This window comes from Facklamia sp. P13069, from assembly GCF_050409405.1.
GTDB lineage: Bacteria > Bacillota > Bacilli > Lactobacillales > Aerococcaceae > Facklamia.
Map to the genome: position 1 here is coordinate 1 of NZ_JBNUPN010000015.1, position 48,986 is coordinate 48,986.

Sequence of the window (48,986 nt, forward strand, 5' to 3'; positions counted from 1 at the left end):
CTGCTTCATGATAAGTCCAATTGAAGACTTTCTTTTCATCGGATTGCCATTTTTTTGTCTGTTCTTTTAACATCGTGCTATAGGGGATGATGGCGATGGTATCGGGATGATGGTCTTCTAAGTAGGCATAGTTGGACTCGGAACCATACCCAGCGTCCATCGAAACATAAGTCATCGAATCAATGAGTGCACGGTGGGTCTCAAAGAATGGTTGAAGCGTTCGTGTGTCGGTTGGATTGGGATAGATGTCATAAGCTAATACATATTGATGACTGGTGGCGATTTGTAGGTTATAGCCAGGTTTAGTTTGACCGTTTCGCATTGGATCTTCTTTCATCCGCATAAAGGTCGCGTCAGTATCCGTTTTAGAATAAGAATGACGGTCACCTAAAAGATGACGATGTTTTTCATAGTTTTGTTTCTTTTCAATGCGTTCATTGAGTGGGTGCTTGAGAGATTTTAAGCGACGACGTGATTGCTTGGCCGGATTAGGCGATTGTTTCTTTGTTTCTTCCACTTCTTTTTCTAAAGCTTCGAGACAGCTCTCTAACTGTGTCATCACTTCTTCCAGCTGATCCATCGTTAAGTCTGTTCCCTCAGGAAGTGTCATGTCTTGATAGGCTACTTTGGTTTCTTTTAACAGCTCTTTGATTTGTGCTTCATTGGCTTCATCAAAACGGATGATGTTCTTTTTCCAGACGAAGGTATATTTATTCGCATTCGCTAAAATTTTTGTTCCATCAATAAATAAAGCATCGTCTATCAGACGTTGTTCCATTAAATAGTTTACAAGTCCATCAAACCCAGCATCTAGAATGTCTTGTATGCTCTCATCCACTCGGCATCGGCAGATCGTGGTATGTGAAGGGACTCTACCTTGTGTTAACCATTGAGCCGGTAAGTTTTCAGCCGCAAAGCGTTCAATCTTCCGACTGGTAAATATCTCTCGAGTATAGGCAAAGAGAATGAGCTTTAAGACGGCAGATAAAGGGTATTCTCTCGGGCGACCAAACACATAAGGATGATCAATGGCTAATTGGTTGACCAAGCCATCAATAAAGTGGACAACATGTGCTTCTTCAGGAATATAGGCATAAGAGATTTCCAAAGCTAATTGATTTGTATTATAATGAAAGTGCATTTTTTATGTCCTTTCTTTTGTGTTAGAGGAGAGGCATTGACGAAGCAGAAAGCGTCAACTTTCTGCTTTTTTATATCTTTATTATACCATAAAAACCACTATAAACATTATTTAAACAACGTTTATAGTGGTTTTTCGGTTTGAGACTTATGATACAGCCCCTTCTTTTTGTTCTAAAGCTTTTCTCTAAAGCTTTTCAAGCAATTTGTTGATAAATTTAAAGGTTCTTTCAGTTGAAGAAATCGAAAGTCTTTCATTAGGGCTATGCACGTCTTTCATCGTAGGGCCTACTGCAATCATTTCCATTTCAGGGAAAGTATCTGTAAAAACAGCCGGTTCAAGAGCAGCATGGACAACCTCAACTTTCATTTCTTTATTAAAAGTCTCTTTAAATGCTTCTAGGGCAGTCTCTCTAAGACTAGACTCTTTTGCAAATTCCCAAGCTTGATAATAATCTGCTTCAATCACATCAAATCCATTTTTTTGATAGATTTTTGTCACATTTTCAGTATGTTTATCAAAAGATTCAGGATTCGAACTTCTAAGGGAAATAGTGACTTTTAATTGACGATCTTGAATATCAAAGATAGCGAGATTGTTAGAACACTCAACAATATCAGGATATTCTTCCATCATACTATAGACACCGTGTGGGACTTCAGCGATAAATTGCTCAATATTTTCTTGGCTTTGTGCCGATAAGACCTCATCTATATTATCAATTTTTTTAATGGTTACTTGCATGTCTTTATCAAGAGGATATTTAGCGATTAAGTTTGTAAAATCAATGGAATAATCTTCTTCATCTGATGCAAATACTACTCTTGCATCGCGGGGTATCGCGTTATGTTTTGATCCGCCGACAATCGACACTAATTCATAGTCGGACACCTCTTTAATTAAGTTCATAGCCTGTAAGGCAAATTTAATGGAGTTTCCTCTTTTTTGGTGGATTTCCATTCCTGAATGTCCACCTAACATATTATTAATGGTTAATTCAAAAGTGTTTTTTAACTGGCGAGCTTGATATTTAAGTTTTTGCTTACCAATAAGGTTATGGCCACCAGAACAACCGGCCAGTAAGATGCCTTCTTCTTCTGCATCAATGTTAATTAATTTTTTGCCACGAATATTTTCTTTTTTTACAGCTCGTGCACCAGACATGGTGGTTTCCTCATCCGTAGTAACCAGCAATTCAAGAGCAGGGTGTTTAGCTTCTTTGTCTTCAATGATTGCTAGACCCATAGCTACTGCAATTCCATCATCTGCTCCTAAGGTTGTCCCTTTGGTTTTAACCCAATCCCCTTCCACTGCCAATGGAATAGGGTCTTTGGCAAAGTCGTGTTTTATGCCTTCTGCCTTTTCAGCCACCATATCCATATGTCCTTGAATGATGATTGGTTCATGATCCATATAGTCGGGATGGGCTGGCTTTCTAATAATAATATTATTAGCTTCATCTTGAATAGTTTCATAACCCAATTCTTTTCCTAAATGATACAGGTAGTCGCTAACTGCTTGTTCATTACCAGATTCTCTAGGTATTTTGGTTAACTCTTCAAAGTAGTGGAAGACTCGATTAGGTTGTAGATTTTCTAACAATTTAATTTCTCCTTTCATCTTAAGCGTCGACAAAATCAAACGCTATCAAATGGCTTCTAAGTTGATTATAAAACTAAAAAAAAGCAGATACAAAGGTTTTCAAAATTATTTTTAAAATTTTAGTCTTTTTAAATAATTTAAGCACATTAAATTGTGCTAGTACAAGAATTATGATTAGACGAAATTCTAAGCATTAGCTATAATAGAGAGAGAATGATAAAAGTCAGAAAGAAGGTGATTAGATGTCAGAAGAAGTAAAAATTTTTCGATCGCTTACACAAGAAGAAGTCACACAAAATCCATTACTTTTAGAAATTTTAGACTTAAATGGCGAACAGCTAACCTATTATTTTGAAGAAAAGTTTTTGGATAATCCGTTTATAGAGTTTGAATACCCTATTGAGCATAAGGTTTCCCAGATTTTACAAGAAAGAAGGCCTGCAGCTGATCCAGATATCGATATTCAAAGTCCAAGCTCTCCTCAAACATTAGAAACCTTCCTTTTCGAGCAGATTATGTTATATAGGCAAACACCGATTAGAGATGCTATGGTGCAAATGGTTCCCTTTTTAGATGAACGTGGCTATTTACCTTATAAATATGGAGAACTTGCAAAAAAACTACAAATAGACCCTATGATTGCCTTAGATGCTATTACTCTTTTTCAACAATTAGAGCCGACTGGGATTGGGGCTTATGATTTGAAAGAATGTCTAATGTTGCAAACAGACCAAGACCAACATTCGCCAAATCATGCCTATTTTTTATTAGAAAATTATTTTGCTGAATTATTAGAAGAAGATTATGCAGAGATTATGGAGCGTACAAACTTAACGCTAGCTGAAATCCAACAAATTGTTAATTATTACCATACATTGCGGACACGCCCATCTTCATTATATGAACGAATTGAGCGAATTAATTTGATTCCAGATGTTGAACTGCAACTCATGGGAGAAGAAATACAAATTCACATTAACCGTCAGTATTATCCACGGCTAATTTTTGATCAAGATTATTATGATGAAATGGAAGCTAAAAATAATACTGAGCTTCAAGAATATATCCAACCGCATAAGGAATTCTACCAGCAAATGTTATCAAGTATTCGCTCTAGAGAGAAATTGTTAATTGCAGTGACTAAGATTATCGTTCAATCTCAGCTGCAATATCTCAAAGGAGAAGACAAAAGCCCAACGCCTTTATTAATTAAAGACATTGCTCATCAGCTGCGCTTATCTGAGTCTATTGTCAGTCGCATTATTATCAATAAGAACCTCGCTTATGGAGAGAATGTGTCTCCACTTTCGGATTTTATTAATGTTTCAGCAAAAGTCGGACGTAGTGGGTTGTCTGCTCTAAATATTCAAGCTTTTATTCAAGATGTTATAACAAAGCATGGCCAAGATGTTTCTGATCAAGAAATTATCGATCAACTGGCAGATAAAAAAATCATTATCAGTCATCGTTTAGTAGAGCGCTATCGTCAAAACATTCTAAAAAAGCAAGCAAAAGGATAAAGCATAAAGTCCCAGCCATTTAACAAATGGCTGGGACCTTATGCTTATTGCTGATAGAAAAAGAGTGAGTGTGTTGAATTGACTAGATGCATAGGAATAAGTTCCTTTGTTTGAGGACGATAATAAGCTAATAGCACTAATCGGTTTCCTACTTGTGTTAAAGCGTGGTTTATTAAACGTGTATCGTTATCACTGGCAATCTTTTCGGCTTCTTGGTAAGTTAAGGGTACGATGATGCGAGGAATAAAGATTGTTTCTCCATTGATTTGGAATTGGCTTTGATCAATAGAAACATCTAGTTGGCTTAAATCTTCCTCCGAATTAATTTGTGAAAGGATTTGATTTAAATCCTTACTTGCTACTTTATTTTTATTAACTTGTTGCTCTTGATTTGTAAAATTGTTTAGATAATAGCTTTCCATGGCTTGATTAATATCTTGAGGCACTTCATCTGGAAGTGTCAAATTAGGGAAATCAGAAGAAACGCTTAATTTCTCTTTTAAAAAGCGAGGGGCTGTATTGCTCTGTTTATTTTTTTCTGTTTGCTCCTTTTGGCTATCTTCTGATTCAAGGTTTTCAGTTGTTTGACTAGTTATTTGGTCTTGGGAGACAGCAGCCCATTCTGATTGTTCATTTTTCTCATTAGCGGTTGGTTCTTGAAAGTATTGGAAAATCTGACAGGCAGATAATAAAAGAGATGCAATCATAAGGCTAAGTATTTTTTTCATGAAATCATTCCTTTTTGTTTCGTTCCATCAGTGTATCAGAAAAATATGGATATTAGGTAACAAGTTGATAACAAATTACTAAATTAAATCCTAAAAAGAGTGTGACAACTTGGTCAAACAATGATAAAATCGATTAGAAATGTAAGGACTTTTAATGCATTCCAGCGAGGATGCCAAAGTCTACTGAGTATTTTAAGTCCTTATTTTCAAATAAAGGGCTCTTTTTTATGCCTTCATATAAGGAGATTAAAATGGAAAATTCAAAAGATAAAATGACGCTATTGCTGCAACCTCACGAAAAGCCGGAGTTTACCAAAGGATTATTATTAAGTTTTCAACATGTTTTTGCTATGTTTGGAGCAACGATCTTAGTTCCCTTAATTTTAGGGCTATCTGTTTCAACTGCTTTGTTAGCAAGTGGGATAGGAACATTGATTTACCTTACTATAACAAAAGGGGAGGTGCCTGTTTATTTGGGATCCTCTTTTGCTTATATTGCTGCCATGGCTTTAGCAATGGAACAACTAGGTGGGGATGTTTCTGCAGCGCAAACTGGAATCATGATGGTCGGTTTATTTTACGTTGTGATTGCTGGAGTAATCAAGTATACGGGCACCGATTGGTTGAATAAAATATTACCACCGATTGTTATTGGGCCGATGATTATTGTTATCGGTTTAGGATTAGCTTCTTCTGCAGTAAATAATGCTGGCTTTGTATCGGGTGGGGATTGGCGAAACATTTTCGTTTCAGTAGGAACGCTACTCATTTCAGTTTACATGCAGATATTTGGTAAAGGCTTCTTAAAAGTAATTCCATTCTTAATCGCTATTATTGGCGGCTATCTTCTTTCGTTAATGGTTGGAATCGTTGATTATACTCCCGTAATAGAAGCTAGTTGGATTCGTTTGCCGGATTTATCCCTTCCATTTGCTACACCTGTTGCAAATTGGCAACAATATAAGTTTTATTTTGGACCAGAAGCCTGGGCGATTTTACCAATTGCTTTGGTTACCATTGCTGAGCATACAGGTGATCATGTGGTTCTTAGTGAAATTTGTGATCGTAATTTTTTATCAAAGCCAGGATTACACCGAACTTTAGCAGGAGATGGGTTAGCTACTTTCGTTTCAGCTTTAATTGGTGGTCCTGCAAACACAACTTATGGTGAAAACTCTGGTGTGATTGCTTTAACAAGAATTGCATCTGTTAGTGTTATTAGAAATGCAGCTTTTCTAGCTATTTTGATATCTTTCTTTGGCAAATTTAATGCTTTAGTGGCATCAATACCTTCCGCAGTATTGGGAGGAATGTCGATTCTATTGTATGGTGTGATTGCTAGTAATGGTCTGAAGGTATTAATAAAAGATCACACTGACTTTTCACAATCTAGAAATTTAATTATTGCTTCAGCTATGTTGGTTATCGGATTGGGGGGAGCTGTTTTAGATTTGGGAGGCTCATTTGTTGTTTCCGGAACAGCCTTAAGTGCACTGGTAGGAATTACTTTGAATGCTATGTTACCTGAATTAAAATAAAAAATAATTAAGCATTTAGAATTTTGATGTGAACCCATAAACACGAACAATAATATTAAAATTAATTATGCGGCCTGCAACCTATATTCAATAGGTGAAAGGCCGTTTAATTTTTCTTTTAGCCTATGATGGTTATACCAATAAATAGATCTTTTTATTTCTTCAGCTAATTCATCTATACTATCATACTTAACCGCATAAAATATTTCTTGTTTTAGAAGCCCAAAGAAGTTTTCCATAGGCGAATTGTCTAGACAATTAGCTCGTCTTGACATACTTTGTTTTATAGTGTTATCTTCAAGGATTTTTACCCATGACTTAGGTTGATAATGAAATCCTTGATCTGTATGAACTATTAAATGGTGATCTTGTGGAAGTTTCTTTACAGCATCTTCTAAGGACTTATTGGTAAAATATACAGTAGGTGATATATTTAAATGATATGATATTATTTCACAGTTAAATAAATCCATTATTGGTGATAGTTATAACCTGTTTTCAGAAGATTTAACTTTAAGTTTTGTTATATCACTCACCCATACTTCATTAGCTTTTTCTACTTTGAAGTTTCTATTTAATTTGTTATCTGCTATCCTACCTATTTCTCCTCTATATGAGCTATATTTCATTGTTCTTGTGTGGAATTTTTTACATAGAAGTTTACTAACTTTCATGATTCTTAATACTCTTTTATGGTTAACTCTATCTTGCTTTTCTTTCCATTCGTAGAAAGATGTTCTTGGTAGTTTTGCTATATCAAGCCATATTTTTAACTTAATATCCGGTTTAACTAGCCTATTTCAAGTACTATTTTTGTCTTTTTTTTGTTTGAGATTTTTTCTTTTGAATTAAGTCATCTAACTTTTTTAGATAGAGTATTTCTGCTTCAAGATATTCATTTCTTTGCCTTAGCTCTATTAATTCTTCTCTTTGATTTTTTTAACTTCTTAATTTCATTTGATTTATCGGTGTTTTTAGACATAGTTGTATCCCCATTCTATATAGGTCTTCCTTCATTAGCATTGAATCCTTCAAAACCTTCTTGTTTATATTTTCTTTTCCAATTAGCAATTATTGAAGGATTATTAATTTTAAAGTACTCTGCTGTTTCTCTATAGGATAGTTCATTGTATTGCCTATATTTTATTACAGATTTTTTTAATTCTCCGCTGTATTTAGTTTTAGACATAGATTTTCTAAGTCCATTTTCTCCATACATTTTATCTTGTCTTATCCAATTAGAAACGTTTGAAGCTTTGACTCCAGACCTTCTTGAAAGAAATTTTCTTTCATATCCTTCTTCGATTTCTCTTACTAACTATAATATAAATTCAAAATTATATTTTGCCATACAACCCCCCTAAATCCTTGTTCGGGTTTAAGGGGTCAGTACATTTCTAAATGTTTTTTAATTTAAGTATCAGGACTGGGAAATTTTCATCTAAAAGTAACTAAAATAGAAAACCAAAGGAAGTTTTGATAGAATACTGTTTATAGTGTTTGAACTTTAAAGGAGGAATTCAATGTACCCCTACGGTTTTTATTTTGATTCAACATATATTTTAATACTAATAGGTATGGCTATTGTAATGTATGCTCAATGGAAGGTTAAATCAACCTTTGCTAAATACAGCGAATTAATGAGTGAGCGTAATATAAGTGGACAAGAAGCCGCGGAATTAATTCTGCAAGCAAATCAAATTCAAGATGTGAGAGTTGAAAGAGTAGCTGGGAACTTAACAGACCACTACAGTCCCAAAGAGAAAATCTTAAGATTATCGGAAGCTACTTATAGCAACAGCTCTGTAGCAGCGGTAGCAGTTGCAGCTCACGAGTGTGGTCATGCCGTGCAAGATGCTAAGAACTACCAATTTCTAAAATTAAGATCAGCTTTAGTTCCCGTATCACAATTTGGCTCAATGATTGGTATGCCAATTATCATTTTGGGTTTTCTTTTCCAAATGATGGGATTGGTAACAATTGGTATCATTGCACTATCAACGGCTTTATTATTTCAAATAGTAACTTTACCAGTTGAACTAGATGCAAGTAAACGGGCTTTAATTTCTTTGGAACAGCTAGATATCTTCACTCAAGGGGAGTTGCCCGCTGCTCGTAAAGTTTTGAATGCAGCAGCCCTTACTTATATAGCGGCTACTTTTTCAACGGCTTTACAAATTTTAAGGTTAATAATTTTATCTAATCGCTCGCGTAGGAATTAAGGCATAGATGGAGGCGAATTATGGATTTATGGAAGAAATTTAAGACTAGTCCTTTAAATCTTAACTTAGCACTTGATCTATTAAGGCAAGCAGATCAGGAAGTGGAAAAGATGGAGCCCATTCGCATTTTACTCGCTGGTAAAACGGGATCGGGAAAATCCACTCTTGTGAACGCTCTTTTTAGAGAAAATATTGCTTCAACAGGAGTAGGTCTTCCAGTGACTCAAAAGGTCCAGAAAATAACTAAAAAAGGCTTACCACTAGTTATCTATGATACTAAAGGATTAGAGTTACATTCAAAGTCGCAAGATGAAAGTATCCAACACTTACTTCATTTAGTAAAGGACGCTAAAAAAGGCGATGCGGTAGAGCCTATTCACTTGGTTTACTATTGTATCCATGCGACGATGGCAAGAATTGAACCGCAAGAAATTACCCTAATTGCAATGCTGGCTCAAGAACTGCCGGTTATTGTGGTCTTAACACAAGCAATTGGTGAGGATATTAAAGGCTTTAAAGATTCTGTTAAAAAAGCAGTCCCTCAAGTCAAAGTGGTTATTCCTGTTTTAGCCAAAGACTTTGAATTAGCAGGTGGCCAAAAAATTAAAGCTTATGGCTTAGAAGAGTTGACTAAACATAGTTATGAGTTTGTTCCGGAAGAGGTAGAGAAGGCTTTTATTAATGCCCAACGAGTAGACTTGGCTTTAAAAATAGCTCAATCTAGAAGTTGGGCAAACAAGTATATGAAAACAACTTTTGGAATTGGTCTAACCCCCTTACCGATTGCTGACTCAGCTCTTTTAGTTCCTATCCAAATTACAATGCTAGCTCACATTACTAGTATATTCGGCTTGTCTATCGATAAAAAACAAATTGTTAGTATGATGGCTGGGGTAGGAGGGACAGGTTTAGCGAGTATGGTGGGTAAGTACCTAGCTTCGTCAGCTGCTAAATGGGTGCCAGGAGTGGGATCAGTTACAGGAGGAATGGTTAATGGTTTTACTGCCTCAACTGTTACTCTAGCATTAGCTTATTCATACATTGAAATACTAAAGCAGATAACGCTTGCAGAGAACCAAGGGAAACAGTTATTACCTAAGGAGATAACAGCTTTGATGCGCAAGACATTTGGTCAGGAGCTCGAAACAATCAGTCATCGATTTCCCGACAAGGTCAAAGATTCATTACCAGAATGGATGACTAACAGTTTAGATCAATACGAGTAATATCAATTTAGCGGTTTGCCTTCTTAATAGAGGACTTACCGCTTTTTTAGTGAATTATATCTTAAAATTTACCTTGACAAACTTCTAGTAGGAAGATACTATACATAAAGATATATGTAACTATTACTATTTAAATGGAGGGTAAAATAATATGAATAAACTAATGAAAATAATAGCTACTATCTTTTTAAGTCTAGCGATGGTAGGTCATACAACTTTTAAAATTGTTTCTGCACAAGATAGGCCAAAAGTTATGGCCACTTTTTATCCAGTGTACTTTTTGGCTTCAGAAATAGCAGGAGATAAAATGGAGGTTTCTATGCTACTAGATGCCAATCAAGATGCTCACGCTTATGAAGCAAGTGCACAAGCTGCAATTAAAGTTCAAGAAAGTGATCTATTTATTTATCAAGATGATGAAATGGAATTTTTTATAAAGGATTTAATGTCTTTAGTTGATTTAGATACTACCAAAGTTTTAGAATCAACCGACGGCATTGATTTGTTATCCGGTGATGGTGAAGAGCACGATCATGAAGGTGAAGAGCACGATCATGAAGGTGAAGAGCATGGTCACGAAGGACACGTTCATGAATTTGACCCTCATACCTGGTTAGACCCAATGGTTTATAGTCAACAAGCCAAAAACATTAAAGAGGCAATGATAGAAATAGATCCTGATAATCAGAAGGTCTATGAAGAGAACTGTAAGGCTTTGGTTGAAAAACTTGAAGCATTAAATACAGAATTTCAGACTAAATTAAAAGATTTAGAAAATAAAACCATCGTGGTTCAACATAAAGCTTTTAGCTATTTAGCTCAGGCCTATGGTTTAGAGCAAATTTCAATTGGAGGACTTTCTTCAGATCAAGAACCTTCAGCCAAACAAATTGCTGAAATGCAAAAGCTATTAGCAGAAAAACAAGTGAACAAAATCTATGTTGATCCTGCTATTGATTCTAAGATTGCTCAAACAGTAGCAAGCTCTACTAAAGCAGAATTACTGCCCTTAAGAACTTTGGAATTAGTTTCTGAGGAAGAGGCAGCAGCAGGGGAAAACTATTTTACATTAATGCGTAAAAATCTTGAACAACTACTTCAAAATTAGAAACTAGTGTAAGGAGGCCAAAAATGAAGGTGTTATCCGTTAAAAACTTGTCTTTTTATTATGAAGAAGAAAAAGTTTTGAATAATATCACTTTTGATATCGCATCCGGAGAATTTGTTATTTTAACGGGAGAAAATGGAGCGGCTAAGTCAACGTTAGTTAAAAATATTATCGGTCTGTTAAAGCCAGCAACAGGAGAAATAAGTATTGCCAAAAAAAATAAAGCAGGAGATAAGCTATCGTTGGGTTATGTTGCACAAAACATTTCCGCCTTTAATTCAGGCTTCCCTAGCACGGTTCAGCGCTTTGTAGAGTCGGGTCGTTACAGTCAAAATAGATGGTTTAAATCTTTAGATGCTGAAGATTATGAACACGTTGATCGTGCCCTTGAAGCAGTGGGTATGGCGAATATGCGAGATAAATTAATCGGGCAACTTTCAGGCGGCCAAAAACAGCGGATTATTTTAGCGCGCGTTTTTGCATTGGATCCAGATTTATATGTTTTAGATGAACCGACAAACGGTATGGATAGCCAATCACGCCGAAAGTTCTATCAACTTTTGCAACATCTTACCAAGCATCATGGTAAATCCATCATGATGGTGACACATGCTGATGATGAAATTGAAGGCTTCTATGATCGTGAAATTCGCTTAATTAGAGAGGAGGGTTCTCCTTGGAGATGTTTCAGTATGACTTCATCCAACGCGCCTTTATAGCAGGATTAGCCATGTCCTTTATAACACCTATTTTAGGTCTCTTCCTCATTCTCAGAAGGCAATCTTTAATGGCAGATACCTTATCTCATATTTCTTTAGCTGGAGTTGCTTTAGGAATTATACTAGGTATCCAACCTACATACTCGACCATAGTGATTGTTGTGATTGCTTCACTGGGAATTGAGTATCTTAGAACGGTGTATAGACATTTCACTGAAATATCTGTGGCTTTAATGATGTCCACTGGTATGGCTTTAGCCTTGTTTCTTCTAAGCTTTAATTCCAATAGTGGTGTATTTAAAGTAGACCAATATCTGTTTGGATCGATTATCTTAATTCAAGATCAAGAGGTTTATTTATTAATTGGACTAGCGCTGGTGATTTTATGCTTATATCTAATTTTTAGAAAACCACTTTATATTATATCTTTTGATGAAGCTACTGCTAAAACAGCAGGACTGCCGGTTCGTTTTATTTCAACTTGTTTTTCAATTTTAACAGGGGTTGCTATTTCCATTATGATGCCAATTGTTGGTGTTTTATTAGTATCAGCATTAATTGTGATTCCTTCTTCAACAGCTATTAGACTTTCTAGGTCCTTTGAACAAGCAATAGCGATTGGTTTTGTGATAAACATCGTGGGAATTTACTTGGGATTATTCGCTTCCTACAGATTAGACACCCCTCCTGGAGCATCTATTACTTTAATATTTATTTTGATATTCGTTTTAGTAGCTGTTGTTCAAAGCCTACAAAGATACTTACGCAAACATAAGCATTGATAATTTTTAAGAGTTCTAACAGCTGTTAGAACTCTTTTTCGATAGAGATTTTTGTTGAAAATTCGAACAAATAATGATAAAGTTTGCTTAATGTTTGGAAAAGGAGGCTTTTTATAAATGATAAAAAAATATAAACGAAACCAGCGCTTAATAGCAATTACCCAACAACTAATGAATAATCCCAACCAACTCTTAAACTTACAAGATTTTGCGCATAAATTTCAATGTGCTAAATCATCAATTAGTGAAGATTTGGGAATGGTCAGAGGAGTTTTTGATGAAATGCAACTAGGGCAACTTGAAACATTGACTGGTAAAACAGGAGGTGTTATTTTTCGTCCACATCTGTCGGGAGAGGAAGTTGAAATTATTCAGCGTCAAGTAAAAGAGCGACTCTCTCAAGGTAAGAGAATTCTCCCAGGAAACTATATTTTCGTGAATGACCTACTACAAGATCCGAGTGTTTTAAATCCGATTGCTCAACTTATTGCAGCTAAATATGCAGATAAAGAGATTGATACCATTCTTACCATAGAAGCTAAAGGGATAGGATTAGCAGCGGCAGTAGCATTATATCTAAACAAACCTTATGTTGTGGTACGTCGAGAATCTACCTCTGGAGAAGGATCAACCATTTCGATTAATTATACTTCGGGTTCTACGCAGACTGTTAAGAAAATGGAACTCTCGAAGTCAGCTTTGCAATCGCAAAGTCGTGTATTAATTGTGGATGATTTTCTTCGTAATGGGGGAACATTAACAGGGCTTTTAAATTTAATTGAAGAATTTGATTCGCAAGCAGCTGGAATATGCGTTTTTGCAGAGAATAAGGTAAAAAATCGAATGAGTATTCCAAATTATCACGCTCTTTTTGAAACTCAATTACGTTATAACAATGAGTTAGGTCATTATCAATTGGAAATTGAAGCAGGAAATTTTTTTAATTAGGAAACTGCATAGCCATATGGTCCTTAAATAGATATAATATAAGGGTAAATGTCGCAGATAGAAGGAGTGTGAGTGAATGAAAAGAATGGCGGTTATTTTAGCAGCTGGCAAAGGTACACGCATGAAGTCAGCCTTACCTAAAGTTCTCCATAAAATTAGTGGAATTTCCATGGCAGAACATGTTGTTCGATCAGTCTTGGAAAGTCGTGCCGAGCAGATCGTAACTATTGTTGGTAATGGGGCAGATTTAGTGAAAGAAGAATTAAAAAACCTTACTGATTTTGCTTTTCAATCCGAGCAATTAGGAACAGGTCATGCAGTACTCCAAGCTGAGAATCTTCTGGCAAATGAAAAAGGAAGTACCTTAGTTATATGTGGAGATACACCCTTATTGTCAGGAGAAACATTAACTAAACTCTTTGAGCATCATGAAAGCACAGGTTCAAAAGCAACCGTTTTGACTGCAAGAACCTCAGATCCTACTGGTTATGGTCGAATTGTTCGTGATGATGAAGGCCAAGTTCTTAAAATTGTGGAGCAAAAAGACGCTTCGTCAAAAGAACTTATTATAGATGAGATTAATACAGGGACCTACATTTTTGATAATTTAAGTATGTTTAAAGCTTTGAAATCAGTGAGCAATCGGAATGCCCAGGGCGAGTATTATTTACCAGATATTATTGAAATTCTTCAAAAACAAGGAAAAAAAGTTCATGCTTTTAATATGGATGATTTTGCAGAATCAATTGGAGTGAATGATCGAGTAGCGCTTTCTAAAGCTCAGCAGCTAATGAACCGACGTATCATTACAAATCATATGCGAAATGGCGTGAGCTTTATTAATCCTGAAATGACTTATGTTGAAGCGGATGTAAAAATTGGTGAAGATACGGTGATTGAGGGGGGTGTTCAGCTTAAGGGCGAAACATTTATTGGTAAATCAGTAAGAATTGGTGCCAACAGTGAGATTGTAGATAGCCAAGTAGGGGACTCAGTAATAATTACTCAGTCAGTTATTGAGAAATCAAAGGTTGAAGATAAAGCAAAAATAGGACCTTTTGCGCATTTAAGACCGAATAGCTATTTGGCAGAGGGCGTCCGTATTGGGAATTTTGTTGAAGTTAAAAATTCTCAACTAGGTAAAGATACCAAAGCAGGTCACTTAGCCTATATCGGTGATGCTGAATTAGGAAAAGATGTCAATGTAAGCTGTGGTGTTATTTTTTGTAACTATGATGGTAAAAGAAAATATCGTTCGAAAGTCGGCGATCAAGTATTTCTTGGAAGTAACTCTAATATCGTCTCTCCACTTGAGATTGGGGACCGTGCCTTTATAGCTGCTGGTTCAACTATTATAAAGGATGTTGAAGCGGAAGCCTTAGCTATTTCACGTAGCGAACAGGTTAATAAGTTAGGTTATTGGACTAAATACATCAATAAATAAATTTAAGGAAAGAGGGATTTGGTTGGCAAGTGAACACTATAAGGATCCAAAATTAAAGATCTTTGCATTAAGTTCTAACGAAAAGTTAGCGGCAGCAATTGCAAAAGCTGTTGGAGTAGAATTAGGTGAAATTTCTTTATCTAGGTTTGCTGATGGAGAGATACGTGTAAATATTGATGAATCGACTAGGGGGGCACATGTATATATCGTACAATCGACCTCCTCACCAGTTAATGATAATTTAATGGAATTATTAATTACGATTGATGCTTTGCGTCGCGCATCAGCAAAAACAATCAATGTAGTGCTTCCTTACTATGGTTATGCACGTCAAGACCGTAAAGCACAGTCTCGTGAACCAATTACAGCTAAATTGGTAGCAAATATGTTAGAGCAAGCAGGAGCAGACCGTGTAGTGGCATTGGATTTACACGCTGCCCAAATTCAAGGGTTTTTCGATATACCTGTAGATCATTTATTAGGTGCTCCTTTACTGGCAAATTACTTTATTGATAACAAACTTTTTGGCGATGATGTTGTTGTTGTATCACCTGACCATGGCGGCGTAACTCGTGCACGAAAACTAGCAGAATTTTTAAAGGCACCAATTGCTATTGTTGATAAACGTCGCCCACGTCCTAACGTTGCAGAAGTGATGAGTATTGTTGGAGATGTAAAAGATAAAACAGCAGTGATAATTGATGACATGATTGATACGGCAGGAACAATTACAATCGCTGCTCAAGCTTTGATTGATCGTGGAGCCAAAGAAGTTTATGCCACCTGTACTCACCCGGTTCTTTCTGGGCCAGCTTTAGAAAGATTGCAAACTTCTGTTATCAAGAAGGTAATTGTTACAGACACCATTCTACTGCCTGAAGACAAAAAAATTGATAAAATTGAAATTGTGTCTGTTGCACACTTAATTGCTGAAGCAATTAAACGTATTCACGAGAACCGTTCTGTTTCACCTCTTTTCAATGAAAAATTCACTATCATTGAATAGACTTTAATTGTAAATTTTTTATTTGAAGCTTAAGCTCGTTCTATCTTTAAATTAGATGGGACGAGCTTAAGTTATTTCAATACAAATATATGAGAGCGTAAAAATTAATCAGACTAAATGTTGATGGTTATTTTTTAAAGAAGTCGGTATAATGAGTAAGAACCAACGGAAAGAAAGAGGTTTTATTATGAACCATCGAAAAGAATGGAATAATTTATTACGCTTTGTTGTAGTTATAATGGGTTCACTGGTATGTCTTTTAGGAATTCTATTATCCTTTTATTTAAAATTTTCAGGCCAAATTCCCTATAGAAATTTTATAGCTTTTGAATCAAGTTATTTCTGGATAGCAATAGGTTTTATTTTGATCAACTTCTTCTTTGGTACCTATATATTTTATAATAAAACTTTAATGGACCTTTTCTACTTTACCATGCTATCTCAATTATTTTTGTCTTTTTTTATGATGGCCGTTACTTATGCTGGGTCTTGGCTAACTTTTCCGCGATCTGTTATTTTACTTAACCTTTTCGTAGGGACAATATTGGTATATTTATTTAATGCTGTAGCTTACATCCTTTATCATCGATTATCTGGCCGTAAACGAGTTTTAGTCGTAGGGGAGAATAAAAAGGCGTTAAATGCAGTGGTTAATTTTGATAGAATGACCAATCGTAGACATGAGGTAACTCATGTAGTCTTGTCAGATTATTACCAGCGTGTGGTTAAATTATCGGATGCGGTCGATATTGTTTACCTTACTGGTTATATCGAAGAAACAGAACGACTAAAAATATACGATTATTTGATGCGGAATAACAAAAAGCTCTTTTTATCGACTAACTTTGCAAATTTAATGATGGTTAATCCAAATATAATGAGCTTTGAAGATGAAAGTTTAATTGAAGTATCTACTTTTTCAATTGCTTTTGAACAAGCTATTATCAAAAGGACGATTGATATTGCTTCTTCTCTTCTTTTATTAATTTTAGCTTCGCCTATCATGTTAATAACAGCCATAGCTGTAAAACTAGACAGTAAGGGACCAATTTTTTATCGTCAAGTTAGAATTACAAAAGGATCTAAACCTTTCAACATTTTAAAATTTCGTTCAATGACTCAAACGGCTGAAGAAAAATCTGGACCCGTATTAGCTAGTTCTAATGATTCACGAGTGACGAGGGTAGGAAAGTTTATTCGCACTACTCGGATTGATGAACTTCCACAATTAATCAATGTGTTAAAAGGTGATATGTCGCTCGTTGGACCGCGACCTGAACGTCCTTTTTTTGTTAATCAATTTAGTCAAGAAAATGCTTATTATGAATTGCGTCATCATGTACGTGCAGGAATCACTGGCTATGCTCAAGTCTATGGAAAATATGCTACAGACTTTAATAATAAATTAAACTTTGATCTGCTCTATATTAAAAATTACTCATTAGCCTTTGATTTTAAATTGTTGTTTCAAACATTAAAAATATTATTTGATAAGGTTTCTTCAAGAGGTTTAGACCAAGAAGATCTCTGCCAACCTTCATGGAAGGATTTTCAATCCAAAATTCATATTTATGAGTAAGCTATTTCTAGATGTTGTTTATTGTTTATGTTAGGCTTTTGCTAGTAAATTATAAGGAGGATATTATGAATAAACGTAATAAGGTAAAAACACTTTTTTTAATGATAATGGTTAATCTGCTGCTAATCCCTCAGTCTTATGTGAGTGCTCAAGAAACAGTTTCAGATGCTTGGCAAGATGTGGCGGTAAAAGCAAACCAACAAGAATTCCAATCCTTTCATATGGAAGGTACAGTAGGTGTGAAAATTTCCTCGCAAAATATGACCAGTGATTTTGGAAACCTAGAAATTGACGCATTAGTAAATGCTCAACCGATCGCTTTACAAATGGTAGCAAAAATAATTTCTCCATTTGTAGGTTCAGAGGCTGTAGGTTTTGAAAGCTATGCTAAAGAAGGATTTAATTATATTTACAACACTCAATCTAAAGAGTGGAAGACTTCAGAATGGACGGTATCAGAAGAAGATATCTTAGATAGTCTTCAAGCATCCTTTAAAAATGTATCAAATGGCTTAGTAGAAAGCGAAATGACTTCAGAGGCCAAAACATTTATTGATAAATACTTTGAATTTGAAGAAAAAGGTCAAGATTATCTTTTTAAGTTGAAAAAAGATATTAATGGAGCTAGCTTTTACAATGATTTAGATAAGGCAATCGATTTAAAACAGTTGGTTAAGCAATCAGCTAACAAAGCGATTGAGCAATCAGAAGATCTGGGACAACCCATCGACCGAGAATATGAAGAATCTCTGGGGGAGTTCTTGAATCCTGATATGTTTGAAGATTTCTTTAATATGAATCCACAAATGACTGTTACATATGAGAGTGTGACAGGGCTGATAAAGAACTTTTCCTTTATGATTGACACAGACCCTAAAGTTTTTATCGATTCAGTGAGTCAAACAGACCGGTCTAATTTACCAGAGCTTATAAGTATTTCGGCTAATTTTGACTTTGACCAGTATGGTCAAAGCTTTAATATTCAGGTTCCTTTGGAGGCCATGCAAACTTCTGAAGAAAATACCATAGAAGAGTAATTAGTAAAAACCTTTAGTTGAGCATTCAACTAAAGGCTTTTTTATAATAAGCTTATAACTTATGCACTCTTTTTGAATCAACATTGAGGGCAATAGTATGATACAATAAATAAAATTATTCAGTTGAGGAGATTAAAATGATCTATAAATATTCTGATGACAGCTTAATGACCCACACCGATCTTTATCAAATCAATATGTTGAAAACATATTGGGAAAAAGGGATTGATCGAAAACTGGCTGTTTTTGAAGTCTACTTTCGCAAAAACCCTTTTAACAATGGCTACGCTATTTTTGCTGGTTTAGAAAGAGTTGTTCACTATTTGAATCAATTTCATTTCTCAGCGACTGACTTGGATTATCTAAGAAGCTTAGAAATATACCCCGAAACATTTATTCAATACTTGGCAGATATGAAACTAGAGTTATCTGTTAGGTCTATGCAAGAAGGCGAGCTTTGTTATGCAACCGAACCTTTGATGCAAGTTGAAGGACCACTTGGTCAGTGCCAATTAGTTGAAACAGCTATTTTAAATATAATAAATTTCCAAACTTTAATTGCCACAAAGGCATCACGTATTCGTTCGGTAGTGGGTGAAGGGGATAAAATTTCTGAATTTGGTGCTAGAAGAGCGCAAGAAATGGATGCGGCTATTTGGGGAACGCGTGCAGCCTTTATTGGAGGCTTTGATTCAACTTCAAACGTTAGGGCTGGGAAATTATTTGGTATTCCTGTTTCTGGTACTCACGCTCATTCTTTGGTACAAGCTTACCGAGATGAGTATCAAGCTTTTAGAGCTTATGCTGAAACGCATCGTGATGTCGTCTTCTTAGTAGATACTTATGACACATTACGTTCAGGCATACCTATCGCTATAAAAGTAGCTAAAGAAATGGGTGACAAAATCAATTTTATCGGTGTTCGAATTGATTCGGGAGATATGGCTTACCAATCAAAAAAAATTCGTGAGCAATTGGACGAAGCAGGTTTCACCGAAGCGCGCATAATAGCTTCCAATGATTTGGATGAAAAAACCATTTTAAACTTACGAATGCAGGGTGCAAAAATCAACGATTGGGGTATTGGAACTAAAATAATAACTTCTTATGACCAGCCTGCTCTAGGTGCTGTTTATAAATTAGTTGGAATCGAAGATGACAAAGGTGAGATTGTACCGACAATTAAAATTTCTTCCAATACAGAAAAAATCACTACACCCGGTATGAAACAAGTTTGGCGAATTACTCGAAAAAAAGATGGCAAGGTGGAAGGTGACTATATTGCTTTAATAGATGAAAGGCCCGATCTTTTAGAGGAACTTTTCATGTTCCATCCAGTTCATACCTATATCAATAAAACTGTTAAGGACTTTGAAGCGCGTCCACTTTTAATAGATATATACAAAGAGGGTCAGCAAGTATATGATTTACCAGATATATTAACTATTAAAGATTATTCAGAGGATAAGATTAACTGCTTATGGGAAGAGCATAAGCGCATTTTAAATCCACAAGTTTATCCAGTTGATTTATCGCAAAAATTATACGATTTGAAAATGGATAGTATACAAGAGGTTCGCGACCAAGTTGATTTAAGAGTTGAGGCGTTTCAAACAGATCAATTCTGATAAGGAGAATAATATGAGACAATTGCAAAAAGAAATCATAGGGAATTTAAAAGTTTCACCAAGGATTGAACCAGAAGCTGAAATTCGGCGATCTATTAACTTTTTGAAAGATTATCTCTATCAAAATGCAGGTTTAAAGTCATTGGTATTAGGTATTAGTGGAGGACAAGATTCCACTTTAGCAGGGAAATTATCGCAAATGGCTATTGAAGAAATCCGAACTGAAACAAACGATAACCAGTATCAATTTATTGCTATACGACTTCCTTATGCTGTCCAAAATGATGAAGAAGATGCACTAAAGGCTCTAGATTTTATTGCACCAGACCGAATTTTAAATCTAAATATTGAAGAGGCGACTTTAGGAGTTGTTCAAGCTTTGAAAAAAGAACAAATTGAAGTTAGCGATTTTAATAAAGGAAATATTAAAGCGAGACAGCGTATGGTGATGCAATATGCGGTAGCAGGACAGTTTTCAGGTGTTGTAGTAGGAAGTGACCATGCAGCAGAGAGTGTCACAGGATTCTTTACTAAATATGGAGATGGGGCAGCGGATGTAATGCCTTTGTGGCGCTTAACCAAAGATCAGGGTAAGCAGTTGCTACAGTCCCTAAACTGTCCGGCAGACCTTTATCAAAAAATACCGACAGCCGATTTAGAAGAAGACCGTCCTATGTTATCCGATGAAGAAGCGTTGGGTGTTTCTTATCAAACCATTGATCGTTATTTGACAGGACGTGAAGTAAAAGACCATGAAGCAGCAATAATTGAAAAATGGTACTTAAGTAGCCAACATAAACGCCATCTGCCAGTCACTGTCTTTGATCAGTTTTGGAGGGAATCTTGATTTAAGGAGATGAAATAATGTCCATTGTACTGGAAATAATAATGAGGGTAGTGCTTGCTTTCATATTGTCATTAGCATTTTCCTATTCCTTATTAAAGTTGCTTAATTTTACAAAGCCCCTTGATTTTAAGAATAGAGAGAATAATAGCAAAAGAACACCACCTGCTTACGGTGGTATTGCTGTATTTATGGCATATTGGTTAAGCTATTACTTATTAAATCCTTTTACTCTTTGGGATAAGCAAGGGAGTCTTTTTGTAGCCTCCTTAATTATCCTTGTAACGGGCGTTTTAGATGATAGGTTAAATTTATCTGCTTTAAAAAAATCAATCGGTATTTTAATCGCCTGTCATTATGTCTATTTTTATAGTGACATTTCTTTTTCATCTCAACTCATTAATTTTGAAGACCCATTACTTTTTAATGGTTTGAAATATCTCTTAACCATAGTATGGATTTATTTAGTAACTAATGCATTAAATTTATTAGATGGGATTGATGGCCTAGCTTCAAGTGTTAGCCTGGTGAGTCTTTTTTCAATGGTTATAATAACTTTAGGTTTTTCTTTAACCATTCAATTGGATTTTGTATTAAAGTTGTTATTTTTATTTGCAGCAATTGCTGGTTTTTTAATATTTAATTGGCCACCTGCTAAAATTATGTTGGGAGATACTGGGGCTTTATTTATTGGATTTATGTACGCTAGTTTAACCGTTACTAATCTAAAAAACGCCAGTCTTTACTCTTTTATTTTTCCAATACTTTTATTTGCTGTTCCACTTTTTGATACTGTTTTTGCCTTCATGAGGCGTTTACACCAACGAACCCCGGTTACTGAAGGAGACAAAGAGCATATCCATCATCGGTTACTGCGAAGGGGTTATAATGAAAGTTCAATCAATAAAATGATGATGGCTTTATCTGCCGTTTTTTCATTGATTACCCTAGCCCTCCATGCCTTTCCTAATTTAAAGTGGCTGATATGGGTGATGACAATGGTATTGATTGTAGCAATGGTTTATTTTACTGTGCATATTGGAAAAGAGTCTCCAAACAAATGAATCTTTTTAAGTTTTAAAAGGTATATTTATATCTCGATTACCTAAACTGTCTATTTTAACTTGTCCACTTAAAAAATTGACTAAATAGCTATCAAATTCCTTTAGGAAGTCAGAATGAATAGCGATTGTCATTTGAATTTTTTCGAGATATTCGATGGTTAGAACAGAAGGTAAGCCAGGCATTTGAGCAAGATTATGATTAAAGTGATCAAGCTGTGCATAATCCATTTCAATTTGAAGAAGGGTCTGGTTAACATTTTTAATTTTATTGGCCAATTGGCAGCTTTCACTAACTACTTGGGTGTAAGCGCGAATTAAACCACCTGCACCTAACTTGTTTCCACCAAAATAGCGAACAACAATGGCTGCGACAAAAGTTAATTCCTCTTTTTTAAGAACTTCAAGCATTGGTAGACCTGCTGTACCACTTGGTTCGCCATCGTCACTCATGCGTTGAATACTTGAGTCAGCCTCTAAACTAAAAGCATAGCAGTGGTGATTTGCTTTATAATGCTTTTTTTGTATACTAAGCAAGTGTTGATTAAATTCTTCTTCACTTTTGATTGGAAACAGAAAACAAATAAAACGAGATTTTTTTATTTCAATTTCATGTACAATTTCTTTTTGGATACTTAAATAATTAAACATATAGCTTTCCTTTCATTTATGTTAGGATAATAGATAACATATAGATTCTTTAAACAGTGTAACATATTTAAAAAACAACTGATTATTAGTCAGACAGGGAATGGTAGTGAAAAATGAAAACAGCAATTATAGTAGATTCTACAGCATATTTAAACCAGGAAATAGCCAGTCAATCAAACGTTTTTCAAGTCGATCTTAGTGTTATTTTTGATGATGGGACTGTTTTTAAAGATTCATCTGATATTGATGAGCAGACGCGGTTTTATCAGTATATGGAAAAAAGTGATCGATTACCTAAATCTTCTCAACCACATCCAGGTGACTACTACCAATTGATGGATCAGATTGTTGAAGAAGGTTTTCAAGCAGTCATAGCTATCCATCTATCTTCAAAAATATCAGGAACTTTAGCTTTAGCGCAATCGGTACTAACTGAATACCAAGATCGTATTCAAAGTTATATTATCGATTCTAAGTCTTCATGCATAGTCATTGAAGGTTTGGCAAGGAAAGCCTTAAAAGGACTCGAAGCGGATAAGGAATTAGAAGATATCGTGGCTGAACTAACTTGGCAAGCAAATCATACACAAACTTATTTGATGGTCGAAGAGTTAGAGAACCTAGTTAAAGGTGGACGTTTAAATGCAGGTTTTGCTACACTAGGCCAATTGCTTAAAATTCGTCCTTTATTGCATTTTGATGAGGAAGGAAATATTCTTCTCTTTGAAAAAATCCGTACTAATAAAAAGGTGTATGCTAGATGGATTCAACTAATTAAAGAAGCAATTGAATCATATCCCCAAGGTATTCAGCTTATGATGACACATGCCAATGCTAAAGACGAATGTAGTGTGGTTGTAGAATTAATTGAAAAAGAGTTAACGATCTCTGATATAGAAATTAACTCGATCGGCCCTGTTATCGGAACACATACCGGAAAAGGTTGTATTGGCTTGGCCATAATGCCTAATTACGATCCTAATTAAACAAGTAAATAATAGCACTAATTATTCTCCTTCTGTGTACTTTATAAAAAGACATGGAAGGAGATTTTTTTGATGGAGTGGAAAGAGTATTTTATTGGTCAATTAATGACTCAAAGAGAAGTAACAATAATCTGGGATAAATTTCTTTCTCAATCCAGCTGGAAATTAGAGACGATATTTAATCATCTACACGCAATGCCTGCTATACAAATAAAACAAAAGCACATCCTTTGTTCCAGGTGCAATTGTCAAGATCAACAACAATACTATAAGTTTTATTTTAATAAAAAGAAGATTATATATTGTTGTTCGTGTCTTCAAATGGGACGAATTTGTAGTAACGATTTGCTTTATTATTTACCAAACAATCAACCTTTAACTATAAGAAATCAAAAATCCTTTCTCACCTGGCAAGGGAAACTTTCGCCACAGCAAAATAAGGCTTCACAAGAAGTTGCGGAACAATTGGATGATAGTAGTCACCCACATTTAATCCATGCTGTAACGGGAGCTGGTAAAACAGAAATGCTTTTTCCAATAATCGATGAAATATTAAGAAAGGATGGAAAGATAGCTTTAGTCTCTCCAAGAGTTGACGTGTGCATTGAACTTTTTCCAAGAATTAAAGCTGCTTTTAATTCGGTCAAAGTTCTTTTGCTTCATGGAAAGAGTGAAACAAAATATGAGCCCTGTGAAATTTTAATAGCAACTACCCATCAGTTGCTAAGGTTTTTTCAAGCCTTTGACCTAGTAATAGTGGATGAAGTAGATGCTTTTCCCTATGTTGATAATGAGAGTTTACATTTCGCGGTAAATCGAGCAGTTAAAAAGAAGGGTAAATTAATCTTTCTGACAGCAACACCGGATAAAAAAATTGTGGAAGCGGTCAAAAAAGGCTTGATTCACCAGACCATTTTACCAGCGCGATTTCATGGTTTTCCTTTGGTTGAACCCATATTTTTGTGGTTGGGAGATTGGAAAACTAACTTAGTAAATCAACAAAAGAATTCCAAACTTCTCTTAAGCCTAAAACATTTTATTGCGCTTGAAGGTCGAAAACTAATTTTTATAGCCAATATCAAGTTGGCAATTCTATTATCTGAGTGGTTAGAGAAACTTTTTAAAGGCCTTAGACTTACCTATGTATATTCAACAGATCCTCTAAGACATCAAAAGGTAGAAAAAATGCGCAAAGGTCATTATGACATACTAATCTCTACATCCATTCTTGAAAGGGGAGTAACTTTTGAAAACTGTCATGTGTTTGTCCTTGGTGCTGAGGACCCTCTTTTCTCTAAATCAGCTTTAGTTCAAATGAGTGGCAGGGTAGGAAGGAAGGCTGCTTATCCATCAGGTAAAGTTGTTTTTGGTCATTATGGTATTACAAAAGAAATGAAAAGAGCGGCTATAGAAATTAAGGGAATGAATCAGTTAGCGAGCAAGAGAGGACTTTTAAATGCAAATGCTTGATGAAAGGGTCTGTTTGATGTGCCAGAAAAATTACCAACGTGATTTAAGTTGGCAACAGTTATTTTCCTGGCAAGCTATTGAATTTGAACCATTGTGTTCAGACTGTTTAAAATCATTCGTTCCTTATCATTATCAGAGTGAAAGTTGCAGAGCCTGTGGAAGAAAATTAGATGGTAGCAACCACTATCAAACTACTTATAGAATCAAAGATACTGATGAGAATTACTGTCTAGATTGTTATCGCTGGCGCCAAAAATATCCTCTAAAGCTAATAAACAATCAAGCCTTATTTGACTACAATGCTGGTTTTAAAAATTGGATCACTCGTTATAAATATGATGGAGATTGCCGGATGGCGAATGTAATGAAGCAAGTCTTAAAGAAAACATATAAACACTATCCAAACTACCTTTGGTTAATTTTACCTAGCTCTGAATCAAGCTTGAAAAGGAGATTGTTTCATCCGACCGCATATTTATTAGAAATAGCCCACATCCCTTATTGTTGTCCCTTCCATTACATTGGAAATGAAATTAGACAAGCAGCAAAAAGTCGAAAAGATCGTTTAACACTCAATCGTCCATTTGCTTGGATAAATATAGAAAAAGAAAAATTAAAAGAAAAGAAAGGTCTAATGATTTTTGATGATGTTTATACAACAGGGGCAACTATGATACAAGCAAAATTAGAGATAGTTCAACATTTTGAAGCTATTGCTAAAGAAGAAATGGATTTAAAAAGTATTACTTTAGCAAGAAATCAATCACTTGCTTAGAATGTGTAGCGCTTTCAATCGATGTGGGCATGTGTTATAATAATTTTAAGCTAGTAATAGCTTTTGGGTTTATGGCTCATTAGCCTTAGACCAAATAGAGAGGAAATGAGGGATATTTATGTTTAACTATAATGTTCGTGGAGAAAATATCGAGGTTACTCAAGCTATTCGAGAATACGCCGAAAAGAAAGTTTCAAAACTTGAGCGTTTTTTCAATGATGTACCGAATGCAACTGCCTATGTAAATTTGAGGGTTTATCCTGATAAAACAGCAAAGGCAGAAGTAACTATTCCTTTATCTTTCTTAGTGCTCAGAGCTGAAGAGACAACACCTGATTTATATGCGAGTATTGATTTTGTAGTTGATAAATTAGAGCGACAAGTACGGAAATATAAGACTAAAATTAATCGCAAATCACGTGAAAAAGGCTTCGAAGGAATAACTACATCAGATTTGGTACAAGCTTCAAATGTAAATAATCATGAAGATGAAAGCGAACCCGATTTACAAATAGTTCGTTCAAAGCGAATTGCTTTAAAACCGATGGATTCAGAAGAAGCAGTCTTACAAATGAATATGCTAGGCCATGACTTCTTCGTATATAAAGAAGGAGAAACAAACGAAATTAATATCGTTTACCGCCGTAAAGATGGTCGATATGGATTAATTGAAACAGCGAGAATGGATTAAGATTAAGTTGTATCCTTAGAATATAGTGAATATCAAATGTTAAATGAAGAGCTTATCAATGCTCTTCATTTTTTATTGTTAAAAAGCAGAAGGAATTAAACTTTTACAATACACTAGCAGATAAAAATGTTTGAAAGTCGAGTTTTTAATGATACAATGTTACAGTGAGAAAATTTATTCATGGAATGGGTAAATGAGGATTATGGGAATTAAAGGAGCATATTAATGGCCAACTTTTTAAAAAATTTAATTGAAAATGATAATGCTGAATTGAGAAGAACCGGAAAATTAGCTGACCAGGTAATCGACTTAGAAGAAGATTACCGCACGATGACTGATGAAGAACTGCGTGCCCAAACTACTATTTTAAAAGATAAATTAGCTAGTGGAAAAAGTTTAGATGATATTCAGGTAGAGGCATTTGCTGTTGTAAGAGAAGCTGCTTATCGAGTATTAGGCTTATTGGCCTATCGTGTCCAAATTCAAGGCGGCTTTGTCATTCATAAGGGTGATATTGCTGAAATGAAAACCGGTGAAGGTAAAACTTTGACAGAGACAATGCCTGTTTATTTAAACGCTTTGTCAGGTAAAGGGGTTCATGTTGTTACTGTTAACGATTATTTAGCAACTCGTGACTCTAAAGAAATGGGAGAAGTTTTCCGCTTTTTAGGCTTAACAGTCGGCTTAAATCTAAACTCAATGAACGCTGCTCAAAAGCGTGAAGCTTATGCTTGTGATGTGACTTATTCTACAAATAACGAATTAGGTTTTGACTATTTAAGAGATAATATGGTTGTTTACAAGTCTCAAATGGTTCAAAGACCATTATATTTTGCGGTAGTAGACGAAGTGGACTCTATCTTAATTGATGAGGCTCGTACACCGTTGATTATTTCTGGTCAAGGTGAGAAATCGACAGCCCTCTATAATCGAGCAGATTATTTTGTTAAGGGATTGAAAGAAGAAGAAGACTACACCATTGATTTGACTTCTAAGTCAATTGTTTTAACAGATATTGGAGTTGACAAGGCTGAAAAAATCTTTCGCTTAGAAAACCTGTATAATGTTGAAAATTCATCACTGGTTCATCATATTGATCAAGCTTTACGCGCAAATTACATTATGATTCATGATATTGACTATGTGGTAGACGAAGAGGAAGTTAAGATTGTCGATCCATTTACAGGTCGTATTATGGACGGTCGTCGTTATTCAGATGGACTTCACCAAGCGATTGAAGCAAAAGAAAATGTTGAAATCCAAGATGAGTCCAAGACAATGGCAACGATTACTTTCCAAAACTACTTCCGTATGTATGAAAAATTATCTGGAATGACGGGAACGGCTAAGACGGAAGAAGAAGAATTTAGAGAAATTTACAATATTAACGTCGTTTCAATCCCAACCAATCGACCAGTTATTAGAAAAGACCACCCAGATTTGCTTTATCCAAACTTAAAAGCTAAATTTGCTGCCGTCGTAGAAGAAATCAAAGAACGTCATGCTAAAGGGCAACCTATTTTAGTAGGGACAGTGGCTGTAGAAACTTCAGAGTACCTATCAAAATTATTAACAAAAGAAGGTATTCCTCATGAAGTCTTGAATGCTAAAAATCACTTTAAAGAAGCTGAAATTGTTATGGCTGCCGGTCAAAGAGGTGCGGTAACCATCGCGACCAATATGGCTGGACGGGGAACCGACATTAAGTTAGGATCAGGAGTTAAAGAAGTAGGCGGACTCGCTGTTATCGGAACTGAACGTCACGAATCACGTCGAATTGATAACCAGTTACGTGGACGGGCAGGACGTCAAGGAGATCCCGGGGCATCACAATTCTATTTATCACTAGAAGATGATTTGATGCGACGTTTCGGATCAGACAGAATTCAAAAGGTTTGGGAAAAACTGAATATGACAGACGACAACAATGAAGGAGAAGATCTTGCTATTCAAAGTAAGATGTTATCTCGTCAAGTTGAATCAGCCCAAAAGAGAGTGGAAGGTAATAATTACGATACTCGTAAGAGTGTTTTAGAGTACGATGAAGTTATGCGTGAGCAAAGAGAAGTTATTTATGGTCAAAGATTGGCGGTGATTAATGAAGAAGAAACCTTAACACCTCATATTAAAGCAATGATTAAACGGACCATCGAGCGTGAAGTGGCCTATGCTACTGAAAACGATGAAAAGGATTGGAATTTAGACAGTCTATTGGACTTCGTTCACAACACATTATTTAGTCCAGAAAAAATCTCAATAAAAGACTTAGAACGTAAGAGCAGAGAAGAATTAATAAATTATTTGTATAATGAATCTGTGTCGGCTTTTGATGAGAAAATTGCTTTACTAAATGGTCCTGAACAAGTTTTAGAATTTGAAAAAGTAATTATTTTGCGTGTGGTTGATTCGAAATGGACAGACCATATTGATGCGATGGATCATTTACGTCAAGGTGTTGGTCTAAGAGCATACGCTCAAACGAACCCTCTAACAGAATATCAAACAGAAGGCTTTGATCGCTTCCAAGAAATGATTGCTGCAATTGAATATGACATCACTCGATTCATAATGAAGGCACAAATTCGTCAGAATTTGGAGAGGGAGCAAGTTAATTCCACAAGCCCTCGGGTAAAACCAAGTTCAATGCCTAAACACCAAAGTGTAAAAACATTAAAAGGCTAATATGACAGAATAGCAAAGGTCCTGCGGATTAACTCCAAAGGACCTTTTGTGTCAATTTTAAAAAGTAAGGTGATATGATGGAAATATATGAAATTAAGGACCAAATAGAATCGGCCCAACTTAATATTGAAAAAATAAGGGGGTCCCTTTGACATCGATAAATTGGAAGCAGACGTTGCTGAAATGGAATCGAAGATGTTAAAGGAAGATTTTTGGGACGATAATCAAGCTGCTCAATCTTTAATTCAAGAATTAAATAAATGTAAACTCGAAAAAAACTCTTTTTATCAATTAGAAGAAGGACTGGATGATGCAATGATTGGACTAGAGCTTATTGAAGAAGGCCAAGATCCTGAATTACAAAAAGAGCTAGAAGAAAAGCTGGTCTTACTCAATAAACAAATTGATGATTATCAACTATCTCTTCTTTTGTCGGGAGATCATGACCATCTCAATGCGATTATGGAAATTCACCCAGGAGCGGGAGGGACAGAATCCCAAGATTGGGGCGAAATGTTGTTGAGAATGTATGAACGCTGGGCGAGTCACAATCATTATGCGATAACATTTATAGATTATCAAAATGGGGATGAAGCAGGCATTAAAAGCGCTACTTTTGAGGTTTCTGGCTATAAAACTTATGGACATCTGAAGTCGGAAAAAGGGGTTCATCGTCTCATACGGATATCGCCTTTCGATTCTAATGCGCGCAGACACACTTCCTTTTGTTCAATTGATGTTACTCCGATGATTGATGGTTCGATTGAGCTAGAAGTAAATCCTGAAGATTTACGTATCGATACTTATAGAGCTTCAGGAGCTGGCGGACAACATATAAACAAAACTTCTTCTGCCGTTCGAATTACACATCTTCCGACAGGAATTGTTACTCAAAGTCAATCCAATCGTTCACAAATTCAAAATAAAGAGCAAGCTATGAGCCTCTTGAAAGCAAAACTTTATCAAAAAGAAGTGGAAGAAAAAGAAGCTGAATTACAAGCGATAAAAGGTGAGCAAAAAGATAATGCCTGGGGTTCACAAATCAGGTCCTATGTTTTCCACCCTTATTCAATGGTAAAAGACCATCGAACGAATTATGAAACGGGGAATATCGACGCTGTAATGGATGGAGAATTAAATCCTTTTATTGATGCTTACTTAAGGTGGAATATCCAAGAAGAAAAATAAGTAATAAAGAGTGAAGAATTACTAGTATGTGAGGTGAAATTGTTGATTAAGCTAATTAAAGCGAGCAAACAGTATGGTAATGGAATATGGGCTGTTAAAGATGTGAGTCTCGAGATAAATAAGGGAGAATTTGTTTATTTAGTAGGACCTAGTGGTTCGGGGAAGTCTACGCTGATGAAATTGTTAAATCGTCAAGAAAAAGTTACAAGCGGACAAGTGATTGTTAATCAGTTTAAAGCGCATGACTTAGCTGAAAGGAAAGTTCACCTATTACGAAGGCAAGTTGGTGTAGTTTTCCAAGATTTCAAACTTTTACACCAATTTACAGTAGCTGAAAACATTGCTTATGCATTAGAAGTTACAGGAGAGAGTAAAAAGAAAATTAAAAAACGTGTGTTGGAAGTTCTTGATATCGTTGGTTTAAAGTCTAAAATGCATCAATTACCGAACGAGTTGTCAGGTGGAGAGCAACAAAGGGTTTCCATAGCGAGAGCTTTAGCTAATCGTCCTCAAGTGCTTGTGGCGGATGAACCGACGGGTAATTTAGATCCAACCAGTGCAGTTTTGATAATGCGAGCTTTAGAAAAAGTTAATCGCTCTGGAGTAACTATTCTAATGGGAACTCATAATGATAATATCGTTAACTCCCACCCTCACCGAATTTTACAAATGCACCAAGGTAGATTGGTAAGAGATATAAAAAGAGGTGTAAAAAATGAAATGGATTAGATCCCGTATTCGTCATTTTAGAGACGGAATGAGAAATTTATTTCGAAATGGCTGGCTGACTTCTGCATCAATCGTAGTTATGAGTCTAACTTTATTTTTATTAGGCACCTTTTTTGTTCTCGTATTGAATATTAATCAATTGACAGAAACGATTGAAAATGAGATTCAAGTACGAGTGATGATTGATCCTTTAGCAGAGGTTGCTGATGAGAGAAAACTTGGTGATGAAATTGCAGCGATGGATAATGTTGTTAAAGTTGTCTATCGGTCGGCAGAAGAAGAATTAGAGTCTTACCAAGAAGTTATTACAGAAGATTTTGATGTATTAATGGATCAAAATCCTCTTAACAATATGTACTTAGTCACTGTAAATTCAGCTAATTCATTAGAGCAAGTAACCAAAAAAGTTCAAAAATTAAAATGGGTTCAAAGTGCTAATATTGGTTCAGTCAATCTTGAGAGCTTGATCCAAACAATTGAAATTATGCGATATGCTATAGCTATTTTAGGAGCTATTTTTATTCTGATAGCTATCTTACTTATCTCCAACACAATTAAAGTAACTATTCAGTCGCGCTCAAGAGAAATTGAAATCATGGAGCTGGTAGGTGCAAAAAAATCTTATATAAAGGCACCTTTCGTTATTGAAGGGGGAAGTGTAGGAATTATAGGCGCTGCCATAGCCAGTATTGTTTTATATTTTTCCTACCAAGCAATCCTTAGCCTGGCTCAAGAGTTACTGGCTTTTAATCCGGAGTATGCCATGCCTATTTATCCTAATATCTTGTATATATCTGGTATTTTGCTGGTTTTGGGCTATCTATTAGGTGTTTTAGCAGCAAAAAGAGCTGTAAACAAATTTTTTAAATAGAAATTTAAAAGACTTCCCTATTCTTTTAAAGGGAGGTCTTTTTATAGTAGTGAAAGCTATTGATTAGAAGATATCTTTTAATAGATGAAGGCGTCTGCTAGAATAAGAAAGTACTTAGAGATCCTAGGAGGTTGGCTATGAAAAGAGTGCTGGTTGTCGATGATGAACAATCGATATTAATGTTATTAGAATACAATTTAAATCAAGCTGGTTTTGATGTGGTCACTGCAGAAGACGGTAAGACCGCTTATAAATTGATTAAAAAAGAAAAGTTTGACTTTATCATTTTAGATATTATGCTTCCAAAAATGGATGGAATGGATGTATGTCGCCGTGTGCGTCAAGAAAAAATTGAAACACCTATTTTAATGTTGACGGCCAAAGATGATGAATATGATAAGATTATTGGCTTAGAATTAGGAGCAGATGATTATATGACCAAGCCTTTTAGCCCAAGGGAGGTTATTGCCAGAATTAAGGCAATTGGGCGTAGGATGCAAAGTAGCGAAAAGAATGTAAAAGAGGTTGAAAGTCAGACAGAATCAGTAGATATTACACCTCTACAAGTTCCTACTAATGCATCTGAGAATTCAAATGATGTGATAAGGCTCGGTAAGTTAGAAATATTTCCAGACCGCTATGAAGTGATATGTGATGGTAAATCAATTGATTTAACGCCCAAAGAGTTTGAACTCTTACTCTATATGGCAGTTAGAAAAGGGCGTATACTTAGTCGTGATCAACTGCTTAATAACATATGGAATTTTGACTACGCGGGTGAAACGCGTATCGTCGATGTCCATATTTCACATTTAAGGGAAAAAATTGAAAGCGACACAAAAAGTCCTGAATATATTAAAACGGTAAGAGGGTTTGGTTATAAATTTGAGGTACCACAAGCATGAAACTGATAGACCCGAGCCAAAGACGCCGACAATTGGGACTAGGAATTGTCCTATTTATGATAGGTATTTTATCTTTAGTTTATTTGGGTTACAGACAAATTGAGCAGACAATTTATACGATTTTACAAGATCAAGTGCAAACTCATTCAGCTTACATATTCATTAAAGATCAAAGTCGGATAGAAGATTATTATCAAGACCTAGATAGTATCTTTAGTGGTGAAGATCGCGAGGTTTTTTTAATTTCTCAAAGAAATAATTCGAAAAATCGCTTAGTACCCAATACTTTATGGAGAAATTCAAAAGAAGGTAATACAAAGAGCAGTCTGAGTCTCATTCATCAAAAGATTATTAAAAATAAAGGTCAAAATATAATTTCCTGGAGAGCTGATCAACGGATCTATGCTGGTAAGAAATTAAATTGGAACAAACAAACTGTTTGGTTGGTTGAATCGGTCGATAAGAACTACTTTTCTTTCAAATGGCAAGAATATTGGAAGCTGGTAGCAATTTATATTATGGTTCAGCTTTCCCTTATATTCTTAGCTATTCGATTAGCCTTGCTAAAAACTACGGGTCCGATTCAATCAATAAGGCAAGGGATAGAAAAGGTTAGAGATTCCGATTATCATTATGAATACCTTGAACATTCGATTCCCGAAGTTAATCAATTAGGACAATCAGTTACCGATATTGTCAAGTATTTGGGAGAAGACCGCAATGATCTGATTTCTGGACAACAGCAATACTCTTTATTACTGGAGAACATCAACCTTGGAGTATTAGTCATTGACTCTCAAGGAAAGATTGATCTCATGAATCCAGCTTTAGGAAAAATTTTAGGACTGTCGCCAACAGTAATTGGGCGTCCTTACCAAGCAATTTTAAAATCTTTTCAATTAATCAGTTTGATTAATCGAGTGATGCAAACACATTTGCCTGTACAAGAAGAAGTAGAAGTTTATGTACCTAAATCAAAATTCTTGGATGTCAATATCCTTTCCTATCAAGAATATCAAGCCAGTGAAATGTCTTTTTTGGTATTACTCTATGATATAACTGAAATCCGTCGTTTAGAAACGGTAAGAAGTGAATTTGTAGCCAACGCTTCACATGAACTAAGAACACCTGTGACTGCTATCAAAGGTTTTGCAGAAACACTCTTAAACGGAGCGCTAAAAGATAAGAAGGCAGCTAATAAATTTGTTAACATTATTGCCAAAGAAAGTAATCGACTGGAAATGATTATTGAAGATATTCTTGAGTTATCTCGTGTTGAAAAAAGTGAAAATAATTTACCTAGATCAAGCTTTTATGTGGATAAAGTAACAGAAAATATGATCGAGTTTCTTTCTCAAAAAACTGCTCAAAAATCAATTAAGGTCGAATTGATTTCTAATAACAATATTGCTTTGAAAGCAGACCAATATCGCTTTGAGCAAATTTTAACCAATCTATTAGACAATGCTATTAACTATTCAGATGAAGGCAGTCAAATAACAATTAGTATTAAAGAAAAAAAGAAAAAAATTGAATTAACTGTTGCTGATACAGGAATAGGGATACCCGAAACAGAGATGGATCGAATCTTTGAAAGGTTTTACCGAGTTGATAAAGCGCGCAGTCGAAATTCAGGTGGAACAGGCCTTGGGCTTTCGATTGTGCGCAATTTAGTCAAAATGATGGGTGGTAAAATCGAGGTAAAAAGTCAAGTGGGGGTAGGGACATCGTTTACGATAATTCTCCCTAATTAATGATGACGCTTACAGTTAAGAATGTTATAAGAAAGCCCTTCACCCAGGGTCTTGTAACATATTTGTAACATTATTTGCTGAAAATTTACAAAGAATTTACATAGGTGAAGTACAATAACAATGTACTATCAATGCAAGAGTTATTGTAGTCAAGTAAATTGTGGAGGAGTTGTCTTAATGCAGGGCAAAGTGCTAGAAAGATTCATGAAATATGTCTTTATGTTTTGTGCATTCTTATCTATTTTATCAATTGTTTTAATCTTCTATTTCATCTTTGTAGGTGGAACAGTTGATGACGGAGTTTGGAAATTCCAAGGTGGAATTCCTTTTCTAATGAAGCATGGCTTCTTAAAAACCTTTGTAGGTCAGCAGTGGCAGCCTTCTTGGAAAGAGCCTCTTTATGGTATTTTCCCTTTCATTATGGGGTCTATTTATGTTACGGTTGGCGCTATTGTTGTTGGAGTTCCCATTGGAGTTCTAACGGCTATTTTTATGGCATATTTTTGTCCAGATTTTTTATATAGAATCTTTAAGCCAGCAATTAACTTAATGGCAGCCATTCCTTCAATCGTTTATGGTTTTTTTGCTCTTCAAATGATGGTTCCATTCATCAGAGGATTAAAGTTTTTACCAGCTAATAATGGAATGAATATACTGACAGCTTCGGTCTTATTAGGTGTAATGATTCTACCGACTGTAATTGGACTTTCAGAAGCAGCTATTCGAGCGGTGCCGAGACACTATTATAATGCCTCAATGGGTCTTGGTGCTACTCATGAGCGATCTGTTTTAAATGTCATTGTCCCAGCGGCTAAATCTGGTATTCTATCTGCCATTATCTTAGGGATTGGTCGTGCGATTGGTGAAACAATGGCGGTTGTTTTAATTGCTGGAAATCAACCAAGGTTGGCTAAAAGCTTGTTTGAAGGAACAAGAACACTGACTACCAATATTGTGTTGGAAATGGGATATGCAAGTGGTGATCACCAGCACGCACTAATTATGACAGCCTCAATGTTATTTGTTTTTATCTTAATTATTAACGGTACCTTCATGTGGATTAAATCGAAAGGAGATAGAACTTAATGAGCGCAAAAATCATTCGCTTTATTGTTTGGCTAGCAGCCTTTTTTACCATAGGTATGTTGCTCTTTATCATCGGTTTCATTCTTTGGAACGGCTTGCCGGTTATGAACACTCAACTTTTTGCCTGGGAATACAATTCAAACAATGTATCGATGATGCCTGCTATTATTTCAACCTTAATTATGATTGGCTGTTCACTTTTAATATCTGCTCCAATCGGAGTCTTTTCAGCTTTTTATTTAGTTGAGTATGCAGACCGTGGAAATCGATATGTACATTGGATTCGGTTAGCAACCGATACACTGGCTGCGGTTCCTTCAATTGTTTATGGTTTATTCGGGATGTTACTGTTTGTGAATGTAATTTTTAAAACCTATTCTCACATTGCTGGCATTTTAACGTTATCCATTATGATTTTACCAATCATTATTTCTTCAACAGAAGAAGCTTTACTTTCGGTTAATAATTCTTTAAGGATGGGTTCCTTAGCTCTGGGTGCTGGTAAATTAAGAACGATATTTACAGTTGTTCTTCCTGTTGCTATGCCAGGTATCTTATCCGGAATTATCTTAGCAATTGGCCGTATTGTAGGGGAGTCGGCGGCCTTAATTTATACGATGGGTACGTCCTCAGGTATGGTTAAAAACCTATTGAGTTCGGGTAGAACATTGGCTACACATATGTATGTTTTATCTTCAGAAGGTTTTCACGTTAAAGAAGCATATGCAACAGGAGCGGTTTTGGTATTGCTGGTCTTAATTATCAACTGGCTATCTACACTCTTAGGCGCTCGATTAGGTTCAGGAGGAAAATAAAATGGCAAACAGATCAAAATTCTCAGTTCAAAATTTAGACTTTTATTACAGTGAGTTTCATGCCTTAAAAAATATTGATATGGAAATAGAAGAAAATTTGGTAACAGCCCTTATCGGACCTTCTGGTTGTGGAAAGTCTACTTTCTTAAAAATTTTAAATAGAATGCAAGATTTGACACCGGGTACACGAGTGGATGGAAAAGTTGCTTTGGATGGCATGGATATTTACGATAAACGGATGGATGTTAATGATTTACGTAAAAGAGTCGGAATGGTTTTCCAACAACCCAACCCTTTTCCAAAGTCTATCTATGACAATATTGCATACGGACCAAGAACTCACGGTATCAAAGATAAAACACAATTAGATCAAATAGTAGAAGAGTCCTTAAAAGGGGCAGCTATTTGGAACGAGGTTAAAGATAAGCTTCATCAAAATGCTACTGCCGTATCTGGTGGTCAGCAGCAAAGAATTTGTATTGCGCGTGCAATTGCCAACCAACCTGAAGTTATTCTAATGGATGAACCGACTTCTGCTTTGGACCCTATTTCAACAAACAAAATCGAAGATTTAGTGAGTGAATTGAAGAAAAAATATACCGTAATTATCGTTACGCACAATATGCAACAGGCCGGACGTATTTCTGATAAAACTGCCTTTTTCTATGAAGGTGTAGTGGTTGAATTCGATGAAACCGAAAAAATCTTCTCGAATCCAGCTAATGATCAAACGCAAGATTATATTTCTGGACGCTTTGGATAGACACTTGAAAGGAGTCAATCATGAGAAATATTTACACAAAGGATTTAGAAGACTTTTCAAATAAGTTATCAGAACAAGCAACAGCAGTCATCGAAAATGTGCATTTAGCTATTAACGCATTCAATAATGACGACACCAGTGCAGCTTCAAAATTAAAAGAAGCAGATCAAGAAATTAACCAATTAGCCAATGAGATTGAAAAAGAAGCTTATCGTTTAATCGCCTTACAACAACCCGTGGCGGAAGATCTACGTTTGATTTTTACAGTAATGAGCATTAGTGTTGACTTAGAAAGAATAGGTGACCATGCTGTTTTAATAGCAAAAAATGTTAATCGAACTAATGAAGATACAGAAAAAATTAAATCCTTAACAGAAATAATAAATAAAATGGCTCAAATGGTTTTTGAAATGATCAATGATGTTCTAGAAGCTTTTTCGGAAAGAGACGCGGTAAAAGCACAAGAGATTGCCGACCGTGACGAATTAGTTGATGCCTGTCTTAAACAACTTTATAATGACTCTGCTTTACGAATGGAAAAGAATAGAGAGTCTGTTAATACAGGAATTAACTATCTAGCAATTGGGAATTCAATTGAAAGAATTGGTGACTATGTCACTAATATTTGTGAGCGAATTGTATATCTTAAAAAAGCAGAGATAGTTGATTTAAATCACTAGTATTTACTCAAACTTAACACTAAATTTACATTAAATTTACAAATTTTATGTATACTATGAATGTGCTAACGTTGAGTGAGTTCGATGTTGGCAATGTAGTTGTGTTGCTGATTTGATAAAATTTAAGGAGATGTAATTAATGAAAAAATCATTAAAAGCTTTACTATTAGTAGCTGTAGCAGGTTTAGGGTTGTCGGTAGTTGTTCCAGCAATGGCTCAAGAAGGGCCAATTAATGTAATTAGTCGTGAAGATGGTTCAGGTACCCGTGGCGCATTTGTTGAAATTGTCGGTGTTGTTGATGAAGATGATAACGACCTAACTACGCAAAATGCTACTGTTCAAAACCAAACATCTGGTGTAATGCAAACAGTTGCTGGAGACCCTTCAGCAATCGGATATATCTCATTAGGATCACTTGATGATTCAGTGAAAGCATTAAAAGTTGATGGTTCTGAAGCGACTCCTGAAGCTATCAAAGCTGGAGACTATCCAATCGCTCGTCCATTTAATGTTGCATGGTCAGCAGAAAAAGAATTATCTGAAGTTGCAAATGACTTTTTAACATTCATTCATTCTCAAGAAGGACAAGCAGTAGTTGAAGAAGAAGGATACATCAGCGTAACACCTGCTGGCGAAGAGTTAGATGAAACTGTAGAAGCAGAAAGTGAAGAAGTAGAATCAGAAGAAGCAGCAGAAAGTGAAGAAGTAGAAAGTGAGCTAGCTCCTTATGAAGCAACTGCAGAATTAGAAGGAACTGTTGAAGTTGTTGGATCAACTTCTGTATCTCCTTTAATGGAAAAACTTGCTGAAGCCTATAAAGAATTCCAACCAAACGTTGAAATTAATATTACTTCAAACGGTTCATCTGCAGGTATGGAAGCAGCAATGAATGATACCGCTGACTTAGGTATGGCTTCTCGTGAATTAAAAGATGAGGAAATGGAAGCTTTAAAACACGACGCAATTGCTATCGATGGTATCGCAGTAGTAGTAAATAATGAAAACCCTACTGAAGAAATGACTCTAGAAGCAATCCGTGGAATCTTCTTAGGAGAAATTTCTACTTGGGAAGATACGGTAAAATAATTAAGTGAATAAGTAAATAATCAAGGCGCACCTTGGGTGCGCTCAGACTGAAGACAAAGCCCTCTAAACCACTACTTCTTAGTGAATTAGAGGGCTTTTTTGTGTATAATAAAAAGAAAACGGGTGATTCGTATGATGACAAAAAATGCTGACAGTAAAACCTTTGAAGCACGTAATCAAATGGCATTTTATGCCCTTGAAGAACTGGTACCTCCCAATCATCTTTTGCGGAAAATTGATCATCATATTGATTTTAATTTCATCTATGACTTGGTAGAGGACGTCTATTGTCAAGATAACGGTCGACCAAGTATTGACCCGATAACTTTGATTAAAATCCCTATGATTCAATATCTCTTTGGTATTCCAAGTATGCGCCAAACCATTCAAGAGATTGAAGTGAATGTTGCTTATCGATGGTTTTTAGGGCTTTCTTTAACGGATACTGTGCCACACTTTTCAACCTTCGGTAAAAATTATAAGCGTCGTTTCGAATCTCAAAGTTTAGCCGAGCAAATATTTGCCCAAATTTTAAAGCAATGCGTTGAGGCTGGCGTGGTGGATTCAAAGGATATTTTTATCGATGGTAGCCATGTTAAAGCTTGCGCCAATGGCCGAAAGTATACGAATAAAGAAGTGATCGTCCAAGCAAAATGGTTGGCAGAGGAAATGATGGAAGCCGTTCAAGAAGACCGAGCGATTCACGGCAAAAGCTTCTAAAAAATACCGAAAAGGAGCACTTAACAAAATCCCAAACAATCAGTCCTAATGATCCGGAGGCAGGATGGCTCCATAAAGGAGATCATATGCAAGTTTTTGCCTATAACATTCAAACAGCCTGTGATCGTAATGGGTGGGTTTTAGGATATAGTGTCCATCCGGGAAATACACACGATACCCAAGCTTTTCCTTTAATCTTTGAAAAGATTATTCCTTTTAACCCTAAGCATGTCATTGCAGACGCGGGATATAAAACGCCTACTATCGCTCAATTCCTATTCAAACAAGAAATTACACCGGTGTTTCCTTATACACGGCCAAGACGTAAACGGGAGAATAGAAACATTATCTATGACGAATACTATGATTGTTATTTAGATGAAAACGATGTGGTCTATCGCTATACAACTACCAATCGAAAAGGCTATCGAGAGTACAAAGCTTCGAGTCACGACCAGAAGAAATATCAAAATAATCGTGTGATTACCCGACATGTCTGGCAAGAAGCCCTTGAAACATGTGAAGATATAAGACATTCAGATGGCATGCGAGAGCTTTATAAAGAACGTAAGGAATCAGTAGAAAGATTATTTGGCACTGCCAAGGAGCATCATGGCTTTCGATAGATGCATTTAATTGGAAAAGCCTTGATGGAATTTAAAGCAGGGCTCACTTTTGCTTGTATGAACATGAGAAAGTTAGCAAACATATTAGAAATGAGGAGCTAGAAAGGCTTCGTTTTTTTATTTATTAAGGAAATTTGGGCAGAAACAAAGACAAACCCTGTATGAGTCATCCTCAAAGAAGGGTTTGTCTTCAGTCTGGGCGCACCTTGGGTGCGCTTTTTTATTTGCAATCATATGTGGTAAAATGAAAGAAAACAAAGAAGGTGAAAAGTATGGAAATCGAGTTAGAAATCGATCGTCTAATGGGAGAAATAGAGGATTTATTCCAGGGGAAAGTAGATTCTCAGGATATTTTTGTTTTAGGTTGCTCAACATCTGAAATGGCAGGTGGAAAAATTGGGAAGGCATCTCGTCCAGAGTACGGGAAACTATTAGTTAATGCTTTAATCAAAACTACAAGCAAAATGGGACTCTTTCTTGCGGTTCAAGGCTGTGAGCATATTAATCGCAGTCTAGTGATAGAACGTCAAGCTGCTAAAAAGTATGGCTTAGAAATTGTCTCAGTAGTCCCTGCTTTGCATGCGGGAGGAGGAGCAGCCGTAGCGGCCTATCAGTTATTCAAGGATCCAGTCATGGTAGAGCATGTTCAAGCAAGTGCAGGTATAGATATTGGGGATACACATATCGGTATGCATATAAAACATGTTCAAATTCCTGTTCGTTTTAAACACAACCAACTAGGGTTTGCCAGGGTAAATGGACTATCATCGCGGCCAAAATTAATTGGTGGAGAACGCGCAAATTATTAAATGTAGTCCTTAATTATCTTCTTAACATACTGGTCAATTTGATAGTAACGCCCCTTTTTATCAATGGTTTCCTTATCGTCCAAGAGAGCTTCTAAAAGTTCTAAGTTTAAAATCCATTGGCTAAGCTCGTGATGCGATTGTTCTGTAATAAGTAGCACCCAATATTGAAAGGCGAGATAAGTTTTTGAATGATTTGTCGATGACAATTCCATCTTAATGAAACCCACGTTCCAAGTAAAAGAGAAGAAACGAGGGCTGTCAAAGGCCAATATTTCTGCTTGTTGTTCATTTTTAATGTGGTCTGTGTAATGCAAATGATTGCTTACCTCAATTTTTTCTGTTAAGGGAAGGCCATGCTATCATTTTGCATGAGTGCTCTATCCGTTAAAAAGGGCCAACCATCTTTTTGTTGATGTTTATACAAGCAAGTAAATTCAATAGAGTAGTTGTTTTCACCAAGATTAATTAAATTTATTTCAGGTAACAAAGGAATCTCCTTTATTTTTTTATATAGTTTAACAAGGAAAGATAGTTACTTGAACAGTAGTTAACAGGTTTTTAGATTATAAAATAGATAGGAGCTCCAGAATGGTTTTATTAAGGAAAAAAATTGGTGTCGTTGTCACAGGTGGAATTGCTGCCTATAAAGCGACTGAATTAGTGCGACAACTTGTTAAAGCTGGGGCAATAGTGCGTGTTATAATGACAAAGTCAGCAAGTGAGTTTATCACTCCGCTAACTCTACAAGTGCTTTCGCGCCATGAAGTTTTGATAGATACTTTTAGTGAAAATGATACTGAACACGTTCAGCACATTGAGTTTGCTGATTGGTGTGATCTTGTAGTGGTGGCCCCAGCAACGGCTAATATTATTGGAAAATTATCCAACGGCATAGCAGATGAAATAGCTTCTACAACACTATTAGCTGTTGCTTGTCCTTGTCTTTTATGTCCGGCGATGAACACAAACATGTATCAGCATCCTGCCACTCAAAGAAACCTAAAACGTCTAAAGAAAGATGGTTACTACTTGTTAGAACCGGATACAGGCTTTTTGGCAGAAGGTTATGAAGGCAAAGGGCGATTACCAGTTATTACTCAGATTGTTGAAAAGCTTGAAAGTATAGCAGCCAAACATTTTTACCCTCAATTATTAGAGAATAAAAAAGTGATTGTAACAGCAGGTGGAACGAGAGAAAGAATCGATCCTGTTCGCTACATTTCCAATGATTCTTCCGGCAAGATGGGATATGCTATGGCTAAAATTGCGAGTTTTTTGGGAGCAGAAGTCTCTTTCATTTCCACTAAAGATCATTTTCCAATGATGGATAATATGGACTTGATTTTAGTGGAATCAGCGCTTCAAATGCAAAAAGAAATCAATGAGCGCTATGCGCAAACGGATTACGTTATTATGGCAGCTGCGGTGAGTGACTTCAGAATGATGGATCAAGCTGAACATAAAATTAAGAAAAAGGATCAAGAGAATGAGAAAATCCTGTGGGAACTTATCGAAAACCCAGATATTTTAGCGGAATTAGGACAAAATAAAAAGCAGCAAGTTTTAGTTGGCTTTGCTGCGGAGACTCAAAATTTAATCGAATATGCTCAAAGAAAGTTAAAGTCAAAAAGAATAGATTGGATTATCGCGAATGATGTTTCTCAGAAAGACATTGGTTTTAATTCAAAAAACAATCAAGTGACTCTTTTAAACGAAAAAGGGCAAGTTGTGAACTTACCTAAAATGGAAAAAATTGATCTAGCAAGAAAAGTTTGGGAAATTATTCTAAATGATCCGATTATTAAAGATTAGAGGAGAATAAATGAAATTAGTAGTTGAAAATCTAACAAGCGGTTATCGCAATGTTCCGGTCATTAATAATGTAAATTTTGAAATTCACTCAGGCGAAATAGTTGGATTAGTTGGTTTAAATGGTGCAGGAAAATCAACGCTCTTGAAAACTATTTTAGGCCTTTTACCTAACCAGTCAGGGCAAGTGCTGATTGACGGCATCTCAATTGCAGAAGACCACCAGAAGTATGCTAGTCAAATTGCTTATATTCCTGAAACGCCTATTTTGTACGAAGAATTAACTTTGAAGGAGCACTTAGAAATGACAGCTCTTGGGTATCAAATTCCGATGAAAACAGTCATGCAAAGAGCCCAACCTCTTTTAAAGAAATTTCGCCTAGAAAAAAAATTAGAGTGGTTCCCCACTCACTTTTCTAAAGGAATGAAGCAAAAAGTAATGATTATTTGTGCTCTAGTTACGGATGCTCAATTATTAATTATTGATGAACCATTCTTAGGATTAGATCCGCTAGCTATTCAACAATTCACAGATTTATTGAAGAAGAGCGCAGTTTCTGGTCGCTCAATTATATTTACAACACACATTTTAGCGATTGCTGAGGACTTATGTGATTCTTTTCTTTTGCTTCAAAAAGGTCAACTTGTAGCTCAAGGAGACTTAAACCAGTTGCAGGCTATCTATAACCTCCAAAAAGCGAACTTAAACGATATCTATATGACCATGACTAAGACAGGTGAAGTTAATGATTAATTTGGATCATTTATTTAATAAAAGAGCTAATCAATTATTGAAGGAAGTTGGGAAATATGGGCGATTAATTTTTAATGATCATTTCTCTATAGTGCTTTTCGTACTGATGGGTTTTCTAGCTTTGACTTATAGAGATCTACTTGAAAGATTAAACCAAGGTTCCTATTTTGCTTTCATATGGATGATTCCTTTGATGATAGCTTTTTTTCTTACAGTAATTTTAAACTTCGGGCACCCTTTATGGTTAAATCATGAGGCTGACCGATCCTATTTATTTCCTAGAGGCGAGGATTGGTTTAAATATTGGCGAAAAGCTTTTATCTACACCTCGCTTTCTCAAGTAAGCCTAGCTCTTTTAATTAGCTTTCTTTTCTATCCGTTAATCTCAATTGTGAGTGATTGGAATCAAAATAATGCTGTTTTCTTCTGTTTTATTTATGCAACTTTGAAATTTTTAGCTGTGATCAATCAATACCTAAATCTTTATTATCAAAATAACAATTTTTTATCTAGAAATTCCGTAAAAACACTCAACTATTTTACTGGATTTTTTATAACGATAAGCTTTTATTTACCCGATTTCTATCCATTTTTAATGATGTTAGTTGTAAGCGGACTATATTTAATGATTGTATATTGGCGTTATCGTATATTAGCTAAAAACCTTGTCGATTTTGAGTTCATTATTAACCAGTCTCATGCTAATAAATCGCGTTTTTATAAGCTGATTTCTCTATTTGCAGATGTTCCACAAGTAAAAACTCCCATTAAGGAACGGAAATGGTTGTATCCTTTGATGAACTTGATTCAAGGGAAAAAGGCTAATCGATATAGCTATTTCTTTGCTCGAATGATTACTCGACATGAAGGTTATTCAGGTATATGGCTTCGTATTACAGTGTTTATTCTGATTATCATTTTCTTATTGCCTGATAATTGGTTGGCTTTAACCTTAATAGGGGGAATTGGTTTTTGGCTCGCGCTTATTCAAATTTTACCGATTTACTTACTAGGGAATAATTTGCCTTTTCAATTACTTTATCCTACTCAAGATTTACATTTGAAAAAGAATGCTTTTCAGAGGATGTTAGCTTCAATTTTGGTGATGATGATGCTTGCTTTTTGTTTAGGAATGCTAGTTAAAGTGGGTTTATCCTTAACACTACTGTGGGTTTCGTGTGCTTGGTTAATACTAATTTTAGCTATAATTCACTTTTATGTCCCTATTTGGTTAAAGAAATTAAAAAAGAAGTCCGATAAAAGAAAGCCTCTTTAAAGTAAGAAAGAATTTCTTTGATTGAAAACGAATTCTTTGTTAAAATTAATACAAATACTTATTAAGAAAGCAGGATGAATGATGTCAGTAAATGAAGAATATCTTAAACGTCTAACAGAAGTTAACGGGATCGGTGGCAATGAACGTTATGTTCGCGAATTGTTTAAAGAAGAAACTAAAGACCAAGCAGAAGAATATCTGCAAGATGGTTTGGGTGGTATTTTTGCTAAGCATACAGGCAATGCGGATGGACCACGCGTTATGTTAGCTGCTCACCTAGACGAAGTTGGCTTTATGGTTAAAGAAATCACCGATGAAGGATTTCTTAAGTTCGTTACCATTGGTGGTTGGTGGAGTCAAGTTGTCTTAGCACAACAAGTAACAGTAACTACAAGAGAAGGTAAGACATTCCATGGTGTTACAGGATCTAAACCTCCACATGTACTAACTGCAGAAGCTCGTAAAAAGCCAATGGAATTTAAAGATATCTTTATTGACCTAGGTGCTTCTTCTAAAGATGAAGTCATGGAATGGGGTATTCGCCCTGGCGATATGATCACTCCGTACATCGAAACACGTCGTATGAATGGCACTAAATTCCTTTTAGGTAAAGCTTGGGATAACCGTATCGGTATAGCTGTTGCAATTGATGTATTGAAGAATTTAGCTAAAGAAGGACATGAAACGGTTCTATTCTCTGGGGCTAACGTTCAAGAAGAAGTTGGTCTACGCGGAGCTAGAGTTGCTGCACATATGCTTAATCCTGATATTTCATTTGCTCTAGATACTGGTACAGCGGGTGACACACCTGGTATGACTAAAGATGAATCTGCAAGTAAATTAGGAAAGGGACCTCAAATCATTGTTTATGATAGCTCAATGATAGCTCACCGTGGCTTACGTGAATTTGTAGTAGAAGTGGCTGATAGAGAGAACATTCCTTATCAATTCGAATTTATTCCTGGTGGTGGAACCGATGCTGGTTCACAACACCTAGCATTAAATGGTATTCCTTCTATTGCGATTACTGTTCCAGTTCGCTACTTACATTCACATACTTCTGTTATTCACGAAGATGACTACTTAAATATGGTCAAATTAGTAACAGCAGTAGTGAAAGAGTTGAATGCAGAGACAATCAAGCAAATTAAAGATAACGCATAAAAATTAACTTTATTAATCCCCTTAAGCATCAGAAGTTTGATACCTAAGGGGGTTTAATTCATTAATTCAGTTCAGGAAATAAGGCTTCAAGCGCTCGTTCAGCTAGGGGTTGTGAATGTCCGATAGCAGGAAAAAGGTGCAAACTCATCATTGGATTGTAGTTAGCCTCTAGCACAGCGTAAGAATTGGAGTTAGATAGAGGCTCTTGATAGTTCTTGATAATGATATCTACTCCACAGAAAGTGGATTTCATAGCTGCAGCTGTTCTTTCAGCAATTTTAATAAAATCTGAATGAACTTGATCGGTTCGATCGATGGCAATTCCTCCGGAAGAAACATTAGAATTTTTTCTTAAGTAGACTTTTTTACCATTAACGGGAATTGATTGCAGAGAATAGTTTTGTTCAGCAAGAGTTATTCTTTCTATTTCACCTTTTTCTAATAAGGTAAGAGGAGCTAGATGTCTAGGCCCTCTGAATGGATGGTTATTTTCGAGATCGATTAACTGTTCAACAGTGTGCTGGCCATCGCCAATAATATGAGCGGCTTGTCTTTCACAAACTGCTAAAACTTTTTGATTTTGCACATAAAATCTTAGTTCAATCCCTTCAATAAATTCTTCAACTAATACCGTATGATCGTGTTTGAAAGCTTCCTTCATAGCTTTTGTATAGGTTTCTTTTTCTGGAAAATTTTCGAAGATAGTAATTCCCAAACCATAGTTAGTATTTTGCGGTTTAATTACGATTGCAGATTTGTCTAATAGAGAATAATAATTGATTGCTTGATCTAAATCATTGAATTTTCTCCCTTTAGGTGTTTGAATTTTTTCTCTATCAAGAACCAATTTAGTAGCTGATTTGTTATCCATTAAGAAGTATGAAACCTGGCTGTCTAAGGAAGTCATATTAGCACTTTTGATTAATTCTGTATGCTCATTGAATTGAAGTTCAATTAAGTTATCTTCAATATCAACGATGGTAACTTGAATACCAAGCTCTATCGCTTTTTTTATTAAGGCTTGTGTCGAAAGTTCTAACTTCTCAAAACCATGAAGGAGATATTTGTTTTTTAAAGACTGTCTTTGAAAAATTTGGCTAAGTTTAAGCAAGCCCTGGGAAAGGTCTTTAAAGTCGGTATATTGACTAGTGATTTGGCCTGCAAGCGTTTGGGAGGGTTGCTCTATTTGCATAAACTTTTTAGCAACAAGCTGACCTAAATAAGAGTCGGGATAGTAATGAGCATCTAGGTTTTCTGCAACAGTTTGTAAGGTATATGAGAAAGACTTAATAAGTTCTTTATTGATTAATGGATCGATAGGGTTAGATTCTGCTGTATTTTGGTTACGTTCATTGGCTAGATTAATTTCTTCTTCGCTAATTGACTGTTGGTGAAGAAGAAGAGCAAGAATCCATACTTTTACAAAATCGAGGTCTTCCAAACTGATTCCAAATGGTTGAAAAGGATTAAGATCAAAATTTCTAAATTCTAAATAAGAAATGCCCTCCTTGAGCATTGCGCGATTAGGTTTAGCCCCCCGCATTCTAACATCTCGGTAGAGCTCCTTCTCAAAATGTAGAATCCCCTGAAAAATGAGATCTTCAATATCTGTGACATATGTTTGAAAATTATTATAGGAAACTGAAACGTTTTTACTATTCCTGTAGCCATAGCGACTTTGGCGAACTGATTTCATAACTGTTTTGTGGGGTTTGCCGTATAAAACAGTCTCGTAATCATCTGAAAAATAAGGGGTGGCCCCTAAAAGATAAGTTAATACCCAGCGGTAGTAAAGATATTTACGTGTCAAGTCCATGTAAACCTTATTTCGATTGGAGATATATTTTGATTTTGAGGAATTCAGTTTTTGATTTAAAAGCTGATCATTAATTTGAAAGTTATAATGGATGCCTGATAGTAGTTGAACTTTTTTGCCGTAGTATGAAATAAGATATTTACGATAATTATAGTCATCTTTATTATCTAATTCAGCGCTTCGAATTTGATTAATATTAGATAATTGAGGTGGCATACTATAAGGCCAAAGCATTTCTGCTGGCTTCGAATTTGAAATTCTATGCTGTGTTATCTGGTGAAGACCAGCTAACCAATTGATTACCTCTTCATTAGTAGAAAAGGGTGGAGTAATTAACTCTAATTGACTTTCAGAAAAATCAGTTTGAAGATAAGGGTGGAAGGAACGGTTTCCCCAATCATGAGGATGGTCACTCTCACTAATTGATCCGTTGAAATTGATTCGAACGGTTTCTCGTTCGAGCCCCACGGTCGATTCCCAAAGTAATGGCAAATCTTCGATTGTAAACTCAATAATTTTATTCATAAGAAAGCTCCTCTTATATGAAGTAATTAATATTATAACAAAGTGATAAGAAAAAAGGTGAAAAAAATTTGAAAAGCCCTTGACTTAAGAAGACAACCCATGTTATATTATTTCTTGTCGTCACGAACGACCGAAACGAAAGAAAAAAAGTTTAAAAAAACTTTTTAAAAAGGTTTGACAAAAAGTCTAAACCATGCTAGTATATAGAAGTTGTCACTTAT

At 35.6% G+C, this 48,986-nt stretch carries 45 protein-coding genes; 37 read left to right on the forward strand and 8 right to left on the reverse strand.

Annotation, left to right across the window (positions count from 1 at the left end):
* On the reverse strand, positions 1-1,141 hold a 1,141-nt coding region (locus ACQV2T_RS05645), incomplete at its 3' end, for a transposase (protein ID WP_428893345.1).
* Between the two features lie 186 nt (positions 1,142-1,327).
* A complete protein-coding gene (gene pepD, locus ACQV2T_RS05650; RefSeq protein WP_428873150.1) occupies positions 1,328-2,743 on the reverse strand; it encodes a beta-Ala-His dipeptidase in 1,416 nt (471 codons plus the stop codon).
* Between the two features lie 242 nt (positions 2,744-2,985).
* Here pepD and ACQV2T_RS05655 point away from each other — a divergent pair, with 242 nt between their 5' ends.
* The gene (locus ACQV2T_RS05655) at positions 2,986-4,263 is read left to right on the forward strand and encodes an RNA polymerase subunit sigma-54 (RefSeq protein ID WP_428875246.1); all 1,278 of its coding nucleotides are present in this window, start codon (positions 2,986-2,988) and stop codon (positions 4,261-4,263) included.
* Positions 4,264-4,307: 44 nt separating this feature from the next.
* Here the strand turns inward: ACQV2T_RS05655 and ACQV2T_RS05660 are convergent, their stop codons facing one another.
* The gene (locus ACQV2T_RS05660) at positions 4,308-4,991 is read right to left on the reverse strand and encodes a hypothetical protein (protein ID WP_428881985.1); all 684 of its coding nucleotides are present in this window, start codon (positions 4,989-4,991) and stop codon (positions 4,308-4,310) included.
* A gap of 227 nt (positions 4,992-5,218) precedes the next feature.
* Between ACQV2T_RS05660 and ACQV2T_RS05665 the strand changes: the two genes are divergently transcribed.
* Positions 5,219-6,529 carry a uracil-xanthine permease family protein gene (locus ACQV2T_RS05665; protein ID WP_428893346.1) on the forward strand — a complete coding sequence of 437 codons (1,311 nt, stop codon included), beginning with the start codon at positions 5,219-5,221 and terminating at the stop codon, positions 6,527-6,529.
* A gap of 65 nt (positions 6,530-6,594) precedes the next feature.
* On the opposite strand, the gene ACQV2T_RS05670 is transcribed toward ACQV2T_RS05665, so the two are convergent.
* Together ACQV2T_RS05670 and ACQV2T_RS05675 are read right to left on the reverse strand one after the other, a co-directional pair.
* Positions 6,595-7,002, reverse strand: a complete 408-nt coding sequence (locus ACQV2T_RS05670) for a transposase (RefSeq protein WP_428891789.1) — start codon at positions 7,000-7,002, stop codon at positions 6,595-6,597.
* A 524-nt stretch (positions 7,003-7,526) separates the two neighbouring features.
* Positions 7,527-7,748 (reverse strand): helix-turn-helix domain-containing protein, encoded by a 222-nt coding sequence (locus ACQV2T_RS05675; protein WP_428891790.1) that lies wholly within the window; start codon positions 7,746-7,748, stop codon positions 7,527-7,529.
* A 304-nt stretch (positions 7,749-8,052) separates the two neighbouring features.
* Between ACQV2T_RS05675 and ACQV2T_RS05680 the strand changes: the two genes are divergently transcribed.
* The 13 genes from ACQV2T_RS05680 to ACQV2T_RS05740 all read left to right on the forward strand — a co-directional run bounded on the left by ACQV2T_RS05680 (position 8,053) and on the right by ACQV2T_RS05740 (position 22,136).
* Positions 8,053-8,751 carry a zinc metallopeptidase gene (locus tag ACQV2T_RS05680; protein ID WP_428876078.1) on the forward strand — a complete coding sequence of 233 codons (699 nt, stop codon included), beginning with the start codon at positions 8,053-8,055 and terminating at the stop codon, positions 8,749-8,751.
* Positions 8,752-8,771: 20 nt separating this feature from the next.
* Entirely contained in the window at positions 8,772-9,977 is a 1,206-nt protein-coding gene (locus tag ACQV2T_RS05685) for a YcjF family protein (RefSeq protein WP_428885162.1), read from the forward strand.
* Positions 9,978-10,128: 151 nt separating this feature from the next.
* Complete coding sequence (locus tag ACQV2T_RS05690) at positions 10,129-11,085, forward strand: metal ABC transporter solute-binding protein, Zn/Mn family (protein WP_428891791.1); 957 nt, start codon at positions 10,129-10,131, stop codon at positions 11,083-11,085.
* Positions 11,086-11,108: 23 nt separating this feature from the next.
* Positions 11,109-11,804 carry a metal ABC transporter ATP-binding protein gene (locus ACQV2T_RS05695; protein ID WP_428876081.1) on the forward strand — a complete coding sequence of 232 codons (696 nt, stop codon included), beginning with the start codon at positions 11,109-11,111 and terminating at the stop codon, positions 11,802-11,804.
* A complete protein-coding gene (locus tag ACQV2T_RS05700; protein WP_428873159.1) occupies positions 11,762-12,586 on the forward strand; it encodes a metal ABC transporter permease in 825 nt (274 codons plus the stop codon). The genes ACQV2T_RS05695 and ACQV2T_RS05700 overlap by 43 nt, the downstream gene beginning before the upstream one ends.
* Positions 12,587-12,703: 117 nt before the next feature.
* Entirely contained in the window at positions 12,704-13,534 is an 831-nt protein-coding gene (purR, locus tag ACQV2T_RS05705) for a pur operon repressor (protein ID WP_428874163.1), read from the forward strand.
* A 76-nt stretch (positions 13,535-13,610) separates the two neighbouring features.
* Complete coding sequence (gene glmU / locus ACQV2T_RS05710) at positions 13,611-14,978, forward strand: bifunctional UDP-N-acetylglucosamine diphosphorylase/glucosamine-1-phosphate N-acetyltransferase GlmU (protein ID WP_428874164.1); 1,368 nt, start codon at positions 13,611-13,613, stop codon at positions 14,976-14,978.
* A 22-nt stretch (positions 14,979-15,000) separates the two neighbouring features.
* Complete coding sequence (locus tag ACQV2T_RS05715; RefSeq protein WP_428874165.1) at positions 15,001-15,984, forward strand: ribose-phosphate diphosphokinase; 984 nt, start codon at positions 15,001-15,003, stop codon at positions 15,982-15,984.
* A 187-nt stretch (positions 15,985-16,171) separates the two neighbouring features.
* Entirely contained in the window at positions 16,172-17,563 is a 1,392-nt protein-coding gene (locus tag ACQV2T_RS05720) for a sugar transferase (RefSeq protein WP_428874195.1), read from the forward strand.
* 65 nt (positions 17,564-17,628) lie between these two features.
* Positions 17,629-18,600 (forward strand): hypothetical protein, encoded by a 972-nt coding sequence (locus ACQV2T_RS05725; RefSeq protein WP_428874167.1) that lies wholly within the window; start codon positions 17,629-17,631, stop codon positions 18,598-18,600.
* Positions 18,601-18,737: 137 nt separating this feature from the next.
* Positions 18,738-20,228 (forward strand): nicotinate phosphoribosyltransferase, encoded by a 1,491-nt coding sequence (locus ACQV2T_RS05730; RefSeq protein ID WP_428874168.1) that lies wholly within the window; start codon positions 18,738-18,740, stop codon positions 20,226-20,228.
* 13 nt (positions 20,229-20,241) lie between these two features.
* The gene (nadE, locus tag ACQV2T_RS05735; RefSeq protein ID WP_428874169.1) at positions 20,242-21,075 is read left to right on the forward strand and encodes an ammonia-dependent NAD(+) synthetase; all 834 of its coding nucleotides are present in this window, start codon (positions 20,242-20,244) and stop codon (positions 21,073-21,075) included.
* 17 nt (positions 21,076-21,092) lie between these two features.
* Positions 21,093-22,136, forward strand: a complete 1,044-nt coding sequence (locus tag ACQV2T_RS05740; RefSeq protein ID WP_428874170.1) for an MraY family glycosyltransferase — start codon at positions 21,093-21,095, stop codon at positions 22,134-22,136.
* A gap of 6 nt (positions 22,137-22,142) precedes the next feature.
* On the opposite strand, the gene ACQV2T_RS05745 is transcribed toward ACQV2T_RS05740, so the two are convergent.
* On the reverse strand, positions 22,143-22,784 hold the full coding sequence (locus tag ACQV2T_RS05745; RefSeq protein WP_428893347.1) for a YigZ family protein: 642 nt from the start codon (positions 22,782-22,784) through the stop codon (positions 22,143-22,145).
* 113 nt (positions 22,785-22,897) lie between these two features.
* Between ACQV2T_RS05745 and ACQV2T_RS05750 the strand changes: the two genes are divergently transcribed.
* The 18 genes from ACQV2T_RS05750 to ACQV2T_RS05835 all read left to right on the forward strand — a co-directional run bounded on the left by ACQV2T_RS05750 (position 22,898) and on the right by ACQV2T_RS05835 (position 41,421).
* Positions 22,898-23,770: a DegV family protein gene (locus ACQV2T_RS05750; RefSeq protein WP_428874172.1), complete on the forward strand. Its 873-nt coding sequence runs from the start codon at positions 22,898-22,900 to the stop codon at positions 23,768-23,770.
* 72 nt (positions 23,771-23,842) lie between these two features.
* Positions 23,843-25,240: a DEAD/DEAH box helicase gene (locus ACQV2T_RS05755; RefSeq protein WP_428885277.1), complete on the forward strand. Its 1,398-nt coding sequence runs from the start codon at positions 23,843-23,845 to the stop codon at positions 25,238-25,240.
* 16 nt (positions 25,241-25,256) lie between these two features.
* Positions 25,257-26,015, forward strand: a complete 759-nt coding sequence (locus tag ACQV2T_RS05760) for a ComF family protein (RefSeq protein WP_428874174.1) — start codon at positions 25,257-25,259, stop codon at positions 26,013-26,015.
* 118 nt (positions 26,016-26,133) lie between these two features.
* The gene (gene hpf / locus ACQV2T_RS05765; RefSeq protein WP_428874175.1) at positions 26,134-26,706 is read left to right on the forward strand and encodes a ribosome hibernation-promoting factor, HPF/YfiA family; all 573 of its coding nucleotides are present in this window, start codon (positions 26,134-26,136) and stop codon (positions 26,704-26,706) included.
* Positions 26,707-26,931: 225 nt separating this feature from the next.
* Entirely contained in the window at positions 26,932-29,388 is a 2,457-nt protein-coding gene (secA, locus tag ACQV2T_RS05770) for a preprotein translocase subunit SecA (RefSeq protein ID WP_428874176.1), read from the forward strand.
* 77 nt (positions 29,389-29,465) lie between these two features.
* Positions 29,466-30,576 (forward strand): peptide chain release factor 2 gene (prfB, locus tag ACQV2T_RS05775; RefSeq protein ID WP_428874177.1). Its coding sequence is split into 2 segments (ribosomal slippage): positions 29,466-29,537 and positions 29,539-30,576, totalling 1,110 coding nucleotides; the frame shifts between segments, so codons are not numbered across the junction.
* A 42-nt stretch (positions 30,577-30,618) separates the two neighbouring features.
* Positions 30,619-31,305, forward strand: coding sequence for a cell division ATP-binding protein FtsE (gene ftsE / locus ACQV2T_RS05780; RefSeq protein WP_428874178.1), 687 nt, complete (start codon positions 30,619-30,621; stop codon positions 31,303-31,305).
* Entirely contained in the window at positions 31,292-32,176 is an 885-nt protein-coding gene (ftsX, locus tag ACQV2T_RS05785) for a permease-like cell division protein FtsX (RefSeq protein ID WP_428874179.1), read from the forward strand. Before ftsE ends, ftsX begins: the two co-directional genes overlap by 14 nt.
* Positions 32,177-32,313: 137 nt before the next feature.
* A complete protein-coding gene (locus ACQV2T_RS05790) occupies positions 32,314-33,081 on the forward strand; it encodes a response regulator transcription factor (protein ID WP_428874180.1) in 768 nt (255 codons plus the stop codon).
* Entirely contained in the window at positions 33,078-34,835 is a 1,758-nt protein-coding gene (gene pnpS, locus ACQV2T_RS05795; RefSeq protein ID WP_428874181.1) for a two-component system histidine kinase PnpS, read from the forward strand. Before ACQV2T_RS05790 ends, pnpS begins: the two co-directional genes overlap by 4 nt.
* Before the next feature lie 177 nt (positions 34,836-35,012).
* Entirely contained in the window at positions 35,013-35,921 is a 909-nt protein-coding gene (pstC, locus tag ACQV2T_RS05800; protein WP_428874182.1) for a phosphate ABC transporter permease subunit PstC, read from the forward strand.
* Positions 35,921-36,736, forward strand: coding sequence for a phosphate ABC transporter permease PstA (gene pstA, locus ACQV2T_RS05805; protein WP_428874183.1), 816 nt, complete (start codon positions 35,921-35,923; stop codon positions 36,734-36,736). The genes pstC and pstA overlap by 1 nt, the downstream gene beginning before the upstream one ends.
* 1 nt (position 36,737) lies before the next feature.
* Positions 36,738-37,499 carry a phosphate ABC transporter ATP-binding protein PstB gene (gene pstB / locus ACQV2T_RS05810; RefSeq protein WP_428874184.1) on the forward strand — a complete coding sequence of 254 codons (762 nt, stop codon included), beginning with the start codon at positions 36,738-36,740 and terminating at the stop codon, positions 37,497-37,499.
* A 20-nt stretch (positions 37,500-37,519) separates the two neighbouring features.
* Complete coding sequence (phoU, locus tag ACQV2T_RS05815; RefSeq protein WP_428874185.1) at positions 37,520-38,179, forward strand: phosphate signaling complex protein PhoU; 660 nt, start codon at positions 37,520-37,522, stop codon at positions 38,177-38,179.
* Positions 38,180-38,318: 139 nt separating this feature from the next.
* Positions 38,319-39,266, forward strand: coding sequence for a substrate-binding domain-containing protein (locus ACQV2T_RS05820; RefSeq protein ID WP_428875492.1), 948 nt, complete (start codon positions 38,319-38,321; stop codon positions 39,264-39,266).
* A gap of 135 nt (positions 39,267-39,401) precedes the next feature.
* A complete protein-coding gene (locus ACQV2T_RS05825; protein ID WP_428893350.1) occupies positions 39,402-39,986 on the forward strand; it encodes a transposase in 585 nt (194 codons plus the stop codon).
* The gene (locus ACQV2T_RS05830; protein WP_428893348.1) at positions 39,920-40,612 is read left to right on the forward strand and encodes a transposase; all 693 of its coding nucleotides are present in this window, start codon (positions 39,920-39,922) and stop codon (positions 40,610-40,612) included. Before ACQV2T_RS05825 ends, ACQV2T_RS05830 begins: the two co-directional genes overlap by 67 nt.
* Before the next feature lie 272 nt (positions 40,613-40,884).
* Entirely contained in the window at positions 40,885-41,421 is a 537-nt protein-coding gene (locus ACQV2T_RS05835; RefSeq protein ID WP_428875523.1) for a TIGR01440 family protein, read from the forward strand.
* Here the strand turns inward: ACQV2T_RS05835 and ACQV2T_RS05840 are convergent.
* Positions 41,418-41,735: a hypothetical protein gene (locus ACQV2T_RS05840; RefSeq protein WP_428875525.1), complete on the reverse strand. Its 318-nt coding sequence runs from the start codon at positions 41,733-41,735 to the stop codon at positions 41,418-41,420. The two genes, ACQV2T_RS05835 and ACQV2T_RS05840, sit on opposite strands and share 4 nt — an antisense overlap.
* Before the next feature lie 274 nt (positions 41,736-42,009).
* Here ACQV2T_RS05840 and coaBC point away from each other — a divergent pair, with 274 nt between their 5' ends.
* The 4 genes from coaBC (at position 42,010) to ACQV2T_RS05860 (ending at position 46,424) form a co-directional block, all read left to right on the forward strand.
* Positions 42,010-43,233: a bifunctional phosphopantothenoylcysteine decarboxylase/phosphopantothenate--cysteine ligase CoaBC gene (coaBC, locus tag ACQV2T_RS05845; protein ID WP_428893349.1), complete on the forward strand. Its 1,224-nt coding sequence runs from the start codon at positions 42,010-42,012 to the stop codon at positions 43,231-43,233.
* Between the two features lie 10 nt (positions 43,234-43,243).
* Positions 43,244-43,984, forward strand: coding sequence for an ABC transporter ATP-binding protein (locus tag ACQV2T_RS05850; protein WP_428874191.1), 741 nt, complete (start codon positions 43,244-43,246; stop codon positions 43,982-43,984).
* Positions 43,977-45,260, forward strand: coding sequence for an ABC transporter permease (locus tag ACQV2T_RS05855; protein ID WP_428875526.1), 1,284 nt, complete (start codon positions 43,977-43,979; stop codon positions 45,258-45,260). Before ACQV2T_RS05850 ends, ACQV2T_RS05855 begins: the two co-directional genes overlap by 8 nt.
* 78 nt (positions 45,261-45,338) lie before the next feature.
* Complete coding sequence (locus tag ACQV2T_RS05860; protein WP_428874193.1) at positions 45,339-46,424, forward strand: M42 family metallopeptidase; 1,086 nt, start codon at positions 45,339-45,341, stop codon at positions 46,422-46,424.
* Positions 46,425-46,485: 61 nt separating this feature from the next.
* Here the strand turns inward: ACQV2T_RS05860 and gshAB are convergent, their stop codons facing one another.
* Positions 46,486-48,765 (reverse strand): bifunctional glutamate--cysteine ligase GshA/glutathione synthetase GshB, encoded by a 2,280-nt coding sequence (gshAB, locus tag ACQV2T_RS05865; protein ID WP_428874194.1) that lies wholly within the window; start codon positions 48,763-48,765, stop codon positions 46,486-46,488.
* Between the last annotated feature and the right edge of the window lie 221 nt (positions 48,766-48,986).

Excerpts from the sequence above, each read along its gene's own strand:
- hpf (WP_428874175.1), top strand. The coding sequence starts at position 26,134 with ATGTTTAACTATAATGTTCGTGGAGAAAATATCGAGGTTACTCAAGCT.
- ACQV2T_RS05860 (WP_428874193.1), top strand. The coding sequence starts at position 45,339 with ATGATGTCAGTAAATGAAGAATATCTTAAACGTCTAACAGAAGTTAAC.
- ACQV2T_RS05695 (WP_428876081.1), top strand. The coding sequence starts at position 11,109 with ATGAAGGTGTTATCCGTTAAAAACTTGTCTTTTTATTATGAAGAAGAA.
- ACQV2T_RS05665 (WP_428893346.1), top strand. The coding sequence starts at position 5,219 with ATGCCTTCATATAAGGAGATTAAAATGGAAAATTCAAAAGATAAAATG.
- ACQV2T_RS05750 (WP_428874172.1), top strand. The coding sequence starts at position 22,898 with ATGAAAACAGCAATTATAGTAGATTCTACAGCATATTTAAACCAGGAA.
- ACQV2T_RS05725 (WP_428874167.1), top strand. The coding sequence starts at position 17,629 with ATGAATAAACGTAATAAGGTAAAAACACTTTTTTTAATGATAATGGTT.
- ACQV2T_RS05850 (WP_428874191.1), top strand. The coding sequence starts at position 43,244 with ATGAAATTAGTAGTTGAAAATCTAACAAGCGGTTATCGCAATGTTCCG.
- pstC (WP_428874182.1), top strand. The coding sequence starts at position 35,013 with ATGCAGGGCAAAGTGCTAGAAAGATTCATGAAATATGTCTTTATGTTT.
- ACQV2T_RS05720 (WP_428874195.1), top strand. The coding sequence starts at position 16,172 with ATGAACCATCGAAAAGAATGGAATAATTTATTACGCTTTGTTGTAGTT.
- ftsX (WP_428874179.1), top strand. The coding sequence starts at position 31,292 with ATGAAATGGATTAGATCCCGTATTCGTCATTTTAGAGACGGAATGAGA.
- ACQV2T_RS05670 (WP_428891789.1), bottom strand. The coding sequence starts at position 7,002 with ATGGATTTATTTAACTGTGAAATAATATCATATCATTTAAATATATCA.
- pnpS (WP_428874181.1), top strand. The coding sequence starts at position 33,078 with ATGAAACTGATAGACCCGAGCCAAAGACGCCGACAATTGGGACTAGGA.
- ACQV2T_RS05790 (WP_428874180.1), top strand. The coding sequence starts at position 32,314 with ATGAAAAGAGTGCTGGTTGTCGATGATGAACAATCGATATTAATGTTA.
- nadE (WP_428874169.1), top strand. The coding sequence starts at position 20,242 with ATGAGACAATTGCAAAAAGAAATCATAGGGAATTTAAAAGTTTCACCA.
- ACQV2T_RS05655 (WP_428875246.1), top strand. The coding sequence starts at position 2,986 with ATGTCAGAAGAAGTAAAAATTTTTCGATCGCTTACACAAGAAGAAGTC.
- pstB (WP_428874184.1), top strand. The coding sequence starts at position 36,738 with ATGGCAAACAGATCAAAATTCTCAGTTCAAAATTTAGACTTTTATTAC.
- ACQV2T_RS05820 (WP_428875492.1), top strand. The coding sequence starts at position 38,319 with ATGAAAAAATCATTAAAAGCTTTACTATTAGTAGCTGTAGCAGGTTTA.
- ACQV2T_RS05730 (WP_428874168.1), top strand. The coding sequence starts at position 18,738 with ATGATCTATAAATATTCTGATGACAGCTTAATGACCCACACCGATCTT.
- ACQV2T_RS05660 (WP_428881985.1), bottom strand. The coding sequence starts at position 4,991 with ATGAAAAAAATACTTAGCCTTATGATTGCATCTCTTTTATTATCTGCC.
- ACQV2T_RS05675 (WP_428891790.1), bottom strand. The coding sequence starts at position 7,748 with ATGTATGGAGAAAATGGACTTAGAAAATCTATGTCTAAAACTAAATAC.
- ACQV2T_RS05825 (WP_428893350.1), top strand. The coding sequence starts at position 39,402 with ATGACAAAAAATGCTGACAGTAAAACCTTTGAAGCACGTAATCAAATG.
- gshAB (WP_428874194.1), bottom strand. The coding sequence starts at position 48,765 with ATGAATAAAATTATTGAGTTTACAATCGAAGATTTGCCATTACTTTGG.
- pstA (WP_428874183.1), top strand. The coding sequence starts at position 35,921 with ATGAGCGCAAAAATCATTCGCTTTATTGTTTGGCTAGCAGCCTTTTTT.
- purR (WP_428874163.1), top strand. The coding sequence starts at position 12,704 with ATGATAAAAAAATATAAACGAAACCAGCGCTTAATAGCAATTACCCAA.
- coaBC (WP_428893349.1), top strand. The coding sequence starts at position 42,010 with ATGGTTTTATTAAGGAAAAAAATTGGTGTCGTTGTCACAGGTGGAATT.
- ACQV2T_RS05680 (WP_428876078.1), top strand. The coding sequence starts at position 8,053 with ATGTACCCCTACGGTTTTTATTTTGATTCAACATATATTTTAATACTA.
- ACQV2T_RS05690 (WP_428891791.1), top strand. The coding sequence starts at position 10,129 with ATGAATAAACTAATGAAAATAATAGCTACTATCTTTTTAAGTCTAGCG.
- ACQV2T_RS05755 (WP_428885277.1), top strand. The coding sequence starts at position 23,843 with ATGGAGTGGAAAGAGTATTTTATTGGTCAATTAATGACTCAAAGAGAA.
- ACQV2T_RS05740 (WP_428874170.1), top strand. The coding sequence starts at position 21,093 with ATGTCCATTGTACTGGAAATAATAATGAGGGTAGTGCTTGCTTTCATA.
- ACQV2T_RS05835 (WP_428875523.1), top strand. The coding sequence starts at position 40,885 with ATGGAAATCGAGTTAGAAATCGATCGTCTAATGGGAGAAATAGAGGAT.
- ACQV2T_RS05830 (WP_428893348.1), top strand. The coding sequence starts at position 39,920 with ATGGTTGGCAGAGGAAATGATGGAAGCCGTTCAAGAAGACCGAGCGAT.
- glmU (WP_428874164.1), top strand. The coding sequence starts at position 13,611 with ATGAAAAGAATGGCGGTTATTTTAGCAGCTGGCAAAGGTACACGCATG.
- phoU (WP_428874185.1), top strand. The coding sequence starts at position 37,520 with ATGAGAAATATTTACACAAAGGATTTAGAAGACTTTTCAAATAAGTTA.
- ACQV2T_RS05760 (WP_428874174.1), top strand. The coding sequence starts at position 25,257 with ATGTGCCAGAAAAATTACCAACGTGATTTAAGTTGGCAACAGTTATTT.
- ACQV2T_RS05855 (WP_428875526.1), top strand. The coding sequence starts at position 43,977 with ATGATTAATTTGGATCATTTATTTAATAAAAGAGCTAATCAATTATTG.
- secA (WP_428874176.1), top strand. The coding sequence starts at position 26,932 with ATGGCCAACTTTTTAAAAAATTTAATTGAAAATGATAATGCTGAATTG.
- ACQV2T_RS05685 (WP_428885162.1), top strand. The coding sequence starts at position 8,772 with ATGGATTTATGGAAGAAATTTAAGACTAGTCCTTTAAATCTTAACTTA.
- ACQV2T_RS05745 (WP_428893347.1), bottom strand. The coding sequence starts at position 22,784 with ATGTTTAATTATTTAAGTATCCAAAAAGAAATTGTACATGAAATTGAA.